At 45.1% G+C, this 56279-nt stretch carries 52 protein-coding genes and 2 pseudogenes; 41 read left to right on the forward strand and 13 right to left on the reverse strand.

The window, feature by feature from the left end; genetic code table 11:
* Positions 1-337 precede the first annotated feature (337 nt).
* A complete protein-coding gene (gene greA, locus ST37_RS16215) occupies positions 338-811 on the forward strand; it encodes a transcription elongation factor GreA (protein ID WP_084888318.1) in 474 nt (157 codons plus the stop codon).
* 225 nt (positions 812-1036) lie between these two features.
* On the opposite strand, the gene yhbY is transcribed toward greA, so the two are convergent.
* Positions 1037-1333 carry a ribosome assembly RNA-binding protein YhbY gene (gene yhbY / locus ST37_RS16220; RefSeq protein ID WP_084888320.1) on the reverse strand — a complete coding sequence of 99 codons (297 nt, stop codon included), beginning with the start codon at positions 1331-1333 and terminating at the stop codon, positions 1037-1039.
* 560 nt (positions 1334-1893) lie between these two features.
* On the opposite strand from yhbY, the gene ftsH reads away from it, so the two are divergent.
* The 4 genes from ftsH to ST37_RS16240 all read left to right on the forward strand — a co-directional run bounded on the left by ftsH (position 1894) and on the right by ST37_RS16240 (position 6605).
* Positions 1894-3882 carry an ATP-dependent zinc metalloprotease FtsH gene (gene ftsH / locus ST37_RS16225; RefSeq protein WP_084888322.1) on the forward strand — a complete coding sequence of 663 codons (1989 nt, stop codon included), beginning with the start codon at positions 1894-1896 and terminating at the stop codon, positions 3880-3882.
* A gap of 99 nt (positions 3883-3981) precedes the next feature.
* Positions 3982-4827 (forward strand): dihydropteroate synthase, encoded by an 846-nt coding sequence (folP, locus tag ST37_RS16230; RefSeq protein ID WP_084888423.1) that lies wholly within the window; start codon positions 3982-3984, stop codon positions 4825-4827.
* 3 nt (positions 4828-4830) lie between these two features.
* Positions 4831-6168, forward strand: a complete 1338-nt coding sequence (gene glmM, locus ST37_RS16235; protein WP_084888324.1) for a phosphoglucosamine mutase — start codon at positions 4831-4833, stop codon at positions 6166-6168.
* A complete protein-coding gene (locus ST37_RS16240) occupies positions 6168-6605 on the forward strand; it encodes a hypothetical protein (RefSeq protein WP_084888326.1) in 438 nt (145 codons plus the stop codon). The genes glmM and ST37_RS16240 overlap by 1 nt, the downstream gene beginning before the upstream one ends.
* A gap of 226 nt (positions 6606-6831) precedes the next feature.
* Here the strand turns inward: ST37_RS16240 and suhB are convergent, their stop codons facing one another.
* The gene (gene suhB, locus ST37_RS16245) at positions 6832-7635 is read right to left on the reverse strand and encodes an inositol-1-monophosphatase (RefSeq protein WP_084888328.1); all 804 of its coding nucleotides are present in this window, start codon (positions 7633-7635) and stop codon (positions 6832-6834) included.
* Positions 7636-7850: 215 nt separating this feature from the next.
* Between suhB and trmJ the strand changes: the two genes are divergently transcribed.
* The 20 genes from trmJ to ST37_RS16345 all read left to right on the forward strand — a co-directional run bounded on the left by trmJ (position 7851) and on the right by ST37_RS16345 (position 26022).
* Positions 7851-8582 (forward strand): tRNA (cytosine(32)/uridine(32)-2'-O)-methyltransferase TrmJ, encoded by a 732-nt coding sequence (gene trmJ / locus ST37_RS16250; RefSeq protein WP_084888330.1) that lies wholly within the window; start codon positions 7851-7853, stop codon positions 8580-8582.
* A 115-nt stretch (positions 8583-8697) separates the two neighbouring features.
* Positions 8698-9201: a Fe-S cluster assembly transcriptional regulator IscR gene (iscR, locus tag ST37_RS16255; RefSeq protein ID WP_084888332.1), complete on the forward strand. Its 504-nt coding sequence runs from the start codon at positions 8698-8700 to the stop codon at positions 9199-9201.
* Between the two features lie 26 nt (positions 9202-9227).
* Positions 9228-10442, forward strand: a complete 1215-nt coding sequence (locus ST37_RS16260; protein ID WP_084888334.1) for an IscS subfamily cysteine desulfurase — start codon at positions 9228-9230, stop codon at positions 10440-10442.
* Between the two features lie 45 nt (positions 10443-10487).
* Positions 10488-10868, forward strand: a complete 381-nt coding sequence (gene iscU / locus ST37_RS16265; RefSeq protein WP_084888336.1) for a Fe-S cluster assembly scaffold IscU — start codon at positions 10488-10490, stop codon at positions 10866-10868.
* A 63-nt stretch (positions 10869-10931) separates the two neighbouring features.
* A complete protein-coding gene (iscA, locus tag ST37_RS16270) occupies positions 10932-11255 on the forward strand; it encodes an iron-sulfur cluster assembly protein IscA (protein ID WP_084888338.1) in 324 nt (107 codons plus the stop codon).
* A gap of 44 nt (positions 11256-11299) precedes the next feature.
* Positions 11300-11815: a co-chaperone HscB gene (gene hscB / locus ST37_RS16275; protein WP_084888340.1), complete on the forward strand. Its 516-nt coding sequence runs from the start codon at positions 11300-11302 to the stop codon at positions 11813-11815.
* A 35-nt stretch (positions 11816-11850) separates the two neighbouring features.
* Positions 11851-13701 carry a Fe-S protein assembly chaperone HscA gene (hscA, locus tag ST37_RS16280; protein ID WP_084888343.1) on the forward strand — a complete coding sequence of 617 codons (1851 nt, stop codon included), beginning with the start codon at positions 11851-11853 and terminating at the stop codon, positions 13699-13701.
* Between the two features lie 20 nt (positions 13702-13721).
* Positions 13722-14060, forward strand: coding sequence for an ISC system 2Fe-2S type ferredoxin (gene fdx / locus ST37_RS16285; RefSeq protein ID WP_084888345.1), 339 nt, complete (start codon positions 13722-13724; stop codon positions 14058-14060).
* A 71-nt stretch (positions 14061-14131) separates the two neighbouring features.
* A complete protein-coding gene (gene iscX, locus ST37_RS16290; protein WP_084888348.1) occupies positions 14132-14332 on the forward strand; it encodes a Fe-S cluster assembly protein IscX in 201 nt (66 codons plus the stop codon).
* A 160-nt stretch (positions 14333-14492) separates the two neighbouring features.
* Positions 14493-15785, forward strand: a complete 1293-nt coding sequence (gene pepB, locus ST37_RS16295) for an aminopeptidase PepB (RefSeq protein WP_084888350.1) — start codon at positions 14493-14495, stop codon at positions 15783-15785.
* A 135-nt stretch (positions 15786-15920) separates the two neighbouring features.
* Positions 15921-16346 (forward strand): nucleoside-diphosphate kinase, encoded by a 426-nt coding sequence (gene ndk / locus ST37_RS16300; protein ID WP_084888352.1) that lies wholly within the window; start codon positions 15921-15923, stop codon positions 16344-16346.
* A 174-nt stretch (positions 16347-16520) separates the two neighbouring features.
* Positions 16521-17639, forward strand: coding sequence for a bifunctional tRNA (adenosine(37)-C2)-methyltransferase TrmG/ribosomal RNA large subunit methyltransferase RlmN (locus tag ST37_RS16305; protein ID WP_084888425.1), 1119 nt, complete (start codon positions 16521-16523; stop codon positions 17637-17639).
* A 56-nt stretch (positions 17640-17695) separates the two neighbouring features.
* Positions 17696-18415, forward strand: coding sequence for a type IV pilus biogenesis/stability protein PilW (gene pilW / locus ST37_RS16310; RefSeq protein WP_084888355.1), 720 nt, complete (start codon positions 17696-17698; stop codon positions 18413-18415).
* An 18-nt stretch (positions 18416-18433) separates the two neighbouring features.
* Positions 18434-19411 (forward strand): cytoskeleton protein RodZ, encoded by a 978-nt coding sequence (gene rodZ, locus ST37_RS16315; protein ID WP_172401019.1) that lies wholly within the window; start codon positions 18434-18436, stop codon positions 19409-19411.
* Between the two features lie 4 nt (positions 19412-19415).
* The gene (gene ispG, locus ST37_RS16320; RefSeq protein ID WP_084888357.1) at positions 19416-20540 is read left to right on the forward strand and encodes a flavodoxin-dependent (E)-4-hydroxy-3-methylbut-2-enyl-diphosphate synthase; all 1125 of its coding nucleotides are present in this window, start codon (positions 19416-19418) and stop codon (positions 20538-20540) included.
* Between the two features lie 12 nt (positions 20541-20552).
* Positions 20553-21821, forward strand: coding sequence for a histidine--tRNA ligase (hisS, locus tag ST37_RS16325; protein WP_084888359.1), 1269 nt, complete (start codon positions 20553-20555; stop codon positions 21819-21821).
* 12 nt (positions 21822-21833) lie between these two features.
* Positions 21834-22448 (forward strand): tetratricopeptide repeat protein, encoded by a 615-nt coding sequence (locus ST37_RS16330; RefSeq protein WP_084888361.1) that lies wholly within the window; start codon positions 21834-21836, stop codon positions 22446-22448.
* A gap of 10 nt (positions 22449-22458) precedes the next feature.
* The gene (gene bamB, locus ST37_RS16335) at positions 22459-23622 is read left to right on the forward strand and encodes an outer membrane protein assembly factor BamB (RefSeq protein ID WP_084888363.1); all 1164 of its coding nucleotides are present in this window, start codon (positions 22459-22461) and stop codon (positions 23620-23622) included.
* A 244-nt stretch (positions 23623-23866) separates the two neighbouring features.
* Positions 23867-25348, forward strand: coding sequence for a ribosome biogenesis GTPase Der (der, locus tag ST37_RS16340; RefSeq protein ID WP_084888365.1), 1482 nt, complete (start codon positions 23867-23869; stop codon positions 25346-25348).
* Between the two features lie 449 nt (positions 25349-25797).
* Positions 25798-26022 carry a zinc ribbon domain-containing protein gene (locus ST37_RS16345; RefSeq protein ID WP_084888367.1) on the forward strand — a complete coding sequence of 75 codons (225 nt, stop codon included), beginning with the start codon at positions 25798-25800 and terminating at the stop codon, positions 26020-26022.
* Here the strand turns inward: ST37_RS16345 and xseA are convergent.
* Complete coding sequence (gene xseA, locus ST37_RS16350; protein WP_084888369.1) at positions 26019-27365, reverse strand: exodeoxyribonuclease VII large subunit; 1347 nt, start codon at positions 27363-27365, stop codon at positions 26019-26021. The two genes, ST37_RS16345 and xseA, sit on opposite strands and share 4 nt — an antisense overlap.
* 231 nt (positions 27366-27596) lie before the next feature.
* Here xseA and guaB point away from each other — a divergent pair, with 231 nt between their 5' ends.
* The gene (guaB, locus tag ST37_RS16355) at positions 27597-29060 is read left to right on the forward strand and encodes an IMP dehydrogenase (RefSeq protein ID WP_084888371.1); all 1464 of its coding nucleotides are present in this window, start codon (positions 27597-27599) and stop codon (positions 29058-29060) included.
* 134 nt (positions 29061-29194) lie between these two features.
* Complete coding sequence (gene guaA, locus ST37_RS16360; RefSeq protein WP_084888373.1) at positions 29195-30772, forward strand: glutamine-hydrolyzing GMP synthase; 1578 nt, start codon at positions 29195-29197, stop codon at positions 30770-30772.
* Positions 30773-30836: 64 nt separating this feature from the next.
* Here the strand turns inward: guaA and ST37_RS16365 are convergent, their stop codons facing one another.
* The 3 genes from ST37_RS16365 to ST37_RS16375 form a co-directional block, all read right to left on the reverse strand.
* Positions 30837-31553, reverse strand: coding sequence for a PEP-CTERM sorting domain-containing protein (locus ST37_RS16365; RefSeq protein ID WP_084888375.1), 717 nt, complete (start codon positions 31551-31553; stop codon positions 30837-30839).
* Between the two features lie 344 nt (positions 31554-31897).
* Entirely contained in the window at positions 31898-33406 is a 1509-nt protein-coding gene (gene glpD / locus ST37_RS16370; protein WP_084888377.1) for a glycerol-3-phosphate dehydrogenase, read from the reverse strand.
* A gap of 210 nt (positions 33407-33616) precedes the next feature.
* Positions 33617-34384, reverse strand: a complete 768-nt coding sequence (locus tag ST37_RS16375; RefSeq protein WP_084888379.1) for a DeoR/GlpR family transcriptional regulator — start codon at positions 34382-34384, stop codon at positions 33617-33619.
* A 224-nt stretch (positions 34385-34608) separates the two neighbouring features.
* Here ST37_RS16375 and glpK point away from each other — a divergent pair, with 224 nt between their 5' ends.
* The 4 genes from glpK to ST37_RS16395 all read left to right on the forward strand — a co-directional run bounded on the left by glpK (position 34609) and on the right by ST37_RS16395 (position 38560).
* The gene (glpK, locus tag ST37_RS16380) at positions 34609-36132 is read left to right on the forward strand and encodes a glycerol kinase GlpK (RefSeq protein WP_084888381.1); all 1524 of its coding nucleotides are present in this window, start codon (positions 34609-34611) and stop codon (positions 36130-36132) included.
* 155 nt (positions 36133-36287) lie between these two features.
* On the forward strand, positions 36288-37016 hold the full coding sequence (locus ST37_RS16385) for a hypothetical protein (protein WP_084888383.1): 729 nt from the start codon (positions 36288-36290) through the stop codon (positions 37014-37016).
* 13 nt (positions 37017-37029) lie between these two features.
* Positions 37030-37866 (forward strand): hypothetical protein, encoded by an 837-nt coding sequence (locus ST37_RS16390; protein WP_084888384.1) that lies wholly within the window; start codon positions 37030-37032, stop codon positions 37864-37866.
* A 22-nt stretch (positions 37867-37888) separates the two neighbouring features.
* Entirely contained in the window at positions 37889-38560 is a 672-nt protein-coding gene (locus ST37_RS16395) for a hypothetical protein (RefSeq protein ID WP_084888386.1), read from the forward strand.
* A 130-nt stretch (positions 38561-38690) separates the two neighbouring features.
* Here ST37_RS16395 and ST37_RS16400 read toward each other — a convergent pair whose 3' ends face one another.
* The 4 genes from ST37_RS16400 to ST37_RS16415 all read right to left on the reverse strand — a co-directional run bounded on the left by ST37_RS16400 (position 38691) and on the right by ST37_RS16415 (position 44051).
* Entirely contained in the window at positions 38691-39536 is an 846-nt protein-coding gene (locus ST37_RS16400) for an ABC transporter ATP-binding protein (RefSeq protein WP_084888388.1), read from the reverse strand.
* A 15-nt stretch (positions 39537-39551) separates the two neighbouring features.
* Positions 39552-40520: an ABC transporter permease gene (locus tag ST37_RS16405; RefSeq protein ID WP_084888390.1), complete on the reverse strand. Its 969-nt coding sequence runs from the start codon at positions 40518-40520 to the stop codon at positions 39552-39554.
* A 62-nt stretch (positions 40521-40582) separates the two neighbouring features.
* Positions 40583-41893: a CmpA/NrtA family ABC transporter substrate-binding protein gene (locus tag ST37_RS16410; protein ID WP_172401020.1), complete on the reverse strand. Its 1311-nt coding sequence runs from the start codon at positions 41891-41893 to the stop codon at positions 40583-40585.
* A gap of 826 nt (positions 41894-42719) precedes the next feature.
* Entirely contained in the window at positions 42720-44051 is a 1332-nt protein-coding gene (locus ST37_RS16415) for an AAA family ATPase (RefSeq protein WP_084888394.1), read from the reverse strand.
* 255 nt (positions 44052-44306) lie between these two features.
* Between ST37_RS16415 and ST37_RS20295 the strand changes: the two are divergent.
* Positions 44307-44895, forward strand: a pseudogene (locus tag ST37_RS20295) (transposase); the annotation flags it as partial.
* A gap of 468 nt (positions 44896-45363) precedes the next feature.
* On the opposite strand, the gene ST37_RS16425 reads toward ST37_RS20295, so the two are convergent.
* Complete coding sequence (locus ST37_RS16425) at positions 45364-46665, reverse strand: type II toxin-antitoxin system HipA family toxin (RefSeq protein ID WP_084888398.1); 1302 nt, start codon at positions 46663-46665, stop codon at positions 45364-45366.
* Complete coding sequence (gene hipB / locus ST37_RS16430) at positions 46665-46913, reverse strand: type II toxin-antitoxin system antitoxin HipB (protein WP_084888399.1); 249 nt, start codon at positions 46911-46913, stop codon at positions 46665-46667. Before hipB ends, ST37_RS16425 begins: the two co-directional genes overlap by 1 nt.
* Positions 46914-47972: 1059 nt before the next feature.
* On the opposite strand from hipB, the gene ST37_RS16440 reads away from it, so the two are divergent.
* The 9 genes and pseudogenes from ST37_RS16440 to ST37_RS16480 all read left to right on the forward strand — a co-directional run.
* Positions 47973-48914, forward strand: a complete 942-nt coding sequence (locus tag ST37_RS16440; protein WP_084888401.1) for a hypothetical protein — start codon at positions 47973-47975, stop codon at positions 48912-48914.
* Between the two features lie 814 nt (positions 48915-49728).
* Positions 49729-50052 (forward strand): helix-turn-helix transcriptional regulator, encoded by a 324-nt coding sequence (locus ST37_RS16445; RefSeq protein WP_084888403.1) that lies wholly within the window; start codon positions 49729-49731, stop codon positions 50050-50052.
* Positions 50052-51308: a type II toxin-antitoxin system HipA family toxin gene (locus ST37_RS16450; protein ID WP_084888405.1), complete on the forward strand. Its 1257-nt coding sequence runs from the start codon at positions 50052-50054 to the stop codon at positions 51306-51308. The genes ST37_RS16445 and ST37_RS16450 overlap by 1 nt, the downstream gene beginning before the upstream one ends.
* 118 nt (positions 51309-51426) lie before the next feature.
* Positions 51427-52314, forward strand: coding sequence for a hypothetical protein (locus ST37_RS16455; protein WP_084888407.1), 888 nt, complete (start codon positions 51427-51429; stop codon positions 52312-52314).
* 110 nt (positions 52315-52424) lie between these two features.
* Entirely contained in the window at positions 52425-52625 is a 201-nt protein-coding gene (locus ST37_RS16460) for an AlpA family transcriptional regulator (protein ID WP_084888409.1), read from the forward strand.
* On the forward strand, positions 52615-53109 hold the full coding sequence (locus ST37_RS16465; protein ID WP_242426339.1) for a helix-turn-helix domain-containing protein: 495 nt from the start codon (positions 52615-52617) through the stop codon (positions 53107-53109). Before ST37_RS16460 ends, ST37_RS16465 begins: the two co-directional genes overlap by 11 nt.
* Positions 53093-54196, forward strand: coding sequence for a tyrosine-type recombinase/integrase (locus ST37_RS16470; protein WP_242426340.1), 1104 nt, complete (start codon positions 53093-53095; stop codon positions 54194-54196). Before ST37_RS16465 ends, ST37_RS16470 begins: the two co-directional genes overlap by 17 nt.
* 167 nt (positions 54197-54363) lie before the next feature.
* Positions 54364-54930 carry a recombinase family protein gene (locus tag ST37_RS16475; RefSeq protein ID WP_084888415.1) on the forward strand — a complete coding sequence of 189 codons (567 nt, stop codon included), beginning with the start codon at positions 54364-54366 and terminating at the stop codon, positions 54928-54930.
* 263 nt (positions 54931-55193) lie between these two features.
* A pseudogene (locus ST37_RS16480) lies at positions 55194-55598 on the forward strand (GNAT family N-acetyltransferase); the annotation flags it as partial.
* A 49-nt stretch (positions 55599-55647) separates the two neighbouring features.
* Here ST37_RS16480 and ST37_RS16485 read toward each other — a convergent pair.
* Positions 55648-56279 (reverse strand): IS3 family transposase (locus ST37_RS16485; RefSeq protein ID WP_143698230.1); only part of this gene is annotated, 632 nt, incomplete at its 5' end.

Here is a 56279-nt window from a genome sequence, read left to right on the forward strand (position 1 = left end):
TCGTTAATGAGACAATCGTTCCTCTAATGAGTGTTAGGCTGTATTAATGACGTATAAAGTTAGAGAGTTTAAAGAGAGTGGTTTGTTGTTATGGCAGCAGCTTGGCTTGAGGTTCTTCCTAATGGGCTACGTCAGTTTTATCGCTGCTATCGAACGGAGTTAATCGCATTTGTTACAGTGCAAAAACTAAAGAGTGATGATCTATGGCTGTAATTTGGGTAAACTGACTCAAACATCAAATTAATCCGCCTAACTTAGTTTTTCACTGAGTGGGCTTTTGTTGCTCTAAAGTTTACTAGGAATCAGAAGCCGAGTAGCTTAGAGATTGAGGAATAAAATGGAAAAAGTACCTATGACTGCTCAAGGCGAGCAGTTACTTAAAACAGAATTAGAGCGTCTATTAAAACTGCGCCCACAAATATCTCAAGCGATTGCTGAAGCTCGGGAGCTTGGTGATTTAAAAGAGAACGCCGAGTATCATGCTGCACGTGAAGAGCAAGGCATCTGTGAAGCTCAAATCCGCGATATCGAGTACAAACTCTCTGTCGCACAAGTGATCGACGTTGCCAATATGGAAAATACTGGCAAAGTAATTTTTGGCACCACAGTTACGGTTATTGATGTCGATACGGACGAAGAGTTTACCTATCAAATTGTCGGTGATGATGAAGCGGATATTAAGGCGGGTAAAATTTCAGTGAGCTCGCCAATCGCACGTGGTCTTATTGGCAAGTTAGAAGGCGATGAAGTGTCTATCCAAACGCCTGGTGGCGCCAAAGACTTTGAAATCGATAAAGTAGAATACAAGTAACACCAATCGACGTCATTAACTGGTCAGAAAATTGCGCCGAAAAAATCGCTTAGAACAAGGCAAAGATTGCCATAGGTAGTTGTTCTACCTGCAAATATTTAACGCGGTTAGCAGTGATTTTAACGGGCAAGATTGATCAGGTAATTGCTTTGGTTGGTATAGTACTCTGCTTTAGAGCATATAAAAAAAGGCTGCCATTGGCAGCCTTTTCTCGTTTACTGGCTCTTATTTACGAGGCAGTTCGATTTTGCGCTCTTCGCTAGGGCGATAGATCACGAGTACTTTACCAATGGTTTGTACTTTTTCGGCTTCGGTTTCGCGAATAATGGCGTCAATGATCAGGCCTTTTGTTTCGCGATCTTCAGAAGCGACCTTCACTTTGATCAACTCGTGGTGATTCAGTGCGATCTCGATTTCCGCTAGTACAGCTTCTGTCAATCCGTTTGCGCCAAGCAATACCACAGGTTTAAGGTGGTGTGCTAAGCCTTTTAGATGCTGTTTTTGTTTGGTGCTTAAATTCATAGTGCGGCCAAAAATCTTTGTTAATAGGGTTGAAAAGTCGATAGTGTAACTGCATATACAACTCAAGACTATACTTTTACCATGAATAGTCTAGTTATCACTTTTACTCTGTGCCAGCTTTGTTGAGCATCTTTGGCCATTACGGCAGCAAAAAGAGACCACAACAATACTTTGTTTCAAGAAAGTTCCATGGATCGAGTGGAACGGATGTTGGATTGTCTGGTCAAGAGTTAGCAGTTACTGGGCGCTCGTGGTAAAAGTATTATAAGGCGAACGTTTTGATCACAATGTGTAAAGCGTTCGTAGAGTGTTCATAGCAACAAAGATTCGTACGCCTAACCCTTTTCTCGCACGCTCTAGCAATGTCTAAATTGTTGCACCGGGTTACAAAGGTTAACGTTTTTGAGTAAAAATAATGTAAATGAAGGGAGTTCGCTAGGTAAGCGAGCGATTATCATTTACTATTACATTTATAGTATTTCGCGTGGCTACAGAGTTCGTTCTGTAGTAATCTACTTTTTATTACAACTAGTTAACTAGGGGCTGACACCTTGAGTGACATGGCAAAAAATCTAATACTGTGGCTCGTTATTGCAGTAGTGTTGATGTCGGTTTTCCAAAGCTTTGGACCAAGCGACGGCAACGGTCGTACCGTGGATTACACCACGTTTATACAGGAAGTGGGTCAAGGACAAGTCCGTGAAGCACAGATTAACGATAAAGAGATCATCTTTTATCGGAATGACAGTTCACGTTATGTGACTTACATGCCGGTCTACGATACCAAGTTACTGGACGATTTGATCAATCAAAAAGTAAAAGTAACCGGTACACCACCAGAAGAACAGAGCCTTCTCGGCACCATCTTCATCTCATGGTTCCCAATGATCTTACTGATTGGTGTGTGGATATTCTTCATGCGTCAAATGCAAGGCGGCGGTGGCAAAGGCGCCATGTCGTTTGGTAAGAGTAAAGCTCGCATGATGAGCGAAGAACAAATTAAAACGACGTTTGCTGATGTCGCAGGGTGTGACGAAGCAAAAGAAGACGTTAAAGAGTTAGTCGACTACTTGCGCGACCCTAGCCGCTTCCAAAAACTTGGCGGTAAGATCCCAACGGGCGTACTTTTGGTTGGCCCTCCTGGTACGGGTAAAACCTTACTCGCGAAGGCGATCGCAGGAGAAGCAAAAGTACCGTTCTTTACTATTTCCGGTTCGGATTTTGTAGAAATGTTTGTCGGTGTGGGTGCATCCCGTGTCCGCGACATGTTCGAGCAAGCTAAAAAAGCTTCACCTTGTATTATCTTTATCGATGAAATCGATGCCGTAGGCCGTCAACGTGGCGCCGGTGTTGGTGGCGGTCACGATGAACGTGAGCAAACACTAAACCAGATGCTGGTTGAAATGGATGGTTTTGAAGGCAACGAAGGTATTATCGTTATCGCTGCGACTAACCGCCCAGACGTATTGGACCCTGCGCTACTGCGTCCTGGTCGATTTGACCGTCAAGTGGTTGTCGGTCTTCCGGATGTTCGTGGTCGTGAGCAAATTCTTAAAGTGCATATGCGCAAAGTACCGCTGGCAGGGGACGTTGAACCGTCACTGATTGCACGTGGTACTCCAGGGTTTTCCGGTGCAGACCTTGCGAACCTTGTCAATGAAGCCGCTCTTTTCGCTGCTCGTGGTAATAAGCGCAACGTATCGATGGTCGAGTTCGAGCTCGCTAAAGACAAAATCATGATGGGTGCAGAACGTCGCTCTATGGTGATGTCTGAAGAGATTAAAGAGTCTACGGCTTATCACGAAGCTGGCCATGCCATTGTGGGTCGACTGGTACCTGAGCACGATCCTGTGTACAAAGTGTCTATCATTCCACGCGGCCGTGCACTGGGTGTTACCATGTACTTGCCGGAGCAAGATCGCGTGAGTATGTCTCGCCGCCACTTAGAGTCAATGATTTCTAGTTTGTACGGTGGTCGCTTAGCTGAAGAGCTTATTTACGGTGGAGACAAAGTATCTACGGGTGCATCAAACGATATCGAACGTGCAACAGACATTGCACGTAAGATGGTTACCCAGTGGGGCTTCTCCGATAAATTAGGCCCACTTCTGTACGCAGAAGAAGAGGGTGAGGTGTTCTTGGGTCGTAGCGTTACACAGACTAAACATATGTCTGATGATACTGCAAAATTGATTGATGACGAAATTCGTCAAATCATCGACCGTAACTACGCACGTGCACAGCAAATCCTAGAAGAAAACATGGATATTATGCACAGCATGAAAGACGCATTGATGAAATATGAAACCATCGATGCAGGTCAGATTGACGACCTTATGGAGCGTAAAGAAGAGATCCGTGAACCTGCTGGATGGGGCGATCAATCTCGCGCGACCGAAGAGTCGAATAAATCTCGACACGATAAGTCAGATGACTCGAATGCAAAGCAGGATGAGCCAACTAAGTCTGAAGGTAAAGCCGATAACAGCGCTGAACCTAAGCAAGATGCGCCAACCGATGATGCAACGAAGTCTAAAGACGCAGAGTAAGTATCGAAATTAAACCCAAACCCCGAGCTTGCTCGGGGTTTTCTGCTATTCATGGGTAAGGAAACTTACCGAGCGGCACAATTCAATATCAATAATGTTATGCAACTTAACCACAAGCACAAAGTTCTAGACTTATCGACGCCTCAAGTGATGGGGATACTCAACACAACACCTGATTCTTTCTCGGATGGTGGTGAGCACAACGCAATAAAAGACGCCTTGACGCATGCTAAGGCCATGATTAAGCGGGGCGCGACCATCATAGACATTGGTGGAGAGTCAACACGCCCAGGCGCACCAGAAGTGACGCTTGAAGAAGAGTTGCAGCGAACCATTCCGGTGATTAGAGCACTTCGAGCCGAGTCTGATGTTTGGATATCCATCGACACCAGTAAAGCTCAGGTCATGAAAGAGGCCATTGAGGCAGGCGCTGACATAATTAACGATGTGAGAGCACTGCAAGAGCCTGGGGCTTTAGAGGCTGCTGCAGAGTGTGACGCACCTATCTGTTTAATGCATATGCAAGGTCAACCTCGCTCTATGCAACACAATCCGACTTATAATGATGTTGTTAGTGATGTCTCGGCATTTCTGGAACAGCGAATGATCGACTGCGATCGTGTTGGTATTCGACGAGAGCGGCTGATTTTAGACCCTGGGTTTGGCTTTGGAAAAACTATCGAGCACAACTATCAATTATTGAGTGCTTTAGATCAGTTTCACTCATTAGGGGTTCCTATTTTGGCGGGAATGTCGCGTAAATCGATGTTGTTTAAACTTCTCGATAAAGCGCCTAACCAATGCGTAGCGGCCAGTGTTGCAGCCGCGACCATTGCTGCTCAAAAAGGCACACAAATAATTAGAGTGCACGACGTTGCAGAAACGGTCGATGCGCTTAAAATAGTACAACAATTACAATTAGTTAATATCAATAATAAAGGTTAATTTATGGCTAGCAGACGCTATTTTGGTACAGATGGTATTCGCGGGAAAGTAGGGCAATATCCGATCACTCCTGACTTCGTATTGAAGTTGGGTTGGGCTGCTGGGCGAGTGTTGGCTAAGCAAGGTACGAAAAAAGTCATTATTGGTAAAGATACGCGTATATCCGGGTACATGCTTGAGTCTGCTTTAGAAGCTGGTCTGGCGGCGGCTGGCTTAAAAGCAACCTTAACAGGACCAATGCCTACACCTGCGGTCGCGTACCTCACCCAAACGTTTAGAGCAGAAGCAGGCATAGTTATTTCTGCTTCTCATAACCCTTATTACGACAATGGAATCAAATTCTTTTCATCGGAGGGGACCAAACTACCAGACGATATCGAGTTGGCGATTGAAGCGGAACTTGAGAAGGATATTGAGTGTGTGGACTCAGCATTGCTGGGTAAAGCGACTCGTTTAGATGATGCTGCTGGCCGATACATCGAATTTTGCAAAAGCACTTATCCCAAAGACTTAAGTCTTAGTTCGTTAAACATTGTTATCGACTGTGCTCACGGCGCTACTTATCATATCGCACCAAGCGTGTTTAGTGAGTTAGGTGCAAATGTCATTGCCATGGGAGTGTCGCCTAATGGGACCAACATTAACCATGAAGTCGGTGCAACAGATGTAAAAGCTCTGCAAGCTCGAGTTGTAGAGGAACAGGCCGATCTTGGCTTAGCCTTTGATGGCGATGGTGACCGTATTATTATGGTTGACCATCTTGGCAACAAGATTGATGGCGACCAGATCGCCTACATCATAGCCCGTGATGCCCTACGACGTGGTGAACTTAAAGGTGGTGTAGTTGGTACGCTTATGACCAACCTAGGAATGGAAAATGGTCTAAAACAACTGGGTATTCCGTTTGTACGTGCCTCGGTAGGCGATCGATATGTCATGGAGAAACTTCTTGAGCGTGACTGGCTAATTGGCGCAGAGAACTCAGGTCACGTGATCCTTTTGGATAAAGTGACGACCGGCGATGCAATCGTTGCTAGCTTGCAAGTCCTAGCCTCCGTGGTGGGAAGTGAAATGTCACTCAATGAGCTTTCTCAGGGAATGACACTTTACCCTCAAGAGTTGATCAATGTTCGTTTTGAAGGTGACAGCGATCCTATGAATGCGGCAAGTGTACTTGCGGCGGTTTCAGGTGCTGAAGCTGAATTAGCCGATAAAGGCCGCGTATTACTGCGCAAATCAGGTACCGAGCCTTTGATTCGCGTTATGGTCGAAGGTGAAGACGGCGAGCAAGTATTGCGCTGTGCACAAACCATTGCTGAAGCAGTGAAAGCCGCGAGCTAATGATTGCTGGTTATCAAATAAGGGGCGCATTGGCGCTCCTTTTGTTATTGGGCATAGTGTTATTAAGCCTTACAGGGTGCGATAAGGGCGAGATTGCACAGTACAGTCCCATACGGTCAATGCTAGAGCAATACAGCCAACAGGTGAATGTGTTAGCGACTCAGCAAGGCCTTGAAGGGCAGAGACAAGCAGAGCTTTATGACAATGGAGTCATCACACTGACTTATGGCTACCCTGAGCCATCAGAAGATGGATTGAGCAAGCTGCTTAATAAGTTGGACCAACAGTGGCGTATCGAGACGCCTAATGTCGTCATGCCGCAAGGTTTTATGACAGTGTGGATTGTTAAGCACACTACACAGCGTTGTGGCGTGATTTACAGTATTAACACGGCGCACCCGCAGCCACCATTAATTAAAGTTCAGTGCATGGAATAATACTAACCAACGCAATAACCTGATCATTGTTGCTCGTTCAAATCACGGGTAACGGTGTTAAAGATTTTTTGTAAAACAACTACCTACGGAAATACTTGCCTTGTTCTCAGCGATTTTTGCCGTCGCAATGTTCCGACCAGTTAATTACTTCGATTAGTATAAAAAAAAACGGAAGATGTGCTCGTAAGCGCATCTCCCGTTATCAAAACTCGAGTTGTCGAAAAGTTTACTTCAACATACCTTCGTTAGCGTTCTCACGTACGTGCTTAAGCATCGCTTTAACACCACGTGGAGACGAAGCAACAATGTTGCCAGACGTCATGTATTCAGTACGGCCTGAAAAATCGGTGACGATGGCGCCTGCTTCACGAGCAATCAGATCACCGGCAGCAATGTCCCAAGGCTTAAGACCTAGTTCGAAAAATCCGTCAACACGACCAGCGGCTAGGTAGCAAAGATCCAGCGCGGCTGAACCTTGGCGACGGAAGTCAGCGACTTCAGTAAACATAGAGCTCATTACTTTAAAGTATGACTCAGAATGCTGCTTTTGCTTAAATGGGAAACCAGTCGCAATGATTGCGCCTTGAAGGTCTTTTGCTTGTTTTACACGGATACGTGAATTATTAAGTTGCGCACCTGAACCACGAGTGGCGGTGAACAGTTCGTTGGTCATTGGGTCGTAAACACACGCTACCTCAGTACGGCCTTTCATACGAACGGCGATAGAGACTGAGAAATGTGGGATACCTTTTACGAAGTTATTAGTGCCATCCAGTGGGTCAATGATCCATTGTACATCGCTATCTTTACCTTCTTGAAGACCACTTTCTTCTGCCACAACACTGTGTTCAGGGTAAGAGGCTTTGATGGTTTCGATAATTAGAGACTCGGCTTCTTTGTCGACGTTAGTCACGAAGTCGTTGTTGCCTTTAAGAGTAGATTCAATCTTATCAGCGTTTTCTAGAGATTTAGCAATGTGATTGCCTGCTTTTCGCGCAGCGCGAATAGCGATATTCAGCATAGGATGCATATCAAAATACCCAACAGATGTTAAAGAACTAAAGCGGCGCGCAGTATACCAAGTTTCATCCAAAAAGGAAGTGCTTATTTTTTAGTCGCCAATGTCTGTGTCATCGATTCTACAAATGGTGATCACAGAAAAGTTGCTACTGTAGTTCATGGTCCAAATTTGCTAGGATCGGCGCCGATCCACACACTCATTAACTCATTAAGAAAAGATAGCTTATGTTGAACAAAGTACGAGTTGTATTAGTTGGTACCTCTCATTCAGGTAATATTGGCTCTGCAGCCAGGGCAATGAAAGTCATGGGGCTTGAGCAACTGGTATTAGTGGATCCACAATGCGAAGTGGACGAGCAAACTTTGGCGCTGGCTTCTGGGGCGGGTGATGTCGCCACCAACGCTAAGAGTGTTGCCACGCTAGAAGAAGCGGTTGCAGACTGCGAATTGGTCTTTGGTACCAGCGCTCGCTCTCGCAATTTAAACTGGCCTTTTGTTGAACCACGCGAATGTGGCCAAAAAGCGATTGAGCAAGCTCTAACCGGAAACGTTGCGGTTGTTTTTGGTCGTGAAAGAACCGGTTTAACCAATGAAGAACTGCAATTGTGTCAGTATCATTTAGGTATTCCGGCTAATCCTGAATACAGCTCGCTGAACTTAGCAATGGCGGTACAAACGGTATCGTATGAAATCCGAATGGCTTTTCTAGAACATCAACGTTCTGCATTTAAGGAACAGGTACAAGAGTATCCTCGACACAAAGAGCTAGAAATGTTTTATGAGCACCTTGAAAAAGTGCTCATCGATACCCAATTTCTATCTCAGAAACAGCCGACTTTGGTGATGAATAAATTACGCCGATTGTTTAATCGAGCTCGCCCAGAATTACAAGAATTGAATATTTTGCGAGGCATTTTGACCTCGATTGAAAAGAAAAACTCGCAAAATGATGGTTAAAATTTAACCACTTAAAGTGTAGGGCTAAATACCTGACTGTTTTAGTCAAATAAATACTTGACCCTTTTAGTCAGGTATGGAACACTTCCCTTATGTAGTAAAGAGGGAACCGACAATGAGACTGACTTCAAAAGGTAGATATGCAGTAACCGCGATGCTTGATGTCGCTCTGCATGCGCAGACGAATCCAGTGCCGCTGGCTGATATCTCAGAGCGACAAGGAATATCGCTCTCCTATTTAGAGCAGCTTTTTTCTAAATTAAGAAAAGCCGGATTGGTCTCGAGCATTCGTGGACCCGGTGGTGGTTATAGACTTGGCTTAGAGCCAACAGCCATTTCAATCGGCACCATTATTGGTGCCGTCGACGAATCTGTCGATGCCACCAAATGCCAAGGCAAAGGCGATTGCCAAGGTGGTGTTCGTTGCTTAACTCACACATTGTGGAGAGACTTAAGCTCGCGCATCAGTGACTTCTTAGACAACATTACGCTTGGTGAGCTAATGGTGGACAACGAAGTATTAGAACTTTCAGACCGACAAGATGTAGACTTGGCGGTAAACCACGGACTTGGTCAAAAGGCGTCTGCCGCGACCATTGGCGTAAACATGCGTTCGTAACGAAACAGTTTTTGACGGAGTATTAAATGAAACTGCCGATTTATTTAGATTATTCAGCGACTTGCCCAGTAGATCCTCGCGTTGCTGAAAAAATGGTCCAGTTCATGACTATGGACGGCACCTTTGGTAACCCTGCGTCGCGCTCTCACCGATACGGTTGGCAGGCGGAAGAAGCGGTCGACACCGCTCGTGAGCAGATTGCCGATCTCATTAATGCCGATCCGCGCGAAATTGTCTTTACGTCTGGTGCAACTGAATCCGATAACTTGGCAATTAAAGGTGCAGCACACTTTTACGGTAAGAAAGGTAAGCACATCATTACCAGTAAAACCGAGCATAAAGCGGTGCTTGACCCATGTCGTCAACTTGAACGTGAAGGCTACGAAGTCACGTATTTAGAGCCTGAGACAAACGGCTTGATCGATCTTCAAAAACTGCAAGATGCAATGCGTGAAGATACGATCCTAGTATCGATTATGCATGTGAATAACGAAATTGGTGTAGTGCAAGATATCGCTGCAATGGGCGAAGTGTGTCGTGACCGCAAGATAATTTTGCATGTTGATGCTGCTCAATCTGCAGGTAAACTGCCTATTGATGTTCAAGAAATGAAGGTCGACCTGATTTCATTCTCTGCCCATAAAATTTACGGCCCGAAAGGCATTGGTGCACTTTACGTTCGACGCAAGCCTCGCATTCGCTTAGAAGCACAAATGCACGGCGGTGGTCACGAGCGCGGTTTCCGTTCTGGTACGCTACCAACCCACCAAATTGTGGGTATGGGTGAAGCATTCCGTATTGCAAAAGAAGACATGCAAAAAGATTACGACCATGCGCTAGCATTGCGTAATCGTTTGTGGAAAGGCGTCAATGAGATGGAAGCGGTAACGGTGAATGGTGATTTTGATCAGCGAGTCCCGCACAACCTAAACGTAAGCTTTGCGTTTGTTGAAGGCGAGTCACTGCTTATGTCACTAAAAGATCTCGCTGTATCGTCTGGCTCAGCTTGTACGTCTGCTAGTCTCGAACCATCGTACGTACTACGTGCACTTGGTTTAAACGACGAATTGGCACACAGTTCAGTTCGCTTCTCATTTGGTCGTTTCACCACGGAAGAAGAAATAGATTACGCTGTTGAACAAATCAAAACAGCCGTTAACAAATTACGCGACATGTCACCTCTATGGGATATGTATAAAGAGGGAGTTGATCTCGATACGGTTGAGTGGGCACACCACTAATCCAATCACGTCGATCAACCAGATAGAGGAACTGAGGAATTAATCATGGCATATAGTGAAAAAGTTTTAGACCACTACGAAAACCCACGCAACGTTGGTTCATTCGATAAGGAAGACCCAAATGTGGGCAGTGGCATGGTGGGTGCACCAGCTTGCGGTGATGTAATGAAGCTGCAAATCAAAGTGACACCTGAAGGCATCATTGAAGATGCAAAATTTAAGACCTATGGTTGTGGTTCTGCTATCGCATCAAGTTCCCTCGTCACCGAGTGGGTGAAAGGCAAGTCCGTGGACGAAGCTGCCGCAATTAAAAATGCTGAAATAGCAGAAGAACTTGAGCTACCTCCGGTAAAAGTTCACTGTTCAATTCTTGCAGAAGACGCTATTAAAGCCGCTGTTGCGGATTACAAAAAGAAACACGATTAATCAATCCAAGTGGCTACCTCTGAGTGAGGTAGCTCCTTTTAGAAATATATTACAGGTTGAAGTATGGCCATTACACTTTCACAAGCAGCAGCAACTCGCGTCAAAGCCTTTTTAGAAAACCGTGGTAAAGGCGTAGGATTGCGTCTTGGCGTTAAAACCACAGGTTGCTCGGGGATGGCTTATGTTCTGGAATTTGTTGATGATCTCAACGAAGAAGACTCAGTATTTGAAGACCAGGGTATTCGCGTAATCATTGACGCTAAAAGCCTAGTGTACTTAGACGGGACCGAGCTGGATTATGTGAAAGAAGGACTCAATGAAGGTTTCGAATTTAACAACCCCAATGCGAAAAGCGAATGTGGTTGTGGCGAAAGCTTTAACGTTTAGGTTGGCTTGACCACCTCGATCTAACTTTGGATGTTGTTGTATCGATGAATCATTTTGAACTCTTTGGGCTACCGCTTCAGTTTCAACTGGATGGTAGCCTTCTTTCTTCTAGCTTCCGTGACTTGCAGCGCCAATTTCACCCAGACAACTTTGCGTCTCAGGGTGATCGTGAGCAGTTAAAGGCCGTGCAAAAAGCATCGCAAATTAACGATGCCTACCGGATACTAAAATCCCCGATTTTACGCGCAGAATATTTGCTGTCTTTGCACGGTGTGGATATTCGAGGCGAACAGCAAACTTTGCAAGATCCTCTGTTCTTAATGGAGCAAATGGAACTACGAGAAGAGCTAGAATCTATTGCAGAAGGACCTGAGCCAGAAGACGGCTTATTTGACTTTGACGCCAAGGTGCGGAAAATGCATAAAAGCGCGTTAAACACCGTGCAAGACCTACTTGAGCAATCTGCTTGGGATGAGGCTGCCGATGGTGTTCGCAAGCTTAAGTTTATCGAAAAATTAGCACATGAAGTGGAACGCGTCGAAGAGAGTCTACTCGATTAACGACCTCCATTTCGGTATTTAACACTAGGATAGTCATGCCTTTACTTCAAATTGCCGAACCAGGACAAAGCTCGGCGCCACACCAACATAAGCTTGCCGCAGGTATTGACCTCGGAACCACAAACTCTCTGGTTGCCACCGTACGCAGTGGCGAAGCTAAGCCACTATTAGACAGTCAAGGCCGTGCCACGTTACCATCGGTAGTCCATTATACTCCTACAAGCGTGGACCTTGGATTTGATGCATTGGCGCATTCCGAAACCGATCCTCAAAACACGGTTGTATCGGTGAAGCGTTTAATGGGGCGCTCTTTAAGCGACGTAAGCGCGCGTTATCCAAATCTGCCTTATTCAATGGTCTCAAGTGATAACGGTTTGCCGGTATTGCAAACGTCGGCGGGTGACAAAAACCCGATTCAAGTCTCTGCTGATATTCTTAAAGCATTAGCCAAGCGCGCTGAGACAGCTTTAGAGGGTGAGCTGACGGGAGTCGTCATTACCGTGCCGGCTTACTTCGATGATGCGCAACGTGCGGGGACAAAAGATGCTGCCAAATTAGCAGGTCTAACGGTTTTACGCTTGTTGAATGAACCAACTGCAGCCGCTATCGCCTATGGGCTAGATTCAGGTCAAGAGGGCATTATTGCCGTTTATGATCTTGGTGGTGGAACCTTCGATATCTCTATTCTTCGCCTATCTAAAGGGGTGTTTGAAGTGTTAGCGACTGGGGGTGATTCAGCCTTAGGTGGTGATGACTTTGACCATCTATTAGTTGAGCACATTCAGCAGCAAATGGGTAAGCTTAGCTTGAATGCTCATGAACGCCGTGCAGTGACTCATGCTGCGACACAAGCAAAAATAGATTTGTCGAACAATGAGGTTGCTTCTATCTCGGTGTTGGGCTGGGAAGGGCAAATTTCTCGCGAGCAGTTTGACGATATCATTCGCCCACTTATTAAAAAGACGTTGCTTGCCAGTCGTAAAACCCTTCGTGATGCACAGGTGGATAGCGACGACGTTATGCAAGTGGTCATGGTGGGGGGGTCAACTCGTACTCCTCTTGTTCGGTCTATGGTGGGTGAGTTTTTTGATAAACAGCCGTTAACCAGCATTAACCCAGATGAAGTTGTCGCCATTGGTGCGGCAATTCAGGCAGACATTCTGGCTGGCAATAAACCCGACTCAGAAATGCTACTGCTCGACGTATTGCCGCTGTCATTAGGCATTGAAACTATGGGTGGCTTGGTAGAGAAAATCATTCCAAGAAACACCACGATTCCTGTAGCCCGAGCGCAAGAATTTACCACCTTTAAGCATGGACAAACCGCGATGACGGTACACACTGTGCAAGGTGAGCGCGAGATGGTTGATGATTGTCGTTCATTGGCCAAATTTACCCTCAAAGGTATTCCGCCAATGGCCGCAGGCGCTGCGCATATTCGCGTAACCTATCAAGTGGATGCTGACGGTTTATTGTCCGTGACGGCTATGGAAAAGAGCACCGGAGTGCAAGCTGAGATTCAAGTGAAACCGTCATATGGACTCAGCGATGACGAGGTGGCTCGAATGCTTAAAGAGTCGATGAGTCACGCACAACAAGACATGCAGACCAGAGCTCTTGCCGAGCAGCGCGTAGAGGCTGACCGTGTTATTGAAGACCTACTTGCGGCCATGTCGCAAGATGGGGATGAGCTGCTTAGCGACGAAGAGCGCAATACGTTAATTAAGTCCATTGAGGCACTTATTGAACTGCGTAATGGTCAGGATACTGGCGCCATCGAAACAGGCATCAAGCAAACCGATAAAGCCAGCCAAGAGTTTGCATCACGCCGAATGGACAAATCGATTCGTCAGGCCTTAGCGGGCCAGAAAGTCGAAGATATTTAAGTTTTAGGGAACGTTTTAACATGCCGAAGATTATAGTTTTACCTCATGATGAGTTGTGCCCAGAAGGTGCAGTACTAGAAGCCAATAGTGGCGAAACCGTCCTCGACGTAGCCTTAAAAAATGGCATTGGCATTGAGCACGCATGTGAAAAATCATGTGCGTGTACAACGTGCCATATTGTGGTTCGTGAAGGGTTTGACTCGTTGGACGAAAGCGATGAGTTGGAAGATGACATGCTGGATAAAGCTTGGGGCCTTGAGCCTGAGTCGCGTCTTGGCTGTCAGGCTAAGGTGACCGATGAGGATCTTGTTGTAGAGATACCAAAGTACACGCTTAACCATGCGTCAGAAGATCATTAACGCGTCAGAAGATCATTAGCACTCTTTAGCGAGAGCGTTTCAAGAGTAAAGGACTATATTGAGGAGCGACCATGAGTTTAAAGTGGATAGATAGCCGAGATATTGCGATTGAGTTGGTGGATAAGTTTCCGGATGTAGAGCCAACCTCGGTTCGTTTTACCGACCTACACCAATGGGTGATGGAGTTGGAGGGATTTGATGATGATCCCAACCATTCTAATGAGAAAATACTAGAAGCCATTGTTATGTGCTGGTTAGATGAACGAGACTAGCGTTAAATAATGTAACTTAGTTAACAAAAATTAATAAAAAGCGAGGCGTAGGCCTCGCTTTTTATATTTCTGACACCATATCTAGGCATAATAGCCGATCTAATTTGGCTAAATACATGTAAATAAGGCGCCGATGCAAGAGCGCTTACAAGGAGACTCCATGTCATCACTGATGAACATAACACTGACCAATCAAAGCGCGGGCCCACAATGGGGCGATAACGCTATTCTTTCGTTCAATGATCAAGGTGCATCCATTCACCTTAATGACTCTCACGACTTAGGTGCGATTCAAAAAGCTGCCCGAAAACTGGATGGGCAAGGTATCCGCGAGCTTCATCTACAAGGTGAAAGTTGGGATCTAGAAGAAGTATGGGCGTTTTATCAAGGCTATCGTAACCCCAAAAAACACGGCAAAGTCTCTTGGGACGCACTATCTAATGACGCGCAAGCAGAGCTTGAGGCTCGCATTAAAGCATCAGATTGGACACGAGATATCATCAACAAAACAGGTGAAGAGGTTGCACCACGCCAATTAGCAACCATGGCGGCAGAGTTTATTAAGTCGCTGTCACCAGAGCATGTGAAATACAAAATTGTAAAAGACAAAGATCTTCTTACTGAAGGGTGGGAAGGCATTTATGCTGTCGGTCGAGGCTCAGACAGAACGTCGGCAATGCTGCAACTGGATTACAACCCGACTGGTGACGAAAACGCACCCGTATTTGCCTGTCTAGTAGGTAAAGGGATCACTTTTGATTCAGGCGGTTATAGCCTAAAACCTTCTGACTTTATGACGTCGATGAAAGCCGATATGGGCGGAGCCGCAACAGCAACGGGTGGTATGGCGTTGTCGATAATGCGTGGCTTAAATAAACGCGTGAAACTGATTTTGTGTTGCGCGGAGAATATGGTCTCGGGACGTGCATTGAAGTTGGGCGATGTGATCACCTATAAAAACGGTAAAACGGTCGAGATAATGAACACCGATGCCGAAGGTCGCTTAGTATTGGCCGATGGCTTAATGTACGCTTCTGCTCAAAACCCTGAGTTTATTGTTGATTGTGCGACCTTAACAGGTGCGGCTAAAAACGCACTGGGTAACGATTATCATGCGCTAATGTCTTTCGACGATGCGCTTGCGGAAGTGGCACTAAAGAGTGCCAATGATGAAAAAGAAGGCATGTGGCGTCTGCCATTGGCCGACTTCCACCGTGGCATGTTGCCTTCAAACTTTGCTGATTTGTCCAACATCGGCAGTGGCGATTACTCGCCTGGTGCAAGCACTGCGGCAGCGTTTCTGTCTTACTTTGTCGACGATTATAAAAACAATTGGATGCACGTTGACTGCGCGGCCACGTACCGTAAGTCTTCGACCGATAAATGGTCTGCAGGTGCAACGGGTGTCGGTATCCGTACGCTAGCCAATATTTTGCACACTAAAGCTCAATAGCTTTTACTCTTGATGATCCCTATGCGGTTGGTGAGCTGTCGTGCTTAACAGGTCAACAATCGCTACATTGAGACTGAACACACTAGATAACTGTGGTTATCTAGAAAAGCCAACAAAGTATAAAAAGGAATTGAAATGGCGATTGAAAAAACATTTTCTATAGTGAAGCCTGATGCGGTAAAGCGTAACTTGATTGGAGAAATCTACAACCGTTTTGAGAAAGCGGGACTGCAGATTGTTGCCTCTAAGATGGTTCACCTCACAGAAGAACAAGCAAGTGGATTTTACGCTGAGCATGACGGCAAACCCTTTTTTAAAGACTTGAAAGCGTTTATGACGTCTGGCCCAATTATGGTTCAGGTTCTGGAAGGGGAAAATGCGATTTCTCGCTACCGTGAATTGATGGGTAAAACCAATCCAGAAGAAGCCGCGTGTGGAACGATTCGTGCCGACTTTGCACTGAGTATGCGCCATAACTCAGTACACGGCTCGGATAGCCCAGAGTCTGCGGCTCGTGAAATAGAGTTTTTCTTTGCACCATCAGAAATCTGCCCACGTTAATTTCTAGAATGATGAGCGCTATACTTAAAGGTCAGTCACTTAGGTGACCGGCCTTTTTTTGTGGGCATTCTCACCCTTGTTGTCGGTGACCAAACCCTGTACAATTCGCGCCCTATTTAGACTGAGACTGCGATGACAGCAGACTCAACCAATCTCGAGAACGAAAGAGGCAACATGACTCAAGCGAAAGTGAATTTGATGGATCTTGACCGTAATGGACTTCGTCAATACTTTACCGAAGATCTCGGTGAAAAAGCCTTTCGTGCCGAACAGGTGATGAAGTGGATATACCACTACGGTATTGATAACTTCGACGAAATGACTAACCTCAATAAGAAGCTACGCGAAAAGCTAAAGCGTGTGGCAGAGGTAAAAGCACCTGTCGTGTCTGCAGCCCAGCATTCATCGGACGGAACGATCAAGTGGGCCATGCGCGTAGGAGATCAAGACGTCGAGACGGTGTACATTCCTGATGAAGATCGAGCGACACTGTGCGTGTCGTCGCAAGTTGGTTGTGCTCTAGAGTGCAAGTTTTGCTCAACTGCGCAGCAAGGGTTTAATCGTAACCTCCGAGTGTCTGAAATTATTGGACAAGTGTGGCGCGCAGCGAGAGAGATTGGTCTGCAAAAAGACACAGGTCGCCGCCCGATCACCAATGTTGTTATGATGGGCATGGGCGAGCCACTGCTCAATATGAAAAACCTTATCCCAGCGCTAGAGCTTATGCTGGATGATCTGGGTTTTGGGTTGTCAAAGCGTCGTGTAACAGTATCTACATCGGGTGTTGTGTCTGGATTGGATCAGATGACCGGCACTATAGACGTTGCGTTAGCCATTTCTTTGCACGCGCCGACAGACGAGTTGCGCAGTGAAATTATGCCAATTAACGACCGTTGGAATATTCAAGACTTTTTAGGGTCCGTACGTCGTTATATTGAATCGTCTAATGCCAACCGAGGCAAGGTCACGGTCGAATATATCTTGTTGGATCATGTCAATGACGACATGGAACATGCAAGGCAGCTCGCAGACTTGCTAAAAGATACCCCAGCCAAAGTCAATTTGATTCCATTTAACCCTTATCCTGGTTCACCTTATAAGAAGCCAAGTAATTCGCGCATCGACCGTTTTATGAAAACATTGATGCAGTACGATTTCACGGTGACGGTTCGTAAAACTCGTGGCGATGACATCGATGCAGCCTGTGGTCAACTGGTTGGTGATGTGATCGACCGCACTAAGCGAACAAAACAGTTGAAAAGCGCGGAACCAATTGAAGTTAAGTCTCTCTAAACTCTGAGAGATTCCTAAAAATGAGCTCTGCGTCCAATTTTACGTAGGTAAGCTCAATGTTTAGAAGATTGATAACCATTTTTATTGTCAGTACTTCGGTAGGCTGTGTTACAGTGACAGAGCCTGTCGCTGAGGTCGATAATAAAAAAGCTGCGATTTCAAGAATTGAACTAGGTTTCAACTACTTAGAATCTGGTGATAGTGCAAAAGCTAAGCAAAATTTTACTAAAGCTATGCGAGTTGCTCCCGAGTTAGCTGCTAGCCATTTGGCCATTGCCTACTATTATCAAAGCGTCGGCGAGCTGAACAAAACACATGCAGCCTATCTGCGAGGTATTGCAACGGTTCAGCAACGGGGTGATTTATACAATAATTACGGAGCATTTCTCTGCTCGCAGAGAGAATACGAGCAAGCGCTGCACTATTTCGAACAAGCGATTGCTCAGCCTGATTACTATCAGACAGCGGCCAGTTATGAAAACGCCGGGTTATGCGCATTACAAGCAGAAGATAAACAACAAGCATTCGAGTTTTTCCAGCGTGCGACTGAACATCAACCGCTCCGCTTTCAAGCCACGTTGCAGTTAGCGAAACTGGAAATAGCACAGGGTGATCGAGCTAATGCTAGGCTTAGATTACATAGGTTTCATCAAAGGTACGGGTACCACGTTAATAGCATTACATTGTTGATAGAACTAGAAAAACAAGCTGACAATTGGAGTATGGTGGATAGATATCAGCACCTTCTCGAGCGACAACTACCCGTATCGCAGTAATATCAAAACAGATAATTCATGAACGAACAGAGTCAACTGCACGATAACGCAGAACAGCAAACAGAACAGTCTCAAACTCCTCCAATTGAGTTGGCGGGTGATTTATTGCGAAAGCAACGTCTTGCGCTTGGCATGAGCCAGAAACAGGTCGCCGATCGACTTAGATTACGGGAAACCACCATCGACGCGATCGATAAAAATGAATTCGACCTCGGGCAAGTCGACACCTTTGTGAAAGGGTATTTGCGCTCTTATGCAAAAATTGTCGGCCTTAAAGAGCACGATGTGCTTGCCGCCTACGAACAGCACAATCCAAGTGCAGCGGGCGATTCTGCCTTGCAAAGCTTTTCTAGAAAAACCAAGAACGAAAAGCACGACAATAACTTGATGCGATTAACCTATGTGATCGTCTTCATCTTAATTGGTATATCTTCACTGTGGTGGTGGCAAAGCCAGCAAAACAACGGTGTAGAAATAGACGCGCCGCAAGAAATGGTCAACGAACAAAGCAACTTAGCTTTAGAGTCTGAACCCGTTGTTGAAATCTCCGCTCCTGCCTCTAATGAACCTGCTTCTCCGAGTATCGACCGTGATGCTCAGCAGCGTGAAGCCAGTGTCATTGAACAAGACACTCAACCAGAATCGGTTACCGAACAATCAGAGCAAGAAGCAGAAGTTGCACAAGCACCTGCAGAGATCGTTGAAGAAGTTGTTGCTCAAACTGAGAGTCCAGAGCCACAAGCACCTGTTGAAGTCTCATCGAGTGAGCTTTTTATGACGTTTACGGCTGACTGCTGGATCCAAGTCAAAGATGCCACAGGAAAAGTGCTGTCTACCGGGGTTAAAAAAGCAGGCAACAGTTTCTCATTAGATGGAGAAAAGCCCTACAGCATTATTTTAGGTGCTCCAGAAGGTGTGGAAATGCGATTAGCAAGTGAACCCGTCGACCTTTCTGGGTATACTGCCGGTAAAGTAGCCCGATTTACATTACCTTAACGATATGCAATACGAATCTCCTATAAAACGTCGCCCATCGACTCGAATTTACGTGGGCGATGTGCCTATTGGTGACGGTGCTCCAATTGCCGTTCAATCAATGACAAATACACGCACCACGGATGTAGACGCAACCGTGGCTCAAATACGCTCGTTGGAGAAAGTAGGGGCAGACATTGTTCGTGTCTCCGTGCCAACGATGGAAGCGGCCGAAGCATTCAAGCAGATCAAACAGCAAGTTGCTGTCCCGTTAGTGGCCGATATTCACTTTGACTATCGCATTGCATTAAAAGTGGCGGAGTATGGCGTGGATTGCCTTCGTATTAATCCGGGTAACATCGGTAACGAAGCACGCATACGCTCGGTTGTTGATTGCGCTCGTGATAAAAATATTCCTATCCGTATCGGTGTTAATGGCGGATCGTTAGAAAAAGATCTTCAACTTAAATATGGCGAGCCTACTCCCGAAGCGTTGGTTGAGTCTGCAATGCGCCATGTCGACATTTTAGACAGACTGAACTTTGATCAGTTTAAGATCAGTGTGAAAGCGTCTGACGTGTTTCTTGCTGTCGAATCGTATCGTTTATTGGCTCAAAAAATTGACCAACCTTTGCATTTGGGGATCACCGAAGCCGGTGGTGCTCGAGCAGGTGCAGTTAAATCGTCGGTTGGGTTAGGTATGTTACTGGCAGAGGGGATTGGCGACACATTGCGTATTTCTCTTGCCGCAGACCCTGTCGAAGAGATCAAAGTTGGCTTTGATATTCTAAAATCACTTAGAATTCGCTCACGCGGGATTAACTTCATTGCGTGCCCGAGCTGTTCTCGACAAGAGTTCGATGTGATAGGCACTGTAAATGCCCTTGAGGAGCGTCTGGAAGACATCATCACACCATTGGACGTGTCCATTATAGGGTGTGTAGTCAACGGTCCAGGTGAAGCGGAAGTGTCTCACCTTGGATTGGCAGGAAGCCATCGAAAAAGCGCATTTTACGAGGACGGTAAGCGTCAAAAAGAGCGCTTTGACAATGACAATTTGGTCGATCAGTTAGAAGCAAAAATTCGCGCAAAAGCTGCGCAAATGGACGAGAGTAATCGCATTGACGTGAATCTCGTTGATACACAGTAATTGGACAGTAAAGTGGCTAAAACTATACAAGCAATTAGAGGCATGAACGACTGCCTCCCGACACAGTCTCCACTGTGGCAAAAAGTAGAAAATGCAGTTAAAAACACGGTAAGTGCTTACGGTTATAGTGAAGTGCGCATGCCGATCGTGGAACAAACGCATCTGTTCAGTCGTGCGATCGGTGAAGTTACCGATGTGGTCGAAAAAGAGATGTACACCTTTGAAGACCGAAATGGCGATAGCCTAACGCTTCGTCCAGAAGGGACCGCTGGGTGTGTTCGCGCTGGAATTGAAAACGGTTTGCTTTATAACCAAGAGCAGCGTTTATGGTACATGGGCCCAATGTTCCGACATGAGCGTCCTCAAAAAGGGCGCTATCGCCAGTTCCATCAGTGTGGTGTTGAAGTCTTTGGTCTTAATGGTCCAGACGTTGATGCCGAACTGATTATGCTGACGGCGAGATTGTGGCGTGAGCTAGGCATCGCTGATCATGTCCGTTTGGAGTTGAACTCGATTGGCTCATTAGAGGCTCGTCAGCAATACCGTGAAGCGTTAGTTACGTTTCTTGAGCAACACATCGATATCCTCGATGACGATTGTAAGCGACGTATGCATACCAACCCATTGCGTGTGTTGGACACTAAAAATCGCGACATTCAAGCGATACTGGTCGATGCCCCACAACTGTCAGACTATTTAGATCAAGATTCAAAAGAGCATTTTGCTGGATTGTGTGAGTTGCTTGATGCTGCAGGTATTGAGTATCAAGTTAACCAACGTCTAGTTCGTGGGCTTGATTACTACAACCGAACGGTTTTCGAATGGATCACCGATAGCCTTGGTGCTCAAGGAACAGTGTGTGGTGGTGGCCGCTACGATGGCTTAGTAGAACAGCTCGGTGGAAAATCTACCCCAGCGGTTGGTTTTGCTATGGGACTAGAGCGTCTAGTTCTTATGCTCGAAACGCTTGAACTCACAGACGTGAGACGCAGTGTTGACGTGTATATGGTGACCGCAGGCGAAGGCACACTGATGGCGGGTATGAAACTTGCTGAGTCGTTGCGCGAAGCGTTGCCTGGTATTCGTATCATGAGTCACTTTGGTGGCGGTGGCTTTAAGAAGCAATTTAAACGCGCTGACAAAGTAGGTGCTGTAGTTGCACTTGTGCTTGGCGAAAATGAAGTCGCGGAAGGCACGGTTGTACTCAAAGACCTTAAAGGTGGCGAACAACACAGCATTGCAACAGCAGACGTTGCACATGCACTCAAGGATTTAATTTAAGAGGTTACGATCGTGGAAATTTACGACGATGAAGAACAACAAGTAGAAGCCATTAAAAATTGGTGGCAAGAGAATGGTAAAGCGATCGTTGTGGGCGCAGTTGTTGGTTTAGGTGGCCTGTTTGGCTGGCGCTATTACCAAGACAGTGTCCTTGAAGCACAAGAAGCTCTGTCACAACAATACAACACCATCAGTGATGCATTCGCGATGCAAAGTGCATCAGCAACTGAAGACGCACTGGCGTTTATCGAAGCCAACAAAGGCGAAGAATACGCCGTTCTTGCAGCAATGCAGCTGGCGAAAAGCTATGTTGCAGCCGGTGAACTTGAGCAAGGTTTAGCTCAGTTGGAGCTTGCGCAATCGTCGACTAAAGACGCTGCACTTAAAACCGTGCTAACCGTTCGCAAAGCGCGCGTAATGGCGGAACTTGAGCAGTTTGACGGCGCACTAGAGCAATTGGCAACAGTCACATCTTCAGGTTGGCAAGGCCGAGTTGCAGAAGCTAAAGGCGACATTCTTCTTCGTCAGGGGAATAAAGAAGCGGCAAGAACCGCCTACCTTGAAGCTCAGCAATCTGTTGATGCTAGCCAGCTGATTCAACTCAAACTGGATGATTTGGCTCAATAAGGGCGGCTGGATGCGTAAACCAATAACAAAACTATTGTGGGCGGCAGCACTTGTAACAGGCTTAGCGGCGTGTTCGAGTGAAGAAGATACGGTGATCATGGCGCCGCTACCTGTGGTCCAAAGTGAGTTCACACCAGCGACCAACTGGACCTCGACCGTACGCGGTGGAGTAGGGCACTTTTTCAGCGAGTTATCACCAGTCTACGCGTACGACACACTATTTGTGGCCAGTCGCGACGGTATGGTGCGAGCACTGGAGCCTGAGACCGGCAAAGAAATTTGGTCTCAGAACCTTCAGCAAGACACGTCTGCAAGACTATCTGGTGGGATCCACGCGGCCTACAGACAGCTTTTTATTGGCTCAGAAAATGGCGAGCTGATTTCTTTGGACGTAGAGTCTGGCGAGATCAAATGGCGGGCACCGGTGCAGGGTGAAGTGTTATCTGAGTCGGCAACCGATTCTAACTTAGTACTGACTCATACTAGCCGTGGTATTTTGGTTGCTCACAAAGAGGAAACCGGAGAAGAAGTCTGGTCGATCAGTACTGAAGTTCCGGCATTATCGCTGCGAGGAACCAGTTCTCCTGTGACCGCCTCTGGCGGTGTATTTTGGGGAACCGCAAACGGTCGTTTGGCAGCCGCAATTATCGAACGGGGTCAGCTCATTTGGCAACAGCCTATCGCGACCCCAAAAGGTGCGACAGAAATTGATCGCTTAGTGGATGTGGATGCAAGCCCTCTTATTCTGGGTACAAATCTGTATACAGTAGGATTTAATGGTCAGCTAGTGGCGATTGATCTTCGCTCTGGTAGTCCCGCTTGGAAGCGTAACTACTCTTCCGCGATGGACATTACCAGCGATGGCCGCACATTGTACTTGATTACCGACCGAGACCACGTCGTTGCTGTTGATGCTCGTAGTGGTACAGAGCTGTGGAGCAACGTGCTACTTGAAAATCGACTGCTCACTGCGCCAAAACTGATCGATGACATGGTTGTTGTTGGTGATAGCGAAGGCTACTTACATTGGTTAGATCGTCGCAGCGGTAATTTTGTTGCACAACAACTGGTCGATGAAAGTGGCTTTGCTGTGGGTCCTGTTGAGTTAGACGACGGATTTGTTATTCAGACTCGAAAAGGCAGTGTAATTAAGTATTCGCTTAACAACGAATAGGTTAAGTTACACGTAAAAGAGTGATATAATTCACATTCGGCTCCATGCTGGCGACAGTTGGAGCCGTTTTGCTGTTTACAGCAGCCACTAAAAATGGCGTCTATGCTAAATAATACCATCATAAACGATTGAACGTTGTTGGTTGGTTTTGCTTTCGTAGGTGCGTTTTCTGAAACACTATCGTCGAGAAGACGACACGTAAGTGGCAAAGCCATTTACTTAGTTATTGAATTTTGAGGTCATTATGGTTCCTGTAGTTGCTTTAGTTGGACGTCCTAATGTGGGTAAATCCACCCTATTTAATCGCCTAACTCGCACTCGAGATGCGTTGGTTGCTGATTTTCCTGGTTTAACACGTGATCGTAAATACGGTCAGGCGAAGCTGGGTGAGCACGATTTTATTGTGATCGATACAGGTGGTATCGACGGCACTGAAGAGGGCGTAGAAACCAAAATGGCCGAGCAATCGCTAGCGGCGATTGAAGAAGCCGATGTTGTGCTGTTTATGGTTGATGGCCGCGCTGGCCTCACCGTTGCAGACGAAGCGATAGCTCAGCACCTTCGAGTCATCGAAAAGCCGGCAATGCTGGTGGTTAATAAAGTTGATGGTGTCGATGCGGACGCCGCCAGTGCAGAATTTTGGCAGCTTGGTATGGAGTCTATGTATCAGATCGCTGCAGCTCATGGCCGTGGTGTAGCATCATTGATTGATAAAGCTCTGAATCCGTTTGCAGAAGAGCTAAAGAGCCAGCAAATTGAAGATCTAACGGGTGAAGAAGCACCAGAAGAGGAAAAGCTGGAGTACACCGAAGAAGAAGCCGAAGCCGAATACAAGCGCCTGCAAGACCAGCCAATCAAATTGGCGATCATTGGCCGCCCTAACGTGGGTAAATCAACGCTGACCAATCGCATTTTAGGTGAAGAGCGTGTGGTTGTGTATGACATGCCTGGAACCACACGTGACTCTATCTATATCCCAATGGAGCGTGATGAGCGTGAATATGTGCTTATCGATACCGCGGGTGTTCGCCGTCGTAAGCGTATCAACGAAACCGTTGAGAAGTTTTCGGTGGTAAAAACTCTAAAAGCAATAGAAGACGCTAACGTAGTATTGGTTGTTATTGATGCAAGAGAAAATATTTCGGACCAAGATCTAAGCTTACTTGGTTTTGCGCTTAATGCAGGTCGCTCTATTGTTATCGCCGTCAATAAATGGGACGGATTGGATACAGACGTCAAAGAAGGCGTTAAAAAGGAGCTAGACCGACGTTTAGGTTTTGTCGATTTTGCTCGTATTCACTTTATTTCAGCCCTTCATGGCACAGGCGTTGGTCACTTGTTTGAGTCGGTTCAAGAAGCGTATAAATCTGCAACGACACGTGTTGGTACTTCTGTGCTGACTCGTATTATGAAAATGGCGACAGAAGATCACCAACCGCCATTAGTTCGTGGACGACGTGTTAAGCTAAAATACGCACACGCAGGTGGGTACAATCCACCTATCGTGGTGATTCATGGTAATCAGGTGAATGAACTGCCAGCGTCGTACAAGCGTTACTTAATGAATTACTATCGTCGTAGTTTGGAAATTATGGGAACACCTATCCGTATTCAATTTCAAAACAGCGAAAACCCGTTTGAGGGTAAAAGTAATAAAATGACCTTGTCACAAGAGAGAAAGCGCAAGCGACTGATGACAATGATCAAAGGAAAGAACAAACGATAGTCGCATCAGTGATGAAGAATGTATTAAGCCTCGGTATTTTACCGAGGCTTTTTTTTGAGGTTTATGCAGCAGAGTACCCAGGAAAATAAGGACTTATAGTTTGAACTCAGATTGACATGTGACATCGTCAATGGCGAAAGAATTTTGATACACTAATCAGGCAATGAGCAGAGAAACGCACTGCGATCGCAATAAGATCGTTTTGGTTTGTTCTGTAAATATGTAATATTGGAATGAAAATAGATTTTTATACTACCTAAAATTGAAATGCAGGATATGTAACTTATGCTTTCGGTATGTGGTTATATAAATGTTCTTTTTAGGGTAGATCGCTGATCAAATGCCTATAAGCCTAAGATCAGTGAGTTGATCCTTAACAATGCTTATGCGACAAGAGATCTTTTTCAATGGTATAAACAGTAAACGCTTAAAAGGTTCAAGGAAATAGTATGACAGATAACCTCTGCCCTAAATGTGATAAAGAGTTGAGTTGGAATAGTCGCTACGAATGCGAGAGTTGCAATGCGGCTTATCTAAAAGTGGGTTACTGCCCAAAGTGTGAGTCAGAATTAGAAAAGCTCCAAGCGTGCGGCGCAGCAAATTACTTTTGTAATACCTGCAATGAATTGCAATCGAAGTCTAAGGTTCGATTTGAGTTCAAACCAATCAGTTAAAGTGGTTTGGTATCAATCACGGTTGAAGTGATCTCTCCACTCGACAGTCGAGTAGTTAACGTATCACCTTGTTTGACGACAGTACTATCCACGACGACTGAACCATCGCTTTTATGTGTTATAGAATAGCCGCGTTTTAGAGTAGACAGAGGACTAACGGTATCGAGTTTTTCCATCTGCATGGCAAGTTGATGCTGCTTTTCTACCAGAGTGCGTTTGGCTAAGCTGTTTAGCTTATCACTTAAGTGAGACACCTTTTGGCTTTGGATTTCAATCCGCCTTTTGGGGCTTGCCATATGTAATTGATGGCCACTCTGGATCAGGTGTTTTGTCTGCGCATTGAAGTAGTGGCGCATCGCTTGCTCTATTCTAGACTGATAATCATCTAATCTTTGAGCTTGTCTCTCTAATCGGTATTGAGGGTGGGCTTTATCCAGTTTGTGCTGCAAGTGTACGAATGTTTGTTGCTGCTTACTTAACTGTGCGCTCATTGAGCGTTTAAGCGCTGCAACCAAATTCAACACTTGGCTGGCTTTATGACTTTGATCTTGACTGACCAACTCTGCGGCAGCGGAAGGTGTTGGTGCTCTTAAGTCGGCCACAAAATCACAAATGGTGACATCGACTTCATGGCCAACAGCACTAATAATCGGGATCTGACTCGCCGCAACGGTTCTCGCCACTATTTCGTTATTAAAACACCATAGATCTTCTAGCGAGCCGCCGCCACGACCAAGGATCAATACGTCGCACTCTTGACGATCGTTTGCACGGCCAATAGCCTGAGCAATAGATATAGACGCTTCTTCACCCTGCACCATAGTTGGGTAAATAATGACATTCAAACTAGGATCGCGTCGCTTGAGAACATCGAGCACATCGTGTAATGCCGCCCCAGTCTTTGATGTGATCACACCAACCGTTTTGGGATGTTCAGGTATTGGGAGCTTGCTTTGCTGTGAAAAGAGCCCTTCAGCAGCTAACTTCATCTTCAAGGCATCAAACTGCTGTTGCAGTTGACCGTCACCTTCTGGCTGCATCGAGTCTGCAATAAGTTGATAGTCGCCGCGAGGTTCATACAGTGAAAGACGTGCTTTGACTAAAACTTGCTTACCGTTTTCTGGACGAAAATTGACGCGCCGGTTGTTACCGCGAAACATCGCGCACTTTACTTGAGCACGAGAGTCCTTAAGCGTGAAGTACCAATGCCCTGATACTGGAGCAGAAAAGTTAGAAATTTCACCCACTAACCAGATAACACCCATTTCATTTTCCAGTAATAGACGCACCTCAGAGTTGAGGCGAGAAACAGTATAAATATTGGGGTTGTTAGTAGAAAGCACGATAAGGCTGACTCAAATCACGAAGACGTGGGTGTAGGAATTAGCGGCAATATAATACATATCAAGGGTAGAAAGGCAAATTTTTATCACAAAAATGTGTGGCCAACCGTTTGCGTAGTGCGTATAATCCGTCTGCAATATCAAATCCAAATCCGATTATGGCGCCGCAATTTCGCCGCTAATTGATTTGGATTTACTGTTTTTTAAACCACTTGTTGTGAGATATTGCAAATGCTAAGAATTGCCAAAGAAGCGCTGACGTTCGATGATGTCCTACTCGTACCAGCTCACTCCACTGTTCTCCCAAACACGGCTGATCTTCGTACTCGATTGACGAAGAACATCACGTTGAATATTCCTATGATTTCCGCCTCTATGGATACGGTAACTGAAGCTCGCCTTGCGATTGCTTTGGCCCAAGAAGGTGGCATCGGCTTCATCCATAAAAACATGTCCATCGAGCAACAAGCTGAGATGGTTCGCCAGGTTAAGATTTTTGAAGCAGGCATCGTGTCACATCCCGTGACCGTTAAACCTGAACAATCTATTGCTGAGGTGCTGGAACTGACCCGCATTCACGGCTTTGGTGGCTTCCCAGTAGTGACCGACAATAACTTGTTGGTGGGTATTATTACCGGTCGTGACGTTCGCTTTGTTACTGATTTGTCTAAGAAAGTCGAAGCAGTTATGACGCCTAAAGATAAGCTTGCGTCAGTAACCGAGGGTGCGTCTCGTGAAGAAGTCGAAGAAAAAATGCACAGTGCTCGCGTAGAAAAAGTATTGGTTGTCAACGACCAGTTCGAACTGCGCGGCATGATCACAGCTAAAGACTTCCATAAAGCAGAACGTAAACCTAACGCATGTAAAGACGAACGTGGCCGCTTGCGTGTTGGTGCAGCTGTTGGTGCTGGTGCTGGTAACGAAGAACGTGTTGCCGCTCTCGTTGAAGCGGGTGTTGACGTACTGCTGATTGACTCATCACACGGTCACTCTGAAGGCGTATTGCAACGTATCCGTGAAACTCGCGCAGCGCATCCTGATCTAGACATCATCGGCGGTAATGTGGCGACAGGCGCTGGTGCGCAGGCGTTAATTGACGCAGGTGTCAGTGCAGTAAAAGTCGGTATTGGCCCTGGGTCAATTTGTACAACGCGTATCGTTACCGGTGTTGGTGTTCCTCAAGTTACCGCGATTGCCGATGCAGTTGAAGTTGCCGATAAACACGGTATTCCAGTGATTGCCGACGGTGGTATTCGTTTTTCTGGTGATATTTGTAAAGCTATCGTAGCGGGCGCTTCTTGTGTCATGGTAGGCTCAATGTTCGCAGGCACAGAAGAAGCGCCTGGTGAGATCATTTTGTATCAAGGTCGTTCTTACAAGTCTTACCGTGGCATGGGCTCTTTGGGCGCAATGTCTCAAGGATCATCTGACCGTTACTTCCAAACCGATAATGCTGCAGACAAGTTGGTTCCAGAAGGCATCGAAGGTCGAATCGCCTACAAAGGTAAATTGAAAGAGATCGTTCACCAGCAAATGGGCGGTCTGCGCTCAAGCATGGGGCTTACGGGCTCTGCAACCATTGAAGTAATGCGCACAACCGCTGAGTTTGTTCGTATTTCTGGCGCTGGTATGAAAGAGTCGCATGTTCATGACGTGCAAATCACCAAAGAAGCTCCAAACTACCGTTTGGGCTAACGAATACCTTGCGAGCACTTAGCGGTGCTCGCACTGTTTCCGGTTAAAGTGATACACACTTTGACTACCCTAATTATTTAAAGTTTTGGTTCTAAGGAATGGAGCCGACCACCTAATATTTGAGATTATTTCTAATGACAAAGAATATCCACGATCAACGCATCCTTATTTTGGACTTTGGTTCACAATACACTCAGCTTATCGCACGTCGCATCCGAGAAATTGGTGTTTACTGTGAACTCTGGAGCTGGGATGTTGATGAACAAGACATCAAAGAATTTGCTCCTAATGGCATTATTTTATCTGGTGGTCCAGAGAGCGTTACAGAGAATGACTCTCCACGAGCTCCTCAATATGTATTTGACGCGGGTGTTCCAGTACTTGGCGTTTGTTACGGCATGCAGACAATGTCTGAGCAACTTGGTGGCAAAGTTTCGGGCTCTGACGAGCGTGAATTTGGTTATGCTCAAGTTGAAGTGGTGGAAAACTGTGAATTGTTCAAAAACATCGAAGATGCTATTGCAGAGGATGGCAATGCACTCCTTGATGTGTGGATGAGCCATGGTGATAAGGTTGTCGAGATCCCAGCGAACTTCACTAAAATTGCTCAAACTGATACTTGTCCGTTTGCTGCAATGGTCAATGAAGAGAAAAAATTCTATGGTGTTCAGTTCCACCCAGAGGTGACGCATACTCGCCAAGGGCAACGTATGCTAGAGAACTTTGCACTCAATATTTGTGGTTGTGAAAAGCTGTGGACTTCGCAAAGCATTATCGACGACGCAATTGCTCGCATTAAAGAGCAAGTGGGTGATGATGAAGTGATTCTTGGTTTGTCTGGTGGCGTTGACTCTTCGGTAGTTGCTATGCTGGTTCACCGCGCGATCGGCGACCGACTCACTTGTGTGTTTGTTGACAATGGGCTACTTCGATTAAACGAAGCGGACCAAGTCCTAGAAATGTTTGGCGACCACTTTGGGTTAAACATCGTTCACGTTGACGCAGAAGAGCGCTTTTTGAATGCTCTTGAAGGTCAATCGGATCCAGAGCAAAAACGCAAAACCATTGGCCATGTGTTCATTGATGTGTTTGATGAAGAGTCGAAGAAGTTAGCCAATGCACGTTGGTTAGCACAAGGTACGATTTACCCAGATGTGATCGAGTCGGCTGCCTCGAAAACAGGCAAAGCTCACGTCATTAAATCTCACCACAACGTTGGTGGCTTGCCAGATGATATGGAAATGGGGCTTGTTGAACCATTGCGTGAGCTGTTTAAAGATGAAGTACGTAAAATTGGTCTTGAGCTTGGCCTGCCATACAACATGCTTTATCGCCACCCATTCCCTGGGCCTGGTCTTGGTGTTCGTGTACTGGGTGAAGTTAAGAAAGAGTACTGTGACCTACTACGCCGCGCTGATGCTATCTTCATTGAAGAACTGCACGCAGCGGATCTGTACAACAAAGTATCTCAAGCCTTTACGGTATTCTTACCAGTTCGCTCCGTTGGTGTAATGGGTGATGGCCGTAAATACGATTGGGTTGTCTCGTTGCGCGCTGTTGAAACTATCGACTTTATGACTGCGCACTGGGCACACCTTCCATACGATTTCCTAGGAAAAGTATCCAATCGCATTATTAATGAGATCGACGGTATTTCTCGAGTGGTTTACGATATTTCTGGTAAGCCACCGGCTACCATCGAGTGGGAATAGTAGACTTACTAGAATAACAAAAGGGAGCTCATAGCTCCCTTTTTGTTTAATGCATTGTTTGCAATTACGAATAGCTGGTTCTACGACGATGTCTTAGTGACGCACCCAAGCCAATTAAGCCAAGACTGAATAGAACAAGAGTTTCAGGCTCTGGCACTGGGATACCGAAGGTTGTGATTTCAATATCGCTAAGCTCGAAGGTAATCGATTCGAGGTAGAAGCGAGTATCAACAGATGTAATTCTCACAAAGTCGTCAGTTAGCACATCTCCGGTTAAACCGTCTAATACACCATCCGGACTACCCGCAAAATTGTGGGTTTTTGAATCTTCGATTGCATCAGTGTCACCGTTGACGAGTTCAAATAAAATTTCATGAGAGTCGCCATCCCATGTATCACCATGTCCAGCACCAGGAGTGCCGGTACCACCATTGAACGAAATTGCGGTTACCGTTACATCAGATGAGAATGCTAATGTTAGCCACTCGCCGATTCCGGTATTGTCACCGTTGACGCCACCATCAGCACCAATACCCGCATTTGGGGGACTGATGTCTTGAACTGTATCGCCGGTGCTACTACCTACGGTTAAATAGTCGCTAACGTCATAATCATACACGAGCTCCACACCATCGTAATCATTACCGTTGGCCGCTGCGCCTCCATTAGGTATGGCATAGTCGTATGCCCCCCCGTTCCAATCAAACTGGAAAGTGATCGCTTGCGCTTGTCCTGCAATGAACATACATCCTAAAGCTGTAAATAAAGTCGTCTTAAACATAGTAAACCCCTTTCGGAACACTGCATCTTCGAGTGTTAGCAACCACCTTGGTCACATACCATTCACAATTTGCATAACGCATGCCAGCAAAAGAAAGACTATTTTCATCAGTCATTTAAAGTGAGTTGAATGTTAGTTATTTGTCTATTGTTAAGTTTTTGTAAGTAAACTTGACGCTGTGTTGGCGGTGTGCTGACCGAAATATGCTGCGAAAAAGAAAGGTATGAGGATAACTGGTTGATTAATCGCAGTTACTGACGCTGAATAGTCTCTGTAACGAAACTGTAAAGAAAGTCGACACCGAACGTGAAGGTGGCTCAGTGTCGAAGTGAAAGGTATTTATGCTATGCGCTAACTGGTTGATTTATTATCTGATTTGAAGAGATAAAGTCACTAATGTTTTGCTGTGTCTGTTTCGAACATAACAACCCAAGCTTAGTTCTGCGCCAAGCTATGTCTTCAAATGTTTGTGCAAATTCATGCTCACGAAGGTAATCAATTTCAATTTGGTATACCTGATCGCCGAAGTGCTCACCGCATTGTTCTTCTGCGTTGATATTGTTAAGTAGCGTTAGACTGCGCGAACCATATTGTTGAATTAGGCGCGAAATAGTTGCGTCAGTTAGCCACGCACACTGGGCCTTTAGCCTGTGGTGAATATCAGTGCTATTGAAGTTTTCGCCACCAGGGAGGGTAGAGTCGCTAGTCCAACTCTCGCCCATGTTAGCGAGAAAAGGCTTGAGTTGCTTCATCGCTGATTCACCAAGCTTTCGGTATGTTGTGAGCTTGCCACCAAATACCGATAGTAATGGAGCTTGTTCTTCTTCTTGGTTTAACGAAAGCGTGTAGTCGCGAGTGATGGCCTGCGGTGAATCGGATTCGTCATCACACAAAGGTCTTACGCCACTGAATGTCCAAACAATATCGTCCACTGAGAGTTGCTGTGTGAAGTGTTTGTTCAACACCTCAAGCAGGTAATCGCGTTCGGTGTTATCTAGTGCGACATCTCTTGGATCGCCTTTGTACTCGACGTCGGTGGTCCCGACAATCGAGAACTTGTCTAAGTATGGAATAACAAAAACGATTCGTTGGTCGTCATTTTGCAAAATATACGCGTGATCGCCGTTGTGCAATCTAGGCACGACAAAGTGGGAACCTTTGATCAATCGGATTCCGTAAGGAGAGGATTGAGAGAGGTTTTCCGTTAAAAAGCTTTTTACCCAAGGTCCGGTTGCGTTAACCAAAGCGTGGCTATAACGAGTGAAAGACTCACCGGTCAGTTGGTTACGCAATTCCACTTCCCATAAGTCATTAACGCGGGTTGCTTTGGTCACAGTGGTGTAGTTTTTCACTTCTGCACCATTTTCTTTGGCTTGCATAGCATTAAGAATGACAAGTCGCGCGTCATCAACCCAGCAGTCCGAATACTCAAAACCGCGTTTGATCTCTGGTTTGAAAATACCGTCTTTGGTCAGGTCAACATTGTGGCTGCCTTTGAGCGTGGATCGTTTTCCAAGGTTGTCGTACAGAAATAGGCCTGCACGAATCATCCAAGCTGGACGCAAAAATGGACGATGAGGCAAACGAAAACGCATGGGTTTTGCAATGTGAGGCGCTTTTTTCAAAATAACTTCACGTTCGCTTAATGCTTCCGACACTAAACGAAATTCATAATGTTCTAGATAACGTAGGCCACCGTGAATCAGTTTTGAACTGGCAGAGGAGGTCGCGCTTGCAAAGTCTTTTGCTTCGTATAAACCGACGCTAAGCCCACGACCCGAGGCGTCTGCTGCTATGCCAGCACCATTGATACCGCCGCCAACGACGATAATGTCCATTACTTGTTCGCTCATCACTAAACCTTTCGTTTTCGCTCGTTTATGCTCGTTTTGGGTATTGTACGAAAATTTGAGCAAAAAACCAGAGGTTTAGTGCATTAAACTTTACATTTTGTAAACATAATTAAAAAGCCGTTGCAGCGAAAGAGGTTGTCTGTCGCTGTAACGGCTTTGTTTGTGAGGGATAACGGTGGCGCTCTGTGTTAAACAGAGCCAAATAGACTCCTAGGGCGTCGCAATCTCGATGACGACGTCATTGAGTTTGGCAATTTCTTGGATAGTCTTTGAGGGGAGTTGGTCGGTGATCATACGGTCGATTTCACTAATGTTGCCTAGTTTAACCATCGCACTGCGCCCAAATTTTGTATGGTCTACCCCTAAGTACACTTGGCGGCTATTTTCAATGATGGCTCGTTTGACGCGAACTTCGTGATAGTCAAAATCGAGAAGAGAGCCATCGTCATCAATTCCACTGATCCCCAAAATGCCAAAGTCTAAGCGAAACTGCGAAATAAGATCTAATGTTGCTTCCCCGGTAACGCCACCATCGACGCTGCGAACTTCACCACCGGCAATAATGACTTTAAAGTCACTTTTGGTCATAAGCAACGTGGCTACATGGATATTGTTTGTCACGATATTGAGCTGTTGGTGAGAATTGAGCAGTGCTCTAGCAATAGACTCTGGCGTTGTACCAATGTCTATAAACAGAGTTGCTCCATTGGGTATATGCTTAACTAATGCCTGAGCGATGAGATCTTTTTCTTGCAGTGCGAGTACTTTACGTTGATCGTATGCGGTATTCTCTGAGCTAGAAAATACCGTTGCTCCGCCATGGTTTCGCTTGAGTAAATTTTGCTTCGCGAGTTCATTAAGATCACGACGAATCGTTTGTGGACTAACACCAAAATGGTCAACTAACTCATCGGTTTCAACAAACCCTTTGTCGTTTACCCATTTAACAATTTGGCTGTGGCGCAAACTAGATTTCACGTAAGTCCCTATATATAAGCGAGGTTGCAGTGGCTAATTTATCAGTCTAGGGGCCAATGGTTAAGGTTAGACGAGCTTTTTTTTGAATTGCTGACGAGAATGAGAGTGATTTCTTGATTAAGTTAACAATTCTTGTTTCAATTGTAGCGTTGATGTTGCTCGAACGAGCATTTACGAGCACTATTGCGTTCAAAATAAAATAAGATGATCCGTGGGAGATGGATATGACCCTCAATGTACACCAAGACGCCCCCTATATTGTTGCCTTGGACCAAGGGACCACCAGTTCACGTGCTGTGATACTGGATCATGACACCAATATAGTGAGCGTTGCTCAACGAGAGTTTGAACAGATTTATCCTCAGGCAGGTTGGGTAGAACACGACCCGATGGAAATTTTTGCCACGCAAAGTGCCACATTAGTGGAAGTGCTGAGTAAAGCCGGCATCGCAGCGGCGCAAATTGCGGCTATTGGTATCACAAACCAACGTGAAACAACCATTGTGTGGAATAAAAATACCGGTAAACCTGTCTATAACGCCATTGTATGGCAATGCCGCCGTACTGCCGAAATGTGCGACCAGCTTAAAGCTGAAGGGCTAGAAGAATACATAAAAGACGCCACAGGGTTGGTGCTTGACCCGTATTTTTCAGGGACAAAAGTAAAATGGATACTCGACAATGTGGACGGTGCAAGAGAGCAAGCTGAAGCAGGGGAGTTGCTGTTTGGAACGGTCGATACTTGGTTAGTCTGGAAAATGACCCAAGGCCGTGTCCATGTGACCGATTACACTAATGCCTCGCGAACCATGTTGTTTAATATCAATAGCATGCAATGGGATGACACCTTGCTCGAGAAATTTGGTATTCCTCGTTCAATGATGCCAGAGGTGAAAAGCTCTTCAGAAGTTTATGCCCAAGCAAACCTTGGGGGGAAAGGCGGGATTCGAATTCCTATTGCAGGCATCGCAGGCGATCAGCAAGCTGCATTGTTTGGTCACCGCTGCGTCCAACCAGGCCAAGTAAAAAACACCTACGGTACAGGGTGCTTTTTATTGATGAACACGGGCAAGGAAAAAGTCACCTCAAATAGTGGGTTGTTAACGACAATTGCTTGCGGCCCGAACGGTGAACCGAATTATGCGCTAGAAGGCGCGGTATTTATGGGCGGCGCGTCGATTCAGTGGCTGCGTGACGAAATGAAGCTGATCACCGACGCTAACGATTCCGAGTATTTCGCAACCAAAGTCGACTCATCGAATGGGGTTTATGTGGTTCCTGCCTTCACTGGATTAGGCGCACCTTACTGGGATCCTTATGCACGAGGCACAATTGTTGGCTTAACCCGAGGCTCAAACTCAAATCATATTGTTCGTGCAACACTGGAGTCGATTGCCTATCAATCCCGTGACGTGATGGATGCAATGAAAGTCGACTCAGGCAATGACATCTTGTCACTCAGTGTCGATGGTGGCGCTGTTGCGAATAACTTCCTTATGCAGTTCCAGTGCGATGTTCTTAATGCGGATGTAATTAGACCTAAAGTCACCGAAGTAACCGCCCTTGGTGCCGCGTACTTGGCTGGCTTGGCAGTCGGGTTTTGGTCGTCTATTGATGAACTTGCTGATAAAGAGATTGTCGATAAGCGTTTTGAACCTAGCCAAGATGACGGTAAGCGTGAACAGCGTTACGTTGGCTGGCAGCGTGCAGTGAAATGCGCTCAAGTTTGGGCTGAATTGCACGACTAAATGCCTGCAAATTAACAAACTAAAAGAGGCGTTAGCGCCTCTTTTTTTTGACTTACGCGCTCTTTTGCCAACAATAATTCGATACTAAAAACTGCGTCTATAAGCTATAGTGTAAAGAGTTTCCTTTCACTAAAGTTCATACCTAAGCCGTACCCATGTCGTCAAAATATCTCGAAAAAGTTTGGAGCCATAAAACGGTTACCATGGAAGAAAAACTGCTTCTACTCGCACTTGCCGAGCTTGCGGATCGTCATGGTGCGTTTATTACTAGTATGCAAGAGCTGTCGCAAATGACCAGTGGTTCAGAAAGTGCGCTCGAGAACTTGCTGTCTAAGCTTAGCCTTAACCACCACATTATTGGTCTTAATAAACGAGGTAACTCTTATCGCGATGGCGGTAACATCAAAGGTAAGTTGAATGTGGATACCTATGTCGATCATGGGGCTTCACAGCAACACACCAACGAACAGCCAGCGCAATTTGAGCAAGCGTTTCAAAAGCGCAGTAAAATGTCGAGTTTTCATCGCTCGCAAGTGTCGCCAATCCAGCCAAGCGGCAATAACAAAATGATCAATGCCAAAGAACTGTCTCCCAATGTTATCGAAGATTGGGCTGAATTGATCATGTTCAAAAGTGGCTTTGCTGGCCAAACGGCGGTATGGGCCAGTTTCATCGAAAAGCTGAGGCTGACACCTCAAGCACTGTTTAACATGGACGAAATGACCAGTCGATTGCACTCTCATCTTCATTCAGAGAAGATGCCGTATCAAAGCACGCGTAAATCGTCGAACTATCAAAAAGGCCAGTACCAAAAAGCGCCAAGACGTTCGGCGGTGGATGAGTTAGAAGAAAAGATTTCCAATTTTAAGTTTAACGACGAGTAAGGGACCGATTGAGATGAGCAAACCGACTCCAATGGGCGATACATTTGATTCTTATCTTAAAAAGGCGCGCCATTCGTCACCAACGAGCAAACCTGTAAAAACTGCGGCACCAAAGAGCCAACAAGGCAGCGTGTCTTTGCCCGTGTACGACCAATCAAAATTGCCGAGCAAATCAGACAGTGGCAGCGAGGTCGCGGCTGCGGTTAGTGAGCAAAAGCTGTTCTCAGCAAAAACGCAGCTGTTGTTAGAGCAATTTAGCGGTGTAGAGCAAAAGAAAATCCTTAAGTTTTGGTATGAAATGACCATCAGTTTTGGCAGCAAGTTCCGTTATGAGTTTGGGGATGAGCCCGATCGCCATGTGATGAAGTTTGCCGCCTCGCTTAATGAACAAAGCTATCAGCGCCTCAAAGACAACCTCGACGAACGATTAAAAAAAGGGCAAGAGTGGCCTCCAACGGTCGCGGCACTTGAAGCGCTAAAAGATACGCCAACCGATCGTGAGATACTGGAAGCTAGAACTAATATCTTGACCTTGAAAACCCCAAAGAGTCGGGTGGAAAAATACATTATTGATAGAAAATCGGCCAAGTTACGCACCTTGTCTGACATGCATATCGCCAAAGAGTTTAAGACTCTTTACCTAGAAGCATTTGAAGAAGTGTTACTGCATGACTTCGATACTATTTTGGATCACCAAGAGCAAAACAATCACTCGGTGGTAGCAAAAATTGAACCGACCGATCTCGATAGAAAAATCGATTCTCTGGCGGAGCAGGGCTATCGACCAAGTGGTAGCTTGGGCGAGCGTTTAGAGCGTATTGCGCAGCTACGAAAAGCGCAAAGCAAATGAGCCGTGAGATGCGATAACGCCGATGCAAGATTTTGATGTTATAGAAAAGCACTCAGACTATTTCCTCGCCCGAAAGAAAGGGATGCATTGCAAAATTGTGGTGGACGATTTTAGTCAAAGCATGCCGATTGGCCGACATCGTTTGCACGTTGAAGAAGTGAGTGACCGATATACCCACCACTCTCGAGAGGGCATTTTTCGCCTGACATTACCCTTTGCGCAGCAAGGATCTATCGACATCTGTACTATGCGCGCTTCTGGTCAATATAACCTTCGTGCACAAAAACGGTTTTTGCAGTTAGGTGGCAAGTGGGAGCCTGTGTTGGGGGAGTGGGTGTTTTCGGCCTCGGTGGAAGACAAAGTCAACGCACTTAGCGAACAATTAAATAGCCAACTCTACTGGGTTACCTGTTTGTTTACCGAAACCGTCACTGTAATGGGAGAGCCATTGACGCTATTTGGGTTTCCTGTAGTGAAAGGGCTCAATAAAAAACTGAACCCCATATTGGAATATGAAGTAACCCTTAAACAGGGAGAAATAGCACAAATGCCCGGTAAAGCGATGGTGTTGGCTGGCAGTGCTATTCGCCTAGCGGTGCCTCAGGCGCTTTTGGATAACTCTTTTTTCCATGAAGATTTTTTGTGTGTCGTTGAGCTGTCAAAACGTAAAAAACCGGATAAACGCAAAAAGTAATTCATCGTTTTCGCAGGCACCGGCTTGGCTAAAAACAAAAAAACCTATTACAGAAGTAATAGGTTTTATTAGGTCTTCGATATAGGGAGGGGGGGGAGGAGCAAGGTTACCGAAAGACCATTAACGGGTATTAAGCGCTTTTAGCCGTCGGTTTGGTTTCGCTTTTAGCGGGCTTTTTAGTGACAAGAGGCTCCACCTTGCTTTGTTTCTCGTAAAGGAACTTGAGTACCGATTGGCGATACTTCTGGTACATCGCATCTTCGGCCAACACCACTCGATTACGCGGACGATCAAGTTCTATATCCAATACTTCCCCGATAGTCGCTGCAGGTCCATTGGTCATCATCACAATTTTATCCGACAGCAAGACTGCTTCGTCGACATCGTGAGTGATCATGATTACCGTGTTGTTGAGCTCCGCTTGGATCCGCATTAATGAATCTTGTAAGTGCGCGCGAGTCAAAGCATCGAGTGCACCAAAAGGTTCATCCATAAGCAGAACCTTAGGCTGGAGGGCCAAAGCGCGGGCGATACCAACACGCTGCTTCATTCCACCTGAGATCTCATCAGGTTTTTTGTCCGACGCATGTTGCATTTGAATAAGCTCTAAATAGTGCTCTACTAGCTCTTTAATTTCAGCTTTGCTTTTTCCTTTCGCCACTTGCTTTACAGCAAGTTCAACATTCTGATACACCGTTAACCAAGGCAATAGCGAGTGGTTTTGAAAGACTACAGCGCGTTCAGGTCCTGGCCCATCCACTTCGCGGCCATCGACAATCACGCCACCATCGGTTGCGTCGAGCAAGCCAGCTACTAAGTTCAGCACCGTTGATTTACCACACCCTGAGTGACCAATGAGCGAGATGAACTCACCTTGTTTAATCTTTAGGTTTACATCGCGCAGCGCAACAAACTCGCCTTTTGGGGTGGGGAAACGCATTCCAAGTTGCGCAAGATCTAACATTAACTTTGACATAATAATTCCTTTTTCCTAGCGCAAGTCTTGGCTCTTATCCCATGACATTCGTTTTTGAAGTGCAAGCATCCCACGGTCTAGCAACAAACCGATGAAACCGATGGTGATCACCGCAACCATAATTCGACCAAGTGACGCAGAGCTACCGTTTTGGAACTCGTCCCATACAAACTTGCCAAGGCCCGGGTTTTGCGCCAGCATTTCTGCAGCAATCAATACCATCCATGCAATGCCTAGCGAGAGTCGAAGGCCAGTAAACACCATAGGAATGGCAGAGGGTAAAACGATGGTGGTGATGTGCTTCCACCAAGAGAGACGCAGTACGCGACTGACGTTCACAAGGTCTTTGTCCACGCTAGTTACACCCACTGCGGTGTTGATCAAAGTTGGCCATAGGCTACACAAAGCGACCGTCAATAGTGAGTTTACAAACGATTTCGCAACCAGCGGATCGCTACTTACATAAGTGGCACTCACAACCATGGTAACAATGGGTAACCAAGCCAAAGGCGAAACAGGCTTGAGTAACTGAATTATGGGGTTAAATGCTTGGTAGAGAGATTGATTCAGGCCAAGCAGTATTCCAAGCGGAATGGCAATTACTGAGGCTAAAATGAACCCACATGCCACAGTAAATAAACTGGTGAGAATTTGATCGAAGAACGTCGGCTTTCCGGTATATGGGCGAATTTTTACCGTCGCATTAGGATCTTTTTTTAGCTTGGCAGCGTTGCGCACCTCTTGTCTTTCAATAAACGCGACTTCTTTTTCACGCTCTGCAAAGTGCTCGTCGACTAAGTTAGAAAACTGACTGAAGGTTTGTATTGGACCTGGAAGTGTACCCAATGAAGTCTGTACTTGTTTGGCGGACAGATGCCAAATCATCAAGAACAGCGCGATACCTATGATGGGTAACAGTAACACTTTTGAGCGACTTGCTACCGCCCCTTTAAAGGGCATTAATGAAATGACATTGCTCGCCATAATTTACTCCTAAATTCTTTCCTTGAGAGGCTCATAATGAGCCTCTGTATCAATGAGGGTGATTACACCTCATCTTTTCCTTTTAGACCGATAGAGAACTTCTCTAGGTAGGCGTTAGGTTGCTTGCCATCGTAAACAATGTTGTCGATGAAATGGGTTTGCGGTGCGCGGAAACCATCTTCTTCTGTGAAGTTAGGGAAATCGCTGGCGCTCAATACGCCATCGTCGATAAGCGCTTCGGCAGCTTGTTGGTAGATGTCTGGACGATAAACGCTTTTCGCGATATCCATGTACCATTCATCCGATTTCTGATCTGGGATTTGTCCCCAGCGGCGCATTTGGGTGAGGTACCAAATAGCATCACTGTAGTACGGGTAAGTCGCGTTATGGCGGAAGAACACGTTAAAATCAGGCACGTCTCGCTTGTCGCCTTTTTCGTATTCAAAGGTGCCCGTCATACTGTTGGCAATAACTTCGGCGTCCGCTCCTACGTATTCACTTTTTGCCAGCATCTCCACCGCTTCTGGGCGGTTAGCGTTGTCATTTTCATCCAACCAATGAGCAGCTCGAATCATCGCTTTTACGACGCGAATATGGGTGTTTGGATTTTCTTCAGCCCAGCTTTTCGATACACCGAATACTTTTTCAGGGTTGTTTTTCCAAATTTCATAATCGGTAACGACAGGAACGCCAATGCCTTTAAACACGGCTTGTTGGTTCCACGGTTCGCCGACACAGTAGCCATAGATCGTGCCGGCTTCCATTGTGGCAGGCATTTGCGGTGGTGGTGTTACGCTAAGCAAAACATCGGCTTCAAGTTGGCCACTGTTGTCACCCGCTTTTGGCGCGTAAAAACCCGGATGAATACCACCGGCTGCTAGCCAATAGCGCAGTTCGTAGTTGTGGGTAGACACGGGGAATACCATTCCCATGTTAAAGGCTTTACCGTCGTCAAGGTAGCTTTCAACCACTGGTTTAAGAGCGTCGGCTTTAATTGGGTGCTGCGGCTTACCATCGGCTTGTTTAGGAACGTGCTGTTCCATTTGTTCCCAAATATCGTTAGATACAGTAATCGCGTTCCCGTTTAAATCCATTGAGAAGGCGGTAATGATGGGCGACTGTGTTCCAATACCAATTGTTGCTCCAAGTGGTTGTCCGGCGAGCATATGTGCGCCGTCCAGTTCGCCATCAATAACGCGGTCTAATAGCACCTTCCAGTTTGCTTGTGCTTCTAGGGTGACATAGAGGCCTTCGTCTTCGAAGTAACCATTTTCGTAGGCTACGGCGAGTGGCGCCATGTCGGTTAATTTAATGAAGCCAAATTTTAGATCTTCGATTTCGGGTTCGCCAAGTTCAGCCCATGCGACTTGCATACACAAGCCCAAAACCGCACTGGATGAAAGCGCAAATTTAGCCAGTCGAGCACTTTTGTTCTTAGAGTTAGAAAGAGTGTTTAAAGTTGTCTTGGGCATAGCAAATCTCCTTTTCGCTGCAGCTACCGTAGAGTAATTTTTGATGCTAACTGTCTGGTTTGCATCTGAAGTTAATTTCAATAGAACAAGTAGCGTGCCAACTTGGAAATCATATAATAAACAGTGGTTTAACTGGTTGCTCAGGTGCGGATAGTGATCTTGGTGCATGTTCGCTGTGCAGGTTGCACAATCATATGCTAACCATTTAGAGGTAGTTTGGTGTGCGAGGTATAGGTCATAATTCTTGGGAAATTCAACAGTGAGAACTAGGCATAAGGGTATGAGGAGCAATAAGAAAATAGATTTGTGATTTTGATTATTTAACAAGGGATTAGGCATAAAAAGGGACACCCTTAGGTGTCCCTTACCAAAAGCTTGGTGGGCTGTTGGGATTTGAACGACTTTCTTATTTTCATAAAATTCAATAGGTTATACGGTGTTTTGAATTTGATGTAACATCAAGATTCTAATTCAAAAGGAACTGAACCTGCGTCAAAGTATAACTTTTTAATATTAAATCTAGTGTTATTCATAGCAAAATGATCTTAAAACGACCTGCAATGGCGATTCACCGACAGGTGATTTATCACTGTTGACCAAATGAGTTTAGAATACTTGTTGAAGACGGTATTAGACCAAAAGGTTTGAATGCTTTGTTCAAATGATATGAGCCAAATATTGCTCATATCATGGATTCTTGGATCTTAATGAATACTTTCTTGCTCGCTCAGCTGCTATCTAGATCTCTTAGGTGATCAAGTAAGTATTCAGTGTAGTAAAGTGGCATCACGATGTGCACTTTCTCTGTTGCTGGAGAGCCTTGAGTACCTGTAAGTTTGATCGTCTTGTGGGGCTTGCACTTTTCAATGTAAGACTGCAATGATTTTGCACGAGTTCGCTTACCGCTCTTTACTTCTACAGGTACAATACGACCTAGGTCATCAGCGATGACGAACTCTATCTCAGCTCTTGCGTCTCCCCAAGAGAAACAGGGTTCAATGCCTAGTGCGGCGATTTCCTGTTGAACATAGTTTTCTGCGACATATCCCTTGTATTCATAGCCTTGTTGTTTGATTTCACGGTAACCCGTGCCGAGCATATGGTTCAACAGGCCTACATCAAAGAGAAATAATTTAACCGTATTTTCCTTCTGATAAGCAGCTAAAGGAGAACGAGGTTGTCCTTCAATAGGGTGATTCTTTAGTGCAAGTCGACACTTGTGAAGCCATGTGATCGCACTTTCATATTCAGCATAGCGAGATTTTCGTTCGTGAACGCCCTTGAATTTGAACCGTTTAACTGAGTCATCGAATACCGAAGATAACTGGGCTGGGATGCTTCGAAATACAGATTCGATGAGTTGCGCATCCACTTTTCCAGAGTATTTTCCGAAATCACGCATGTAGCCCTCAATTAAGTTTCGATGGACTTCAGAGACGGCTTCAATTCGGTCAATGATGCTGAGTTGAGAGTTTTCGAACCACGAGTTTACGGCTTCAGGCATGCCGCCAACGAAGTAATAATCAGTTAGTAGCTCGATTAACTTGGAATGAGCCGCAGAGGAATTCAGTTTTTGGTCAAATGCTTTTTGAAGTGCTTTCTCTCTAGATGCCCACAAAAACTCCCTGAAAGTCAGTGGCCTTAAGTTGTGTTGCTCAACTTTTCCAACAGGAAAGGAGGTGAGCAATCCGATATTGGAACCACTTGCAGCAACATAAGCTTCAGGAGCCTTTTCTGCAAAGTATTTAAGAGCGGTAACCGCTCTTGGGCATTCACCAATTTCATCTAAAATAAGAAGATCTGTAGATAGTTCGAAGATTTGACCTGTTAAGAGTTCAATGTTGGTGATGATGTCATCAGGGTTTAGAGAGCCAGAAAAAGCCTCCATTAACTCTGGACTTTCTAAAAAATCGATCCTTAGGACATTTTCGAATGTACTTCCTAATAGCTCCTGCAATAAGAATGTTTTGCCAGTTTGTCTAGCACCGTCAATCAGTAGAGGCTTCCTGGTTGGCTTTTCTTTCCAGGTAAGTAGGCTTTCAAGCAGTGTTCGTTTCATCTAGCCACCTTAGTGATAGCGATTTCATATTCGTTGTTTATTACATAAAAATGCGCGATAAAATGCAAGCATTAACATTTTAATGCGCATTAAAAAGTAATTTTTCACATTTTAATGCGCTTAAAAGTGTGTTTTTTGGTGTGTGCATGATGATGTGGGGGAGCGAGGTGCGGTAATGAGTATATGGTGAGTGATCCGCACCAGTAGTTTTTGGACACTGAGTTAAGTGAGTATAATCACTAACGAGGTGAATCAATGTCCATTAAGAAAACTAAACGAACTCGACACACAGAAGAATTTAAAACCGAAGCTCTGAAGCTAGCCGATTCGATAGGTGTGGCCAAAGCTGCTAGACAGCTTTCTTTGCATGAATCTCAGCTTTACGCTTGGCGAAAGGCTATAAAGCACAACGCCAGTATCACTGGTCGAGAGAAAGAACTGGTTTCTGAAAACGCTAAGCTCAAGCACCTGCTAGCGGAACAAGCAGAGGAACTAGAAGTCGTAAAAAGGCCGCAACCTACTTCGCCAAGCATCTAAAGTAGAGTCTTACGAGTTTATGCTAGAGCACTGACTACTCTTCGGCATCACCCAAATGAGTAAGGTGCTCGATGTCTCTCGAAGTGGGTTTTATCACTGGTTGAAACACCGCCACAAGGCAATTTCACGTGAGCTTGCACGCTGTGAGCTTGATAATAAGGTAAAGTAAGCCTTTGTCGAAGGTAAGGAGCGCGATGGTGCTCGACGCATTCAGAAAGCTCTGGATGAAGACAAAAGCCCCCATAATATCAAGACAATATCACAAAGCATGAAACGGCAAGGCTTGGTAGCGAAGGCTGCACGGAAGTGATTGAAGTTGATTATAACCAAACAAGAAGGCGCAGTGCTCTTGGATATCTAAGTCCAATCAACTTTGAAAAACAGAATGTCGCTTAACCGAGTGTCTAGTGTTGCTGGGGCAGATCACTTTTATCTTTTGCATGGTTTAGTACCTACATTTAGTACCAAACAGCCAATAAAGTGAAGCAATATATAAAAAAAGCCCTACAAATCAATTGGTTACAGACCTATCCAAACGTTTGGTGGGCTGGCGGGAGTTGAATGGTTGTGTCAAAGCTTAACTTGTAAGGCTTTAGAGTTAATGTTCTAATTTAGTGTTACTTCAGATGTTACATTAAAATCCTGCTTAAAAAGGAACTGAACTCCCGTCTTTATATGTACTATGGATATAAATATTTATTCAAATATAGCTAAATGTTCTATTGCTCAGTAGAGCATCTATATAGCTTATTGCATCAGATATACTTTCTGAATACTAAATCTTCGAAAGTATCTTAGTAGCATTTTCAAAAATTGAATCTGAGATCTTCTCAGGGAAATCTTCAGGTAGCTTTGCTTTTACTTGTAAGACTGCTTCGGGAAACTCATCTTTCAGCTCATTCAATATCTCTTGCATCTTATCTTGGCTGAAGTTTACAGCTTTAGCTGTATCCAGAAAGTGGCGAGGTAAAATTTTGTTAATTTCATACTTTTTCCCTCTAGTCGCTTTGAGTCCCATTGCTAGCTTGAGTTTTCTAATATTTAGACCGCGACCGCCTAGAAGTGGATATGCTGATAAAATATCGTAGAATGGAGTCAATCGATAACTCCCTCCCTTCTCAATATAAATAGAATAGTTCTTAGCATGTCCATCGGTAGCCCCTATTATCCACTGAAAAACTTGAAACTTCATGAAGTTATACTGATCTTCTAGAGCATTACTTGAACCCATGAGTAGCTTCATGATTTCCGAAATACCAGGGCCACCTTGAGATTCGTACTTGATTGATGATGGCATACCAAACACTTGGCACATGTCTTCTTGAGGTAGACGGAGTAAGTTAGCTTTACCTTTAGTCCAGCGTCTATCGAATCGCTCTACAGCTAAAGCTTTCAGGTTATCAGTTTTGATCATGTGGACATTGGGAGCTGCAAACCCTAGTGCTTTAGCTAACTCGATGCAAAGGTACTCATTTTCAACACTGTCTTTAAGATCTAATGTTGCGTTTGCTTGTTGTATTTCGCCAATTGGTAGTTTGATGATATGAGTTGTTGGAGTATTACCTTTAGGGATACACCACTGTTCATCAACGAATAGGAGTGCTGTTTTTTCTTGAGCACCAGCCACTGATATTCTGAAATCATCTTCTTCTTCAACCATTCCGAGGGGGATATCGGATTTGTAAGCTGAGAGCACGGCATCCAACTTTTTATCATCTAAGACTTGGTAATTGAGCGGTTCATTTTTGTAAGGCTGCTCAGGAGAAATTAAAGCAATAGCTCCGACGCTATCTTTACCAACCTCTTTGAGAAGATCAAATGGCTGCTTAGATGAGGCTTTATAACGAGCTACGATCCTATCTCTCACCTTTGGGCTATCAGGTAAAAGGTTGTCGAAGTAGTTGATGACTGAGTCTGAAGTTATAGGTGGCAGTTGTAATTTTAGAGATAATGATAGTGGTCGGGATTTGTCACTGGTTACCCAGGTCTTATCATACTGAAAAGTATGAGCACCATTCTTCTGTTTGTTGAGAGTCCCTACGAGTTTTCCGTTCATGTATGCGTTTAGTTTTTGCATTACCAGTTCTCATCATCTTGGCTATCTTGTGAGCTTACTTGTGTTTTTTCCTGGATGCTCAGTGTCAGTTCCATCGCCTGAATAAGTTTAAAGAAAGTCGAAAGTGTTGTCTTATCAGGACTATTTTCGAAGTTTGAGATAGTTGCTTGCTTTATGCCTACCCTTTTGGCTAACTCTGATTGAGTCCAGCCGTTCTTTTGCCTTATTAGGAGCATCATGTCAGCGAGTTGCTTTGGACTATATATCATTTCTTCCAACCCTCTATAGAATTAAGGTGCGACTTCATATCTCTCATTATCCTCTATTGAGGATAGAGTAAAGTATATCCCTTAGTGGGGGTATTGTCTACCGTATCCCCACAAGGGTATTTTATAGTTGATATCCCTTTGTGGGGGTATTGGATTGTATGGTGAGACATAGGGAGCATCGGGTTCTGTTCATTTTTTTAGTTTGTTCATAAAAATGAACAGGGGAATAAAATGAACACTTGATGTGTCTTTATTTCGAAGAGACTTCGCTAGCATACAGGTGGTTATGACATTTTGGGCAGGTAGGTTGCCCTGGCAATAAAGCTTGCTATTGGCAGTTACACATGATGCATTCGAATGTTGCTGTATTTTTGGGTATTGCTGGCGGAGGATCTATCGATTTGTTTCTTGGTACAAGCCAAGGATCGTTGTGTTGATAGGACACTCGACTCCCATGACTAGAGTAACTAGTTGTTGAGTGACGTTTGACTCGATGGCTATCGATAGCTGAGTTCAAACGTTGATATGCTGTTTTTTGCATTGGTGCTTAAGGTCAAATAGCGCATGTTTTAGTACCTATGTTTAGTACAAAACCGCTAAAACTAGATGTATAAATACAAAAAGGGCGATAACTCAATGAGTTACCGCCCTTTCCAAACGTTTGGTGGAGCTGGCGGGGGTCGCCTTCAACTGCCTTAAAAAACAGTAACTTCAATAGGTTAGGGTGTTTGTGATATTGAAAAATAACCCTTTAGTACCTCATCTTAGTACCATATAAACCCAGTATCAAGACTAAGCCTTTACACGCAAATAAGAACGCGGGTTCAGCTCCCATTTGAGGAGTTGAACCCGCGTCCTAGTTTTGTCTGAAGCACTCATAGATTTAAGACGGTTAAAAGAAGCCACTATGGTGTTCTTTTGTAAGTCTGAATCGATTGCTCTTGAATAGTGTCTCGGTTAATACCTTAAGAAATCCTTTGTAACAACAAGAGTCTGGTTGCATTCTGTTCTAAGAGCAATAATTCTTTTTTTTCAGTTAGTTGTAGAAAAGGGTTTGTTGTGAAAAAACGATTATTAGTGGGGCTTGTATCAGGGGTACTTATCGGTTGCAGTGGTGGCGATGATGATAATGGTAGTGGTGGCTCAGATAGAGATCCTTTGCCAACAACAGAGTCGATGACAAGGATTCTGTCTAATTTGGGAGCGAGAGATTTTTCCTATTCGACAGAGCACTTAGATCCTGCTTACCCGTTTAGTGATGGCGATTACGTTGGAGGTGCTGGCTTAGAGAATAGCTGGGCTTCAAGAAACGATGAATTTTGGTGTGGTGGGATGAGTGCTTGTGTTGGTGACAATAATTTTCCTCCTCAAAATGGCACTTTAAGACGTTTTAATCCAACTCCGAGTGAACCTATTCAAGTCTTTATTAACAACCCTGAAAATACGCCTGATTATGATGCAACTGCTGATATCTATGCGGGACTAAAACTAATCGAAGATGCGATAGGTTATGATTTTCCTATCTTCAATTATGCTGAAGGTGGTAAGTTGGAGCAGGTAAACATTCCACTATATGATGAGAATGGAGACAAAGAATTCTATCCTGACTACTCAAGCGTACCGTACAAAGGCGGTATTATTTTTTCTGTAGGCACTTATTCAGATCCTAGTCAAACAGGTTATTGTGGTAGTGTTTTTCATAGCCCTTGGGGTGGTTCAGGTCAGCCTGTTATTCATATCAATGAGTTTAGAAAAGATGTGGGTTGGCTTTGGGTCGCATTACCGCCAGAGGGGCATAACTGTGGAACATCTCCTGAATTGGTTGCACACGAATTGACTCATGCATTTGGTATCACTAATCATTTTGTCGGTTTTGGTGGGCAGCAAGCTAACGGGAATGGTTCCGCTGCGTTTGGACATCAAGCAAAAGAAGCGTTACGCATCCTATATAGTCATGAAACTGGTAGCGATATGGATAACCTAGATATCCCGAATTACTAGTTTTAAATGATTTGGATTTAGATGTCGGTCAATTTTGCTTGCCATCATAAAGTGTATCTATTTGGGGCATGACATCATGCCCATGTTTTATCCAAACTAACTTTAGAATAGCGATTTAATACAGGAAGTTGAGTAGTTGCCTCTCATTCGATGCTTGGGGTGTTGAGCCTGATTATTTTACTTTTGATGTATTTTGAATTGGGTGATCGGCAGTTGATTCATTAAAGATTTTACGATCTTACTTGTCGGGTGAGAGGGCGCTCTTTCTTGTCATAATGTCGATTGAAATGTCAGGGTATAGCATTCAATGATGGCGAGTTCTTTAACTCGCCAAGCTGAGTCGATTCTCTATGCTTAAGATACGCGGTGCGGGAATTCTTTGAACCCATTTTCCATTACAAAGATCTTGTTGTTAATTTGCGCATGTTTTAGTACCTACGTTCAGTACAAAACGGCTAAAACTAGATGTATAAATACAAAAAGGGCGATAACTCAATGAGTTACCGCCCTTTCCAAACGTTTGGTGGGCTGGCGTAAGTTGAATCTGTGCTTTATGTAATTGTTTTTATTTGATTTGCTCCGGTTTGATTTTTCGCTATGTACCTATTGGTGTACCCATTCGTTTATGTTACCTCGCTTTTCTCATCTTTAAGCGTTTTTCTGAGCATCCCTTGCTTTCACTGTAAGATTGATTGAACAACTTTTAAGTTGTTATTAGATGTTATAACAACTTAAAAGTTGTTATTGGGCCTTCATACAACTAAAATGTTGTTAATAGGGTTTGGAACAACTTGTTGGTTGTTTGGTGGGAAGAATGAAAAGCTTAGAAGAAATCTCAACCTTGCTCTCTGAGCAGCGCAGAAAACTCGGTATCGAGCAAAAAGACATGTACATGCGAATCGGTATGAAGCAGCAACAGTATCAGCGCATTGAAGCGGGTAGCGACGTAAAGTTATCGACCTTGCTTAGAGTGTTGGAAGGACTTGATTTGGAACTTTCTATCTCGCCGAAGCAAAGCAAAGGGCATACCGTTCCAATAGAGGATGCTTTTAAAAGTCAGAGTCAAGGACCTAAAGGTGAGTCGCTGCACGACGATGATGATGATCTCGGTTTTTGGTTTGGTTCTGAGGATAAATGATGAGTAAGCAGATAGAGGAGGTGGAAGGTCTGAACATTCAACTGCATGGTATCGATGTTGCTGTGATAGCCCATTATGCTGGTGGCAAAAATATACTGACCTTCAACCCTGACTTTGCCGCAATGCCTGATGATCTGCGCCCAGTCTTTACTCTGAGGCAGATGCTTGACCCCAACTATTTGAACAAACCGCAGATTAGAACCGATAAGATCCCTCCCGTCCTTTCCAATTTATTGCCTGAGGGAGTATTGAGAGAACTGACGGCCAAAGCGCTTCGATGCCACACCAATAATGAGTTTTCAATCCTTGCTTATCTGGGCTCTAACTTACCGGGGGCGATTATTGTCAAGCCGATTAAAGCGGGAGATTTGCCGGGTTGGGCGTTAGAGCAACGGCTGTCGACAGAGCCTCAACAGATTGATGTTAAGCATGCCGATACTAAGTTTTCATTGGCTGGTGTACAGATGAAGTTCTCGTCGTCACACGTGGATGGTCGTTATCACATCGATCAGGAAATCTCTGAGGATATGTGGATTGTCAAAACACCATCGACTGTTCACAAAGGTGTACCTGTCAATGAGTATACCTGTATGAAGCTGGCTGAAGCCGCTGGTGCAGACATTCCGGAAGTACGACTGATCGAACTTAGCGAGCTGGAAGGGTTACCAAGCATCCGATTGCCAGATGAGCAGTACGCCTATGGTATCAAGCGGTTCGATCGCAGCAGCATTGGTCGTATTCATACCGAGGACTTTGCACAGGTCTTTGGGCTTTACCCGTCAGATAAATATCAACGGGTCAATTATGAGCAACTTGGTAACGTACTTTATCGAACAAGCGCAGAGCGGCTGAAGGACATCCAGCAAATGGCAAGACGGCTACTTATCAATATCATGCTTGGCAATGGTGATGCCCACTTGAAAAACTGGACGCTTATCTATGGTGATAAGCGATCTCCGCGTTTGTCCCCGCTTTATGATGTAGTGTTTACCGCACCTTACATCGAGCACGACAGCCTTGCTCTTAATATGGCGGGTACCAGGCAGTGGTTTGATATCACGATGGAGCACTTCAAAGTGTGGTCAGAGAAAGCGGGTGTGCCGTGGGTTGCCATAAAGCCGCATCTTCTGGATGTAATGGAAGTGGCGAGAACTCAGTGGTTAGAACAGCTACAAGAGCTACCTATGCTGGATGAGCACAAGATTGCTCTTATTCAACACTGGAAACGGTTGAGTACGGACTTTCAGGTTCTATAGGAAGCGGCAGAGAGTCAAGTATGGGCACTAAACCTTGGCCTAAAGCGTTTATTGTGATTCCTTGGATAAACCCTTGGGTTGCGACCCTTTATTTACACTAGCGTTATAAAAGGAAGAAATGAGTAAGTTATCAGCAATTAAAGGCTACCTTTCAGAAAGTGAGGCTAGCCAATATTTGTCTAAAGCACTTGATGAGTCAGTGTCACTAGGTCAAATATACGAGTTGTGCTTAGAAGGACACTTGACGGTTTCCGCTAAGTTTATCAAAAAAGCTTTTGCTGTTCGGAAGCATGATGCGTCTGCTAGTTTGGATACTACGCCAGCTGGGAACTGTGATGACGACGTAAAGGTTCTCGATGGTATTTGGGATTTGGCAATGATAGGAGATGAGCTCCAAGACATTAGACATCGCTACCAGGAGGAGTCACATCAGACTTATCCCGTATGTGAGTTTGTTCGTGGTTTGCACTTTAAGCGTGATAATGAGGTGTACAAAGTCCGAGATGTACTGAAGTTTGCACATTCAGATGCCAATAAAGCTCGCCTGAATGAAATCCTATCCTCACAGGGATACACCGAGGAGGATCTATATGAACGCTCTTTGGCTTATCAAGTCTTTGAGAGCCTGACTGACAATGAGATTGATGAAGTGTTGAGTTTATCAGCGGCGCTTGAATCTGATGACGGATTTGATAAGGATGATGAGGTTGTCCAGCTAGAAACGCCTGTTCATCAGCTGGTATTTCGAGTTAGTGAACTCGATCGCCTCATTCACTATCTGAATAGTAATAAGAGTTCTGATTCGAAAGAAGTCAAGCCATTGACTGCTAAAGAGAAAAACAGCTATCTCATTTTAATCAATGCCATGCTTAAAGACATGGGCTTTGATCCTAGTACTCGGGGGATAGCTTCATCTTTAGTGAAGATGACTGAACTGTGTGGAACGGCTCTCTCTGAAAATACCATTCGAAAAATACTAGGCGAAATCAACGATATAAAATCGTAGTGGTTGTATGGCAAAACGCAATTGAGTTTTTGCTTTCCTCAATTGCGTTATTGCCCCTCTCTTTCCTCATAACCTCTTTGTCATCCAATAACTGACAAAGAGGTTTTTTTATGTCTTATAAAATCATGCGCTTACCTGAAGTGATCAACATGACAGGCTTGTCGCGCAGTACTATCTACTTGCGTATGTATCATGGTGTTTTTCCGCAACCCATTTCACTAGGTGAACGTGCCATTGGGTGGTTACAAACCGATGTGGAGCAGTGGCTTGAAGCTTGTGTTGTTGCATCTAAGGAGGTTGATGATGAGTAGGCGAAACAACCCGAATCGAGTCAAAATTCATCGCAGCTATACCGTTATTGAAGCCAGTGAAGTCTTAGGTGTTCACCCTAAAACTGTACGTAACTGGATTCGAGCTGGGTTGCCTGTTGCGGATCACCGACGCCCACTCTTAATCAGCGGTGCCGACCTGAAAATTTTCCTGACACAGAAGCGGAAGACTTATATGCACCGCTGTGAGCTTCATGAAATGTACTGCTTCAAATGCAAACAACCGAAAAGGCCAGCCATTGGGTCAATTCAATTCATCGCGAAGCCTGCGGGTATGGCCCAAATGACAGGGGGGTGTGAAGACTGTGGCTACCAAGGGAATAAGTATGTTTCTTGGCGTAATGTACACCAAATATGGCAAGAGCTTGGGGGTAAATTGCCGATAGCAGAAAAACACTTAACCCTGAGAGGAGACGCTCTCTTAAATTGTCCTTTAACTAAGGTATTAAATGATGAAAAAAAATAGTGCAAATAATATTCGAATTATTCATGAGTACGCTAGGTACCTGAAGGATGCCAAGCGTCAAGATGACTCGACGATTGATGGTGCATTAAAGTCAATTAATCGCTTTGAAGAGTGCACAGGGTATATCGATTTTAAGAAGTTTCGAGCCAAGCATGCTATCGCGTTTAAGAAGTACCTTATGGGGAAACAGTCCATTGTGACAGGGGAAAAGTTAAGCAAGGCTACTGTGTTGACAGCAACTCGTCATATGAAGGCGTTCTTCCAATACTTGGGTACGCAAAAAGGCTATCGCGCAAAAATTAATCACAGTGATATCGATTATTTCAACCTGTCGGAAAAGGACACTCGCATAGCTAACGCTAAGCGGACAAGGAGCGTGTCCACCATTGAGCAGGTTACTCAAACCTTAGAAAGCATGCCTTACTCGACAGATATTGAAATGCGTGACAGAGCCCTAGTTGCTTTCGTTATCCTAACTGGTGCACGAGATGGTGCTGTTGCCTCAGCAAAGATAAAGCATATTGACCTTGTTGAACAAAGCTTTTATCAGGACGCAAGGGATGTGAATACCAAGTTCAGCAAAACATTCACAACATACTTTTTTCCTGTCGGCGAGCTGCCTCTAAGGATTTTGACTGAATGGGTTGATTACTTGGTACAGGAGCTGGGTTTCAAGCAAAACTCGCCGTTGTTCCCTAAAACCAAGTTGGCACATAACGCTAATCAGCAGTTTGAAGTTGTCGGTCTACTTGAAGAGCATTGGAGTAAAGCCACCCCAATCCGCAAAGCTTTTGCTAAAGCGTTTGAAGCCGCAGGGTTGCCTTACTTTAATCCGCACAGTTTTAGAAATACTTTGGTGCGATTGGGGGAACGACTTTGCCGAACACCTGAAAAGTTCAAAGCATGGAGCCAAAACCTAGGGCATGAAAGTGTACTGACCAGTTTTTACAGTTATGGTGATGTACCTGATTACAAGCAAGCCGAGTTATTGCGGAAACTAGCCAAACCAGCAGAGGGGACATCTCCGGATATGGAAGAGCAGTTTAAGCAGTTCATGCAGTTTCAACAAATGATGGGAAATAAGTAATACCCATCAAGTTGTTCTAACCAAGCTGGTATCAAAAAACAACCGTATATTGATACCAGCTTTCCTCACCTTAGGCTGGTACCATAAAATTAGGGTTATTACTTTATGATGCTATAGTTAAATGATACCCCTATATCTGATACCGATTCACAGGGAGTTCCGCACCAATGCGTATATTTTCATACTGCCGTGTTTCAACCACGGAACAGACGACTGAAAACCAAATTATCGCTATCCGCCAAAAGGGCTACGAGGTAACTGACTCGCGTGTTATCAGCGAAACGGTGTCTGGCTCTGTTGAAGCGATGAAGCGGCAGAAGTTCAAGACGCTTATTAATCATAAAATGGAAGCAGGTGACACGCTGGTGGTGTTGAAGCTCGACCGCTTAGGCCGAGATAACATCGACGTTCAAAGCACCATCAACCTGCTTACAAGCAAAGGTATTAAGGTGGTGTGCTTGGATCTACCCGTAGCCGATTTATCCAGTGCGGAGGGCAAGCTGATGCTACAGATGTTCTCAGCCTTTGCGGAGTTTGAGCGCAACCGGATTAGAGAGCGAACCAGAGAGGGAATTGAGCGGGCCAAGGCACAGGGAAAAAAACTCGGCAGGCCACAAGCCCATGCTACCACCGTTTCAGTCCAGGCAAAGAAAGCCGAGGGGCTGTCGCAGTCAAAAGTAGCGGATGCGCTTGGTTTAGGCATTGCGACGGTTAAAAGACATTGGAACAAGTGAGGTAGTAGGGCAAGGGCTAACAAACTATTGCCCCAAACCTTCTTAGACCCAAAGGGTGTACTATCTCGCTAAGGCGGCACTAGACTAAATAAATCTAATAAGTACTTTTGGTATTTGTACGGTAATGTGCCGTGACTCTAACTCGAAACGCTCAGTTATTCACACAAGGAATGATATCTATTGAGTTTCATAACAGAAGGTAGCAACATAAATCAGATAATCAGGCCTATAAAGCTGGTCAACAACAATAACAAGGAGTAATTGTGCAAGAAAGTAGAGTCCAAATTCGTCCCGCTAGAGCCAATGAACTACAAGTCTTGTATTTATTGATCACATCAAATGACGAGTGGACTAAGTTCAATGGACCATATTTTCCATACACTCATCCAACGATAGAAGTTTTCGAAACAGGCATGTTTCAAAGACTTCTAGAGGGGGCTAGCCTACAAGTTGTAACATTTGATAATGTACCCGTAGGGACGGTAAACAGTTACTGGGAGTGTAAAAGAACTCGTTGGCTTGAGGCGGGTGTTGTTATCTATGATTCAGAATATTGGGGCAACGGAATAGCTTCCGAAGCGATCTCTCTTTGGGTTGATTATTTATTTGAGAGTCATTTTATTGAGCGTGTGGGCATGACAACATGGTCTGGTAACCCAAGAATGATGGTGACCTTTCCCCCAACTTAGAGCCATCACTCCGATGAGATTTTTAAGGTTATGCCGCTTGATTGGCATATTCAACTGGCGACATATAATTTAGAGAGCTGTGTGGCCTTACGTGATTGTAGTGCTCTCTCCATAGGTCAATTTCATACCTCGCTTCATCCAATGTTCTGAACCAGTGCTGATTGAGACACTCATTTCGAAACTTACCATTTAGGCTCTCCACGAAAGCATTTTGAGTTGGTTTACCAGGCTGAATAAACGCTAACGTAACAGAGGCTTCCTTCGACCAAAAGAACATCGCTTTGCTCGTAAACTCGGTTCCATTGTCACAGACAATGTTGTCTGGTTTCCCTCTTGTTTCAATGAGTTGGTCTAAAAATCGGGCGACCTGCTGACCACTGATTGACACGGAGACAAGCTGACAAATGAGTTCTCGAGAGTAATCATCAACAACATTGAGGATCCGAAAACGCCGTCCACTGCTTAGCTGATCGGATACAAAATCCATCGACCATCGCTGATTAGGACCACTTGGCACGTCCATGATTATACGAGGTCGTTGAAGCTTCTTTCGTTTTTTAGTTCTGACCTGCAAACCTTCTTCTGTATAAAGACGATATGTGTGCTTTCTATTCACAACTAAACCCTCTGCTTTTAGCAAGCCGTGTAACATGAGATAGC

Origin of the sequence: Vibrio sp. qd031 (assembly GCF_002100145.1) — a bacterium.
Lineage (GTDB): Bacteria > Pseudomonadota > Gammaproteobacteria > Enterobacterales > Vibrionaceae > Vibrio.

What these genes read in the sequence shown, in the direction of transcription:
- greA (WP_084888318.1), top strand. Translation starts at nt 338, where the DNA reads ATGGAAAAAGTACCTATGACTGCTCAAGGCGAGCAGTTACTTAAAACA.
- yhbY (WP_084888320.1), bottom strand. Translation starts at nt 1,333, where the DNA reads ATGAATTTAAGCACCAAACAAAAACAGCATCTAAAAGGCTTAGCACAC.
- ftsH (WP_084888322.1), top strand. Translation starts at nt 1,894, where the DNA reads ATGGCAAAAAATCTAATACTGTGGCTCGTTATTGCAGTAGTGTTGATG.
- folP (WP_084888423.1), top strand. Translation starts at nt 3,982, where the DNA reads ATGCAACTTAACCACAAGCACAAAGTTCTAGACTTATCGACGCCTCAA.
- glmM (WP_084888324.1), top strand. Translation starts at nt 4,831, where the DNA reads ATGGCTAGCAGACGCTATTTTGGTACAGATGGTATTCGCGGGAAAGTA.
- ST37_RS16240 (WP_084888326.1), top strand. Translation starts at nt 6,168, where the DNA reads ATGATTGCTGGTTATCAAATAAGGGGCGCATTGGCGCTCCTTTTGTTA.
- suhB (WP_084888328.1), bottom strand. Translation starts at nt 7,635, where the DNA reads ATGCATCCTATGCTGAATATCGCTATTCGCGCTGCGCGAAAAGCAGGC.
- trmJ (WP_084888330.1), top strand. Translation starts at nt 7,851, where the DNA reads ATGTTGAACAAAGTACGAGTTGTATTAGTTGGTACCTCTCATTCAGGT.
- iscR (WP_084888332.1), top strand. Translation starts at nt 8,698, where the DNA reads ATGAGACTGACTTCAAAAGGTAGATATGCAGTAACCGCGATGCTTGAT.
- ST37_RS16260 (WP_084888334.1), top strand. Translation starts at nt 9,228, where the DNA reads ATGAAACTGCCGATTTATTTAGATTATTCAGCGACTTGCCCAGTAGAT.
- iscU (WP_084888336.1), top strand. Translation starts at nt 10,488, where the DNA reads ATGGCATATAGTGAAAAAGTTTTAGACCACTACGAAAACCCACGCAAC.
- iscA (WP_084888338.1), top strand. Translation starts at nt 10,932, where the DNA reads ATGGCCATTACACTTTCACAAGCAGCAGCAACTCGCGTCAAAGCCTTT.
- hscB (WP_084888340.1), top strand. Translation starts at nt 11,300, where the DNA reads ATGAATCATTTTGAACTCTTTGGGCTACCGCTTCAGTTTCAACTGGAT.
- hscA (WP_084888343.1), top strand. Translation starts at nt 11,851, where the DNA reads ATGCCTTTACTTCAAATTGCCGAACCAGGACAAAGCTCGGCGCCACAC.
- fdx (WP_084888345.1), top strand. Translation starts at nt 13,722, where the DNA reads ATGCCGAAGATTATAGTTTTACCTCATGATGAGTTGTGCCCAGAAGGT.
- iscX (WP_084888348.1), top strand. Translation starts at nt 14,132, where the DNA reads ATGAGTTTAAAGTGGATAGATAGCCGAGATATTGCGATTGAGTTGGTG.
- pepB (WP_084888350.1), top strand. Translation starts at nt 14,493, where the DNA reads ATGTCATCACTGATGAACATAACACTGACCAATCAAAGCGCGGGCCCA.
- ndk (WP_084888352.1), top strand. Translation starts at nt 15,921, where the DNA reads ATGGCGATTGAAAAAACATTTTCTATAGTGAAGCCTGATGCGGTAAAG.
- ST37_RS16305 (WP_084888425.1), top strand. Translation starts at nt 16,521, where the DNA reads ATGACTCAAGCGAAAGTGAATTTGATGGATCTTGACCGTAATGGACTT.
- pilW (WP_084888355.1), top strand. Translation starts at nt 17,696, where the DNA reads ATGTTTAGAAGATTGATAACCATTTTTATTGTCAGTACTTCGGTAGGC.
- rodZ (WP_172401019.1), top strand. Translation starts at nt 18,434, where the DNA reads ATGAACGAACAGAGTCAACTGCACGATAACGCAGAACAGCAAACAGAA.
- ispG (WP_084888357.1), top strand. Translation starts at nt 19,416, where the DNA reads ATGCAATACGAATCTCCTATAAAACGTCGCCCATCGACTCGAATTTAC.
- bamB (WP_084888363.1), top strand. Translation starts at nt 22,459, where the DNA reads ATGCGTAAACCAATAACAAAACTATTGTGGGCGGCAGCACTTGTAACA.
- der (WP_084888365.1), top strand. Translation starts at nt 23,867, where the DNA reads ATGGTTCCTGTAGTTGCTTTAGTTGGACGTCCTAATGTGGGTAAATCC.
- ST37_RS16345 (WP_084888367.1), top strand. Translation starts at nt 25,798, where the DNA reads ATGACAGATAACCTCTGCCCTAAATGTGATAAAGAGTTGAGTTGGAAT.
- guaB (WP_084888371.1), top strand. Translation starts at nt 27,597, where the DNA reads ATGCTAAGAATTGCCAAAGAAGCGCTGACGTTCGATGATGTCCTACTC.
- guaA (WP_084888373.1), top strand. Translation starts at nt 29,195, where the DNA reads ATGACAAAGAATATCCACGATCAACGCATCCTTATTTTGGACTTTGGT.
- ST37_RS16365 (WP_084888375.1), bottom strand. Translation starts at nt 31,553, where the DNA reads ATGTTTAAGACGACTTTATTTACAGCTTTAGGATGTATGTTCATTGCA.
- glpD (WP_084888377.1), bottom strand. Translation starts at nt 33,406, where the DNA reads ATGAGCGAACAAGTAATGGACATTATCGTCGTTGGCGGCGGTATCAAT.
- glpK (WP_084888381.1), top strand. Translation starts at nt 34,609, where the DNA reads ATGACCCTCAATGTACACCAAGACGCCCCCTATATTGTTGCCTTGGAC.
- ST37_RS16385 (WP_084888383.1), top strand. Translation starts at nt 36,288, where the DNA reads ATGTCGTCAAAATATCTCGAAAAAGTTTGGAGCCATAAAACGGTTACC.
- ST37_RS16390 (WP_084888384.1), top strand. Translation starts at nt 37,030, where the DNA reads ATGAGCAAACCGACTCCAATGGGCGATACATTTGATTCTTATCTTAAA.
- ST37_RS16395 (WP_084888386.1), top strand. Translation starts at nt 37,889, where the DNA reads ATGCAAGATTTTGATGTTATAGAAAAGCACTCAGACTATTTCCTCGCC.
- ST37_RS16400 (WP_084888388.1), bottom strand. Translation starts at nt 39,536, where the DNA reads ATGTCAAAGTTAATGTTAGATCTTGCGCAACTTGGAATGCGTTTCCCC.
- ST37_RS16405 (WP_084888390.1), bottom strand. Translation starts at nt 40,520, where the DNA reads ATGGCGAGCAATGTCATTTCATTAATGCCCTTTAAAGGGGCGGTAGCA.
- ST37_RS16410 (WP_172401020.1), bottom strand. Translation starts at nt 41,893, where the DNA reads ATGCAAGTCGCATGGGCTGAACTTGGCGAACCCGAAATCGAAGATCTA.
- ST37_RS16415 (WP_084888394.1), bottom strand. Translation starts at nt 44,051, where the DNA reads ATGAAACGAACACTGCTTGAAAGCCTACTTACCTGGAAAGAAAAGCCA.
- ST37_RS16425 (WP_084888398.1), bottom strand. Translation starts at nt 46,665, where the DNA reads ATGCAAAAACTAAACGCATACATGAACGGAAAACTCGTAGGGACTCTC.
- hipB (WP_084888399.1), bottom strand. Translation starts at nt 46,913, where the DNA reads ATGATATATAGTCCAAAGCAACTCGCTGACATGATGCTCCTAATAAGG.
- ST37_RS16445 (WP_084888403.1), top strand. Translation starts at nt 49,729, where the DNA reads ATGAAAAGCTTAGAAGAAATCTCAACCTTGCTCTCTGAGCAGCGCAGA.
- ST37_RS16450 (WP_084888405.1), top strand. Translation starts at nt 50,052, where the DNA reads ATGAGTAAGCAGATAGAGGAGGTGGAAGGTCTGAACATTCAACTGCAT.
- ST37_RS16455 (WP_084888407.1), top strand. Translation starts at nt 51,427, where the DNA reads ATGAGTAAGTTATCAGCAATTAAAGGCTACCTTTCAGAAAGTGAGGCT.
- ST37_RS16460 (WP_084888409.1), top strand. Translation starts at nt 52,425, where the DNA reads ATGTCTTATAAAATCATGCGCTTACCTGAAGTGATCAACATGACAGGC.
- ST37_RS16465 (WP_242426339.1), top strand. Translation starts at nt 52,615, where the DNA reads ATGATGAGTAGGCGAAACAACCCGAATCGAGTCAAAATTCATCGCAGC.
- ST37_RS16470 (WP_242426340.1), top strand. Translation starts at nt 53,093, where the DNA reads ATGATGAAAAAAAATAGTGCAAATAATATTCGAATTATTCATGAGTAC.
- ST37_RS16475 (WP_084888415.1), top strand. Translation starts at nt 54,364, where the DNA reads ATGCGTATATTTTCATACTGCCGTGTTTCAACCACGGAACAGACGACT.